At 71.2% G+C, this 47,430-nt stretch carries 44 protein-coding genes and 1 pseudogene; 22 read left to right on the top strand and 23 right to left on the bottom strand.

The features are described 5' to 3' along the window. Window positions 1-126 precede the first annotated feature (126 nt). The gene (locus CJZ98_RS10750; RefSeq protein ID WP_094591125.1) at window positions 127-318 is read left to right on the top strand and encodes a hypothetical protein; all 192 of its coding nucleotides are present in this window, start codon (window positions 127-129) and stop codon (window positions 316-318) included. A 7-nt stretch (window positions 319-325) separates the two neighbouring features. Here CJZ98_RS10750 and CJZ98_RS10745 read toward each other — a convergent pair whose 3' ends face one another. The 4 genes from CJZ98_RS10745 to CJZ98_RS10730 form a co-directional block, all read right to left on the bottom strand. Next, window positions 326-580 (bottom strand): hypothetical protein, encoded by a 255-nt coding sequence (locus CJZ98_RS10745; RefSeq protein WP_094591135.1) that lies wholly within the window; start codon window positions 578-580, stop codon window positions 326-328. A 214-nt stretch (window positions 581-794) separates the two neighbouring features. Next, window positions 795-3,851: a glycine dehydrogenase gene (locus tag CJZ98_RS10740; RefSeq protein ID WP_232756395.1), complete on the bottom strand. Its 3,057-nt coding sequence runs from the start codon at window positions 3,849-3,851 to the stop codon at window positions 795-797. 114 nt (window positions 3,852-3,965) lie between these two features. Beyond that, entirely contained in the window at window positions 3,966-4,355 is a 390-nt protein-coding gene (gene gcvH / locus CJZ98_RS10735) for a glycine cleavage system protein GcvH (RefSeq protein WP_094591124.1), read from the bottom strand. 118 nt (window positions 4,356-4,473) lie between these two features. Further along, window positions 4,474-5,754 carry a methionine gamma-lyase family protein gene (locus CJZ98_RS10730; protein WP_255082456.1) on the bottom strand — a complete coding sequence of 427 codons (1,281 nt, stop codon included), beginning with the start codon at window positions 5,752-5,754 and terminating at the stop codon, window positions 4,474-4,476. Between the two features lie 264 nt (window positions 5,755-6,018). Here CJZ98_RS10730 and CJZ98_RS10725 point away from each other — a divergent pair, with 264 nt between their 5' ends. Beyond that, a complete protein-coding gene (locus CJZ98_RS10725) occupies window positions 6,019-6,882 on the top strand; it encodes an acyl-CoA desaturase (protein WP_232756394.1) in 864 nt (287 codons plus the stop codon). A gap of 40 nt (window positions 6,883-6,922) precedes the next feature. On the opposite strand, the gene CJZ98_RS10720 is transcribed toward CJZ98_RS10725, so the two are convergent. After that, window positions 6,923-7,699 (bottom strand): hypothetical protein, encoded by a 777-nt coding sequence (locus CJZ98_RS10720; RefSeq protein WP_094591122.1) that lies wholly within the window; start codon window positions 7,697-7,699, stop codon window positions 6,923-6,925. Window positions 7,700-7,753: 54 nt separating this feature from the next. Here CJZ98_RS10720 and CJZ98_RS10715 point away from each other — a divergent pair, with 54 nt between their 5' ends. From CJZ98_RS10715 to CJZ98_RS10670, 10 genes are all read left to right on the top strand, one after another. Next, the gene (locus CJZ98_RS10715) at window positions 7,754-8,710 is read left to right on the top strand and encodes an acyl-CoA desaturase (RefSeq protein ID WP_094591121.1); all 957 of its coding nucleotides are present in this window, start codon (window positions 7,754-7,756) and stop codon (window positions 8,708-8,710) included. A gap of 37 nt (window positions 8,711-8,747) precedes the next feature. Further along, window positions 8,748-9,206 carry a 50S ribosomal protein L9 gene (rplI, locus tag CJZ98_RS10710; protein WP_094591120.1) on the top strand — a complete coding sequence of 153 codons (459 nt, stop codon included), beginning with the start codon at window positions 8,748-8,750 and terminating at the stop codon, window positions 9,204-9,206. A gap of 124 nt (window positions 9,207-9,330) precedes the next feature. Next, window positions 9,331-10,755 (top strand): replicative DNA helicase, encoded by a 1,425-nt coding sequence (gene dnaB / locus CJZ98_RS10705; protein WP_094591119.1) that lies wholly within the window; start codon window positions 9,331-9,333, stop codon window positions 10,753-10,755. 82 nt (window positions 10,756-10,837) lie between these two features. After that, a complete protein-coding gene (locus CJZ98_RS10700; RefSeq protein WP_198537690.1) occupies window positions 10,838-11,947 on the top strand; it encodes an S-(hydroxymethyl)glutathione dehydrogenase/class III alcohol dehydrogenase in 1,110 nt (369 codons plus the stop codon). Between the two features lie 56 nt (window positions 11,948-12,003). Beyond that, window positions 12,004-12,870, top strand: coding sequence for an S-formylglutathione hydrolase (gene fghA / locus CJZ98_RS10695; protein WP_094591117.1), 867 nt, complete (start codon window positions 12,004-12,006; stop codon window positions 12,868-12,870). Window positions 12,871-13,118: 248 nt separating this feature from the next. Next, window positions 13,119-13,496 carry a hypothetical protein gene (locus CJZ98_RS10690; RefSeq protein WP_094591116.1) on the top strand — a complete coding sequence of 126 codons (378 nt, stop codon included), beginning with the start codon at window positions 13,119-13,121 and terminating at the stop codon, window positions 13,494-13,496. A gap of 72 nt (window positions 13,497-13,568) precedes the next feature. After that, complete coding sequence (mnmG, locus tag CJZ98_RS10685) at window positions 13,569-15,536, top strand: tRNA uridine-5-carboxymethylaminomethyl(34) synthesis enzyme MnmG (protein WP_094591115.1); 1,968 nt, start codon at window positions 13,569-13,571, stop codon at window positions 15,534-15,536. 123 nt (window positions 15,537-15,659) lie between these two features. Further along, complete coding sequence (locus CJZ98_RS10680; protein WP_094591114.1) at window positions 15,660-16,655, top strand: hypothetical protein; 996 nt, start codon at window positions 15,660-15,662, stop codon at window positions 16,653-16,655. Between the two features lie 94 nt (window positions 16,656-16,749). Next, on the top strand, window positions 16,750-17,334 hold the full coding sequence (locus tag CJZ98_RS10675) for a chorismate lyase (RefSeq protein ID WP_198537687.1): 585 nt from the start codon (window positions 16,750-16,752) through the stop codon (window positions 17,332-17,334). A 165-nt stretch (window positions 17,335-17,499) separates the two neighbouring features. Further along, on the top strand, window positions 17,500-18,129 hold the full coding sequence (locus CJZ98_RS10670; RefSeq protein WP_198537685.1) for a hypothetical protein: 630 nt from the start codon (window positions 17,500-17,502) through the stop codon (window positions 18,127-18,129). Window positions 18,130-18,137: 8 nt separating this feature from the next. On the opposite strand, the gene CJZ98_RS10665 is transcribed toward CJZ98_RS10670, so the two are convergent. Then, complete coding sequence (locus CJZ98_RS10665) at window positions 18,138-19,001, bottom strand: hypothetical protein (RefSeq protein WP_094591113.1); 864 nt, start codon at window positions 18,999-19,001, stop codon at window positions 18,138-18,140. A gap of 222 nt (window positions 19,002-19,223) precedes the next feature. Beyond that, window positions 19,224-19,769 carry a SprT family zinc-dependent metalloprotease gene (locus CJZ98_RS10660; RefSeq protein WP_094591112.1) on the bottom strand — a complete coding sequence of 182 codons (546 nt, stop codon included), beginning with the start codon at window positions 19,767-19,769 and terminating at the stop codon, window positions 19,224-19,226. A gap of 83 nt (window positions 19,770-19,852) precedes the next feature. Between CJZ98_RS10660 and CJZ98_RS10655 the strand changes: the two genes are divergently transcribed. Both CJZ98_RS10655 and ligA read left to right on the top strand, forming a co-directional pair. Beyond that, window positions 19,853-20,284 (top strand): DUF4864 domain-containing protein, encoded by a 432-nt coding sequence (locus CJZ98_RS10655; protein ID WP_390625516.1) that lies wholly within the window; start codon window positions 19,853-19,855, stop codon window positions 20,282-20,284. 60 nt (window positions 20,285-20,344) lie between these two features. After that, window positions 20,345-22,504 (top strand): NAD-dependent DNA ligase LigA, encoded by a 2,160-nt coding sequence (ligA, locus tag CJZ98_RS10650; protein ID WP_094591111.1) that lies wholly within the window; start codon window positions 20,345-20,347, stop codon window positions 22,502-22,504. Window positions 22,505-22,508: 4 nt separating this feature from the next. On the opposite strand, the gene CJZ98_RS10645 is transcribed toward ligA, so the two are convergent. Next, window positions 22,509-22,877, bottom strand: a complete 369-nt coding sequence (locus CJZ98_RS10645; protein ID WP_198537683.1) for a hypothetical protein — start codon at window positions 22,875-22,877, stop codon at window positions 22,509-22,511. A 135-nt stretch (window positions 22,878-23,012) separates the two neighbouring features. Here CJZ98_RS10645 and CJZ98_RS10640 point away from each other — a divergent pair, with 135 nt between their 5' ends. Beyond that, complete coding sequence (locus CJZ98_RS10640) at window positions 23,013-23,195, top strand: hypothetical protein (protein ID WP_094591110.1); 183 nt, start codon at window positions 23,013-23,015, stop codon at window positions 23,193-23,195. A 63-nt stretch (window positions 23,196-23,258) separates the two neighbouring features. Here the strand turns inward: CJZ98_RS10640 and CJZ98_RS10635 are convergent, their stop codons facing one another. The 4 genes from CJZ98_RS10635 to CJZ98_RS10620 all read right to left on the bottom strand — a co-directional run bounded on the left by CJZ98_RS10635 (window position 23,259) and on the right by CJZ98_RS10620 (window position 31,926). After that, on the bottom strand, window positions 23,259-23,873 hold the full coding sequence (locus CJZ98_RS10635; RefSeq protein ID WP_094591109.1) for a TVP38/TMEM64 family protein: 615 nt from the start codon (window positions 23,871-23,873) through the stop codon (window positions 23,259-23,261). 23 nt (window positions 23,874-23,896) lie between these two features. Continuing rightward, window positions 23,897-26,641, bottom strand: a complete 2,745-nt coding sequence (locus CJZ98_RS10630; protein ID WP_094591108.1) for a GGDEF domain-containing protein — start codon at window positions 26,639-26,641, stop codon at window positions 23,897-23,899. 116 nt (window positions 26,642-26,757) lie between these two features. Continuing rightward, window positions 26,758-29,523, bottom strand: coding sequence for a valine--tRNA ligase (locus tag CJZ98_RS10625; protein WP_198537681.1), 2,766 nt, complete (start codon window positions 29,521-29,523; stop codon window positions 26,758-26,760). Window positions 29,524-29,553: 30 nt separating this feature from the next. After that, the gene (locus tag CJZ98_RS10620) at window positions 29,554-31,926 is read right to left on the bottom strand and encodes a GGDEF domain-containing protein (RefSeq protein WP_198537679.1); all 2,373 of its coding nucleotides are present in this window, start codon (window positions 31,924-31,926) and stop codon (window positions 29,554-29,556) included. A 66-nt stretch (window positions 31,927-31,992) separates the two neighbouring features. On the opposite strand from CJZ98_RS10620, the gene CJZ98_RS10615 reads away from it, so the two are divergent. Together CJZ98_RS10615 and CJZ98_RS10610 are read left to right on the top strand one after the other, a co-directional pair. Continuing rightward, on the top strand, window positions 31,993-33,156 hold the full coding sequence (locus tag CJZ98_RS10615; RefSeq protein ID WP_094591106.1) for a DUF2157 domain-containing protein: 1,164 nt from the start codon (window positions 31,993-31,995) through the stop codon (window positions 33,154-33,156). Then, a complete protein-coding gene (locus CJZ98_RS10610) occupies window positions 33,153-33,707 on the top strand; it encodes a hypothetical protein (RefSeq protein WP_094591105.1) in 555 nt (184 codons plus the stop codon). The genes CJZ98_RS10615 and CJZ98_RS10610 overlap by 4 nt, the downstream gene beginning before the upstream one ends. Window positions 33,708-33,716: 9 nt before the next feature. Here the strand turns inward: CJZ98_RS10610 and CJZ98_RS10605 are convergent, their stop codons facing one another. The 3 genes from CJZ98_RS10605 to CJZ98_RS10595 are packed head-to-tail and all read right to left on the bottom strand — an operon-like array spanning window position 33,717 to window position 35,734. Beyond that, window positions 33,717-34,601, bottom strand: a complete 885-nt coding sequence (locus CJZ98_RS10605) for a hypothetical protein (protein ID WP_094591104.1) — start codon at window positions 34,599-34,601, stop codon at window positions 33,717-33,719. A 24-nt stretch (window positions 34,602-34,625) separates the two neighbouring features. Further along, window positions 34,626-35,285: a 2OG-Fe(II) oxygenase gene (locus tag CJZ98_RS10600; protein ID WP_094591103.1), complete on the bottom strand. Its 660-nt coding sequence runs from the start codon at window positions 35,283-35,285 to the stop codon at window positions 34,626-34,628. Continuing rightward, on the bottom strand, window positions 35,276-35,734 hold the full coding sequence (locus tag CJZ98_RS10595; protein ID WP_094591102.1) for a protein phosphatase: 459 nt from the start codon (window positions 35,732-35,734) through the stop codon (window positions 35,276-35,278). Before CJZ98_RS10595 ends, CJZ98_RS10600 begins: the two co-directional genes overlap by 10 nt. A 55-nt stretch (window positions 35,735-35,789) precedes the next feature. On the opposite strand from CJZ98_RS10595, the gene CJZ98_RS10590 reads away from it, so the two are divergent. The 3 genes from CJZ98_RS10590 to CJZ98_RS10580 are packed head-to-tail and all read left to right on the top strand — an operon-like array spanning window position 35,790 to window position 37,843. Further along, on the top strand, window positions 35,790-36,047 hold the full coding sequence (locus tag CJZ98_RS10590) for a hypothetical protein (protein WP_094591101.1): 258 nt from the start codon (window positions 35,790-35,792) through the stop codon (window positions 36,045-36,047). 48 nt (window positions 36,048-36,095) lie between these two features. Continuing rightward, window positions 36,096-36,899, top strand: coding sequence for a methyltransferase domain-containing protein (locus tag CJZ98_RS10585; protein WP_094591100.1), 804 nt, complete (start codon window positions 36,096-36,098; stop codon window positions 36,897-36,899). A gap of 5 nt (window positions 36,900-36,904) precedes the next feature. After that, window positions 36,905-37,843: an oxidoreductase gene (locus CJZ98_RS10580; protein ID WP_094591099.1), complete on the top strand. Its 939-nt coding sequence runs from the start codon at window positions 36,905-36,907 to the stop codon at window positions 37,841-37,843. A 170-nt stretch (window positions 37,844-38,013) separates the two neighbouring features. Here CJZ98_RS10580 and glnT read toward each other — a convergent pair whose 3' ends face one another. Genes glnT through CJZ98_RS10565 form a run of 3 tightly spaced genes read right to left on the bottom strand, consistent with a single transcriptional unit; the run spans window position 38,014 to window position 41,300 of the window. Next, a complete protein-coding gene (gene glnT, locus CJZ98_RS10575; protein WP_232756393.1) occupies window positions 38,014-39,330 on the bottom strand; it encodes a type III glutamate--ammonia ligase in 1,317 nt (438 codons plus the stop codon). A gap of 45 nt (window positions 39,331-39,375) precedes the next feature. Further along, window positions 39,376-40,377, bottom strand: coding sequence for an alpha/beta fold hydrolase (locus CJZ98_RS10570; protein WP_094591098.1), 1,002 nt, complete (start codon window positions 40,375-40,377; stop codon window positions 39,376-39,378). Next, a complete protein-coding gene (locus CJZ98_RS10565) occupies window positions 40,374-41,300 on the bottom strand; it encodes a fatty acid desaturase (protein ID WP_094591097.1) in 927 nt (308 codons plus the stop codon). Before CJZ98_RS10565 ends, CJZ98_RS10570 begins: the two co-directional genes overlap by 4 nt. A gap of 164 nt (window positions 41,301-41,464) precedes the next feature. Between CJZ98_RS10565 and CJZ98_RS18815 the strand changes: the two genes are divergently transcribed. Both CJZ98_RS18815 and CJZ98_RS10560 read left to right on the top strand, forming a co-directional pair. Beyond that, window positions 41,465-41,623 carry a hypothetical protein gene (locus CJZ98_RS18815; RefSeq protein ID WP_198537677.1) on the top strand — a complete coding sequence of 53 codons (159 nt, stop codon included), beginning with the start codon at window positions 41,465-41,467 and terminating at the stop codon, window positions 41,621-41,623. 2 nt (window positions 41,624-41,625) lie between these two features. Further along, complete coding sequence (locus tag CJZ98_RS10560; protein WP_094591096.1) at window positions 41,626-42,474, top strand: xylose isomerase; 849 nt, start codon at window positions 41,626-41,628, stop codon at window positions 42,472-42,474. Here CJZ98_RS10560 and CJZ98_RS10555 read toward each other — a convergent pair. The 5 genes and pseudogenes from CJZ98_RS10555 to CJZ98_RS10535 form a co-directional block, all read right to left on the bottom strand. After that, entirely contained in the window at window positions 42,428-43,528 is a 1,101-nt protein-coding gene (locus CJZ98_RS10555; protein ID WP_232756392.1) for an aromatic ring-hydroxylating oxygenase subunit alpha, read from the bottom strand. The genes CJZ98_RS10560 and CJZ98_RS10555 overlap by 47 nt on opposite strands. 24 nt (window positions 43,529-43,552) lie before the next feature. Continuing rightward, complete coding sequence (locus CJZ98_RS10550) at window positions 43,553-44,323, bottom strand: ABC transporter ATP-binding protein (protein WP_094591095.1); 771 nt, start codon at window positions 44,321-44,323, stop codon at window positions 43,553-43,555. A 10-nt stretch (window positions 44,324-44,333) separates the two neighbouring features. Beyond that, entirely contained in the window at window positions 44,334-45,101 is a 768-nt protein-coding gene (locus tag CJZ98_RS10545; RefSeq protein ID WP_094591126.1) for an ABC transporter permease, read from the bottom strand. 18 nt (window positions 45,102-45,119) lie between these two features. Then, complete coding sequence (locus tag CJZ98_RS10540; protein WP_094591094.1) at window positions 45,120-46,142, bottom strand: ABC transporter substrate-binding protein; 1,023 nt, start codon at window positions 46,140-46,142, stop codon at window positions 45,120-45,122. Window positions 46,143-46,261: 119 nt separating this feature from the next. Beyond that, window positions 46,262-47,269: pseudogene (locus tag CJZ98_RS10535) on the bottom strand (type III glutamate--ammonia ligase); the annotation flags it as partial. Window positions 47,270-47,430: the final 161 nt, after the last annotated feature.

Here is a 47,430-nt window from a genome sequence, read left to right as displayed (position 1 = left end):
TGGTTTCGGCCATTGGAAGGGAGGAATCCCGCTGACCAAACCCAATGCTGACAGGCCTCGCAAGAGCCACATGGACAGACCTTTAGGCAGCCCTGGCTGCAATGGGGACCTCTGCCTCAATGGACGATGAGCGCCGCTTCGGGTTCCCAGCGCTGGGTCGTCCGCTATCGGGGCTTTGTGCTGATTCCCCAGAGCGATCTCACCTGGGTGGTGCGCCCGGAGCGCAGTCCAATGCGGTGTCTGCCCTTCCGGGCTCCGGCCAGCTCCGTCGACGACGTCAAGGCCCTGATCGACTGGCGCCTCACCGCGGCGGCCTGAGCCTCCCTCAGGCCGCCCGGGGTGGCGGGGGGGTCGGGCCGGCGGCCTGGAAGGGGAGCACCAGCGTGGCCCAGCGCTGCGGGCGCTGCGGGCGCTGGCGGCGGGCCTGGCGAACGCCGAAGGGCACACGCAGCACATTGGTGCCCTCCACCCGCAGGGTGTGGCCCTGGCTGGTGGAGTGGGGCAGGGAGCCGGGCAGCGGCGGCAGGCTGATCTCCGGCGCCTGGGCCGGCGTCTGAAAGCGAGCCCCTGGGCGCCCCACGGCGGGTGTGCCGTCGCCGTTGCCGACGCGCTTGCCGTTGCTGTTGGTGTGGCCGGTGGTGTCGCCGATCGTCATGACCCCAGGAACCCCTGCACTGCCTGCAGTTGCAGCAGATGGTGATGGAAAAACAAGGGAAAGATCAGGAAGAAATCCTGTCGTTTCCTGAACTGGTACGAATGTAGCGCCCTAAACCCAGGCCGCCCGGCAGCCCCCGCTACACATTGGCCGCTGCCCGCTGCTCCAACCCCATCCCTTGCCCGCGCTCCGCCGGCTCCCCGTCCTCCGCCAGCTCCTCCAGCGTCGGGCAGGTGCAGATCAGGTGGCGATCGCCGTAGGCATTGTCGATCCGGGCCGCGGCGGGCCAGAGCTTGCTGGCCCGCTGGGCCTCGCCGGCGGGGAAGGCGGCCTGCTGGCGGCTGTAGCCCCGGGCCCAGTCGTCGGCCGTCACGGCCGCCAGGGTGTGGGGTGCCCGCTTGAGCGGATTGTCGGCCGGATCGGCCTGGCCCGCCTCGATCGCCGCGGCTTCGGCCCGGATCGCCACCATCGCGTCGCAGAAGCGCTCCAGTTCCACCAGGGCCTCGCTTTCGGTGGGCTCCACCATCACCGTGCCGGCCACGGGCCAGCTCACGGTGGGGGCATGGAAGCCGTAGTCCATCAGGCGCTTGGCCAGGTCGTCCACCTCCAGGCCGGCGCCGCGCTTGAGCGGGCGCAGATCGAGGATGCACTCGTGGGCCACCCGGCCGCCGGCGCCGCGGTAGAGCACCGGGAAGTGGGGCTCCAGCCGCTCGGCGATCCAGTTGGCCGCCAGCAGGGCCACCGCACTGGCCTGGCGCAGACCCGCGCCACCCATAAGACGGATGTACATCCAGCTGATCGGCAGGATCGAGGCGCTGCCCCAGGGGGCCGCGCTCACCGGGCCGATGGCCTGCTCGCCGCCACAGCCGGGGGCCAGGGGATGGCCCGGCAGGAAGGGCACCAGGTGCGCCGCCACGGCGATCGGGCCCACCCCAGGGCCGCCGCCGCCGTGGGGGATACAGAAGGTCTTGTGCAGGTTGAGGTGGCACACGTCGGCGCCGTAGAGACCCGGCTTGGCCAGGCCCACCTGGGCGTTGAGGTTCGCCCCATCCAGGTACACCTGGCCGCCGTGGGCGTGCACCAGGTCGCAGATCTCGGCGATGCCCGACTCGAACACCCCGTGGGTGGAGGGGTAGGTGACCATCAGCGCCGCCAGCTGGTCGGCGTGGGTCTCCACCTTGGCGGCCAGGTCGGCCCGGTCGATGTTGCCCTGCTCGTCGCAGGCCACCGGTACCACGCGCAGCCCGGCCATCACGGCGCTGGCGGGGTTGGTGCCGTGGGCACTGGTGGGGATCAGGCAGACCCGGCGATGCCCCTGGCCGCGGCTGCGCTGCCAGGCCCGGATCACCAGCAGGCCGGCGTACTCACCCTGGGAGCCTGCATTGGGCTGCAGCGACACGCCGGCAAAGCCCGTGATCGCCGCCAGCCAGCCCTCCAGGTCGGCGATCAGGCGGCGGTAGCCGCCGCTCTGGGCCTCGGGGGCGAAGGGGTGCAGGGCGGCGAAGGCCGGCCAGCTCACCGGCGTGAGCTCGGCGCTGGCATTGAGCTTCATGGTGCAGCTGCCCAGCGGGATCATCCCGTGCACCAGGGAGAAGTCGCGGGCCACCAGGCGCTGGATGTAGCGCAGCAGCTCGCTCTCGCTGCGGTAGCGGTGGAACACCGGCTGGCCCAGCCAGGGGCCGCGGCGCAGGGGGATGCCGGCCTGGTCGCCAGGCGCCGCCCACAGCAGCTGCTCCGGAGCGGCTGCGGCGCCGGCGGCCGCCAGCTCGGCCTCCACCGCCGCCACCAGGGCCGCGGCCGGGGAGCGGAGGGTCCCGGCGGGGCCGCCGGCGCCAGGGCCAGCGCTGGGGTCGTCCCCCGCCAGCGCCGCCAGCAGCCGCTCCAGTTCGGCCGGATCGCTCAGTTCATCGAGGGCGATGCCGAAGGCGTCCGGCACCGCGTCGGGAGCCACCACCTCGGCACCTGGGCCAACGCGCAGGTTGAAGCCCGCCGCCGCCGCCCGCTCGATCAGCTCCGCTGCCCGCGGGGTGTCCACCGTGAGGGTGTCGAAGCCGGGCTCCGGCCGCGGCTCCAGGCCCAGCTCCGCCAGCCCGCGCGCCAGGGCGGTTCGCAGCACCAGCAGGCGCCGGGCCATGGCCGCCAGGCCCTCAGGACCGTGGTGCACGGCGTAGAAGCCGGCCATCACAGCCAGCAGCACCTGGGCCGTGCAGATGTTGCTGGTGGCCTTGTCGCGGCGGATGTGCTGCTCGCGCGTCTGCAGCGCCAGCCGCAGGGCTGGCCGGCCCTCCGCATCCAGCGACTGCCCCACCAGCCGGCCGGGGATCCGCCGCTGGTGGGCCTCCCGGGTGGCGAAGAAGGCGGCATGGGGGCCACCGAAGCCCATCGGCACGCCGAAGCGCTGGCTGCAGCCCACGGCGACGTCGACGCCGAGCTCGCCCACCGGGGCCAGCAGCACCTGGGCCAGGGGATCCACCGCCGCAGTCACCAGCAGGCCGGCAGCCTGGGCGGCGGCGATCAGGGCCGAGGGATCCCAGAGTCGGCCGCTGGCGCCGGGCAGCTGCAGGAGCAGGCCGAAGGCGCCGGCAAAGGGGGCGGCGGGCCCTGCAGCCGCCGCCAGCAGCTCAGCTGGGTCCACGGTCTCCACGGCGATCCCCAGGGGCTCGGCCCGGGTCTGCAGCACCGCCAGGGTCTGGGGGAAGACATCCCGATCCACCAGGAAGCGCGGAGCGGCCGCGGTGCCGTCTGCCCCGGTGCCCTCCTGGGCCGCCGCGCTCCCGGCCACGCCATAGCTGAGGGCCATGGCCTCGGCCGCCGCCGTGGCCTCATCCAGCAGCGACGCGTTGGCGATCGGCAGGCCGGTGAGCTCGCTGATCAGGGTCTGGAAGTTGAGCAGGGCCTCCAGGCGCCCCTGGGCGATCTCGGCCTGGTAGGGGGTGTAGGCGGTGGTCCAGCAGGGGTTCTCGAACACCTGGCGCTGGATCACGGCCGGGGTGGCTGTGCCGTAGTAGCCGAGGCCGATCAGGCTGCGGCGCACCCCATTGGCGCCAGCCAGCTGGGCCAGCTCGTCCAGGGCCTGGGCCTCGCCGCAGCCCTCGGGCAATCCAGCGGCGGCCTCAGCGGGCTCCAGCAGGATCCCGGCGGGCACCACCTCGGCCACGAAGGCCTCCAGGTCGGGGCTGCCGAGGTCGGCGAGCATGCGGGCCCGGTCGGCCGCGGAGGGGCCGATATGGCGGGCCACGAAGGGGCTCAGTGCTGCCGTCAAGGCCCGGATCCCAGGATGGGCGGGATCCTAGGAAGGGCAGCCAGGAGCTCAGGCGCCCTCCACCTTGGCCCGGTAGGTCCCGACCTCCAGCAGCCCGTCCAGCTGGGCCGGATCGGCGGGCCGCACCAGCAGCAGCCAGCCCTCGCCGTAGGGGTCGTTCTGGAGTTCCTCGGGGCTGGCCAGCACCGCCTCGTTGCGGGCCTCCACCGTGCCGCTGATCGGCGCGATCACCTCCTCCACCGCCTTCACCGACTCCACCGTGCCAAAGCTCTCGCCCTGGCGGATCGCACCGCCGGGCTCGGGCAGTTCCACGAACACGATGTCGCCCAGCTGGTCGACGGCGAAGGCGCTGATGCCGATCCGCACCAGCTCGCCCTCGCGCCGCACGTATTCGTGGCTGTCGGCGTAGCGGAGGTCGTCGGGAAAACTCAGCGCCATCGGGTCGGGCTGCAGTCGGGCCCCCAGTCTGTCGGGTGGGTGCCTGGCGCGCCTCCCTGGAGCGGGCAGGCACTGGGGGGCAGCAAGGCACCGTCATCGGCTCCGACGGCTCCGATGGTTACGCGGCCGGCAGCAGCCCCGCCTGCTCCAGAGCCAGCAGCGCCCGCTCCAGCGCCAGGGCGTGGTGGCTGTGGTGGGTGCCGCCCTGGGCGTAGAGCACGTAGGGCTCCCGCAGCGGGCCGTCGGCGCTGAACTCGCTGGTGCTGCCATCGATGAAACTGCCGCCCGCCATCACCAGCTCGCTGGCGTAGCCGGGCATCGGCGCCGGCACCGGATCCAGGTAGGAGCCCACCGGCGAGCAGGCCTGGAAGGCCCGGCACACCGCCTTGAGCGGCTCGGGCGCGCCGAGGCGTACCGCCTGGATCACGTCGCTGCGGGGGCCGCCCACCAGGGGCTTCACCGCGAAGCCCAGGTCGTCGAACACCGCCGCGGTGAGCTCGGCGCCGATCAGGGCCTCGGCCACCATCTGGGGCGCCAGGAACAGGCCCTGGAAGATCAGCCGGTGCAGGTCGAAGCCGGTGCCGCCCTCGCTGCCGATCCCCGGGGCCGTGAGCCGGCAGCAGGCCTGCTCCACCAGCTCGGCCCGGCCGGCCACATAGCCGCCGGTGGGGGCGATGGTGCCGCCCAGGTTCTTGATCAGCGAGCCGGCCATCAGGTCCGCCCCCACGGCGGTGGGCTCCCGCAGCTCCACCAGTTCGCCGTAGCAGTTGTCCACGAACACCAGGCAGTCCGGCTGGATCGCCTTGACCCGCTCCACCAGCCGGCCGATCTGCGCCACGGGGAGTGAGGGGCGCCAGCTGTAGCCGCAGCTGCGCTGGATCAGCACCATCCGCGTCGGTGGCGCCAGGGCCCCGGCGATCCCGGCCTCATCCACCGTGCCGTCGGGCAGCAGATCGAGCTCGTCGTAGGCGATGCCGAACTCGGCCAGGGAGCCCTGGCCGCGGCCGCGGATGCCGATCACCTCTTCGAGGGTGTCGTAGGGGCGGCCGGTGAGGGCCAGCAGCCGATCGCCGGGGCGCAACACCCCGTAGAGGGCGGCGGCGATGGCGTGGGTGCCGCTCACGAACTGCATCCGCACCGCCGCGGCCTCCGCCTGCAGCACCCGCGCGAACACCCGGTCGAGCACCTCGCGGCCGAGATCGCCGTGGCCGTAGCCGCTCACCGAGGCGAAGTGGTGCACCCCCAGCCGCTCGGCGGCGAAGGCCGCCAGCACCCGCTCCAGCCTGGGCTTCACGCCGGCGGTGCGCGCGGCCGCCAGGGGTGCGATGCGCTCCTGGGCGCGGGCCAGGCGCTCGGCGGCCCAGCCGCCGGAGGCCACATCAACTGTTGCGGCTTCCATCAGAGCCCTGCGCTGCGCGGCCATGCTGCCTGGCAGCGAATCGCCCACGGCTAGATTTTCCGGCGATGTCGTGGCTCCAGCCCGCGTCCCAGGCCAGTGGTGCGTCATCCCCTTCGCCGGGGCCCCGCGGACCGGAGCCTGCGCATTCCACCGGAGATTGTCTTGGTCGTTGCACCTGATGCCGCCTCCGCGGCCCGCTCGAATCCTCGGCCGCAGGTCGAAGCGAGCGGAACCGCAGGCCTCACGGCGGCCCAGGAGGCCCGCATCCGCGCCTCCCTGGTCGTGCCGCGGGCTCCCCTGTCCCCAAGCCAGCGCAAGTACAAGGCCGGCACCACCGGCTTCATGCTGGCGATGCACGTGGGCGCGGTCTTCGCCCTGCTGCCCCAGTTCTGGAGCTGGCAGGCCGTGGTGGTGCTGGCGGTTCTGTACTGGACCACGGTGCTGGGGGTGACCCTGGGCCTGCACCGGCTGGTATCGCACCGCAGCTTCGTGGCCCCCAAGTGGGTGGAGCGGGTGCTGGTGTTCATGGGAGCCCTGGCCTGTCAGAGCGGTCCGATCGAGTGGGTGGGTCTGCACCGCCACCACCACAAGTATTCCGACCAGCCCAACGACCACCACGACGCCGCCCGCGGCCTGTGGTGGGCCCACAGCGACTGGATGCTGCACGACATCCCGGCGATCCGTGAGCTGCACCGCTTCACCGGCGACCTGCTCCAGGACCCCTTCTACGTGTGGCTGGATCGCTGGTTCCTGCTGCTGCAGGTCCCCCTGGGCGCCGCCCTTTACTGGTATGGCAACGCCGCCGGTGTGCGCGGCGGCGGCCTGGGCCTGGTGCTGTGGGCCATCCCGTTGCGCCTGGTGCTCGTGTACCACGTGACCTGGCTGGTGAACTCGGCCACCCACGCCTGGGGCTACCGCAACTTCGACTGCCCGGACCTCTCGCGCAACAACTGGTGGGTGGCGATCCTGAGCTTCGGCGAGGGCTGGCACAACAACCACCACGCCCACCCCTCCAGCGCCCGCCACGGCCTGCGCTGGTTCGAGTTCGACATCACCTGGCAGCACATCAAGCTGCTGAAGGCCCTGGGCTGGGCCAAGCGGGTGCGCGAGGCGCGCTACCCGGGCTGAGGCTGCCGGTCCTCCGGGTGGCCGTCCGATCAGGCCCGCCTCAGGCCGCCTCCAGTTCCCGCCGGATCGCCGCCGCCAGCGCCTGGCGCGGATCGCGCTCCTCGCCCCGGCCCGGTTGCTCCAGCAGCCGGGCCTTCTGGCGCAGCAGCTCCAGGAACTGGTCGGCGCTGAAGCTGGCCTCGCTGGCGGCCCCCAGGGCGATCACGGTGCGGCGCAGATCCGGCAGTTCCGCGTCGAGCTCGGAGGCGGTGTAGTCGCGTTGGCCGGCCAGCACGGCGGCGAACTGCTCGCGCCGCTGGCGCTTCTCGGCCGGGTAGGCCGCCAGCACGGCCTCGCGGCACTGGCGCCAGGGCCGGCCGGCGGTGAACAGCTCGGCCAGGGCCGCGCTGAGGGCCACCGCCTCGTCCTCGGCGATGCGCAGGTCGAAGGCCCGGGGCGGCTGGCGCAGGCCCACGAAGATCTCGAACAGCTGGGCCGGCCCCAGGGGCTGGCCGTCGTCGGCAAGCACCGCCAGGCCCGAGCCCAGCAGGGCCTGGCTCAGGTCGGGCTGGTCGGCCAGCTCCTCCGCCAGGGCGGGCCCGCCCCGTTCCGCCAGCAGCTGGTTGAGGCGCCCCAGCACCAGGAACAGCTCCGGGCCCGGTGCGGCCAGCTTGCGGTTGCGCAGGTTGGAGAGCTGGGAGTTGTGGACGCGGCCCAGATCCAGGTGCTCGGCCAGGGCCGGCAGCACCCGCAGCGACCAGCCGTTGCGCTCGTGCCAGACCCTGATCAGATGCCCAAATGCATCGCGCCCTGCTTCGAGTTCTTCCCGGTGCCCCACGCGATACGGATCCGTATTGCTACTATTGTACCGATCCCTTCCCGGAGCAGGCCCATGACGGCCTCCAGCCTCGCGGCACCGGCAGCGCCCGGTGGCGCCGCCATCAGTCCATCCCGGCGCGCCGCCGCCCTGCACGTCCCCCGCCGCGGCGAGGCCGCCCTGGTGCCCGCCAAGGGCCGCAACTGGACGGTGGTCGGCTTCATGGTCGCCATCCACGTCCTGGCCGTGGTGGCCCTGCTGCCCCAGTTCTGGAGCCTGCCGGCCGTGGGCTCGCTGCTGGTTCTCTACTGGGTCACCGCCTGCCTGGGCGTGACCATCGGCTACCACCGCCTGCTCAGCCACCGCGCCTTCCGGGTGCCCCAGTGGCTGGAGCGCTTCTTCGCCACCTGCGGCGCCCTCAGCTGCCAGCACGGCCCGATCGACTGGGCCGGCCTGCACCGCCACCACCACAAGTTCTCCGACACCGACCCCGACCACCACAACAGCCACCGCGGCTTCTGGTGGAGCCACATCGGCTGGATGTTCGAGGAGATCCCCGCCATGGCCGCCGTTCCCCGCCTCACGGGCGACCTGGCCGCCGACCCCTACTACCGCTGGCTGAACAAGAACTTCCTGCTGCTGCAGATCCCCCTGGCGCTGCTGCTGTTCGCCATCGGCACCGCCACCGGCGCCGGTGGCTGGGCCCTGGTGCTCTGGGGCATCCCCCTGCGCCTCGTGCTCGTGTACCACTGCACCTGGCTGGTGAACTCGGCCACCCACCGCTGGGGCTACGTGCGCCACGCCAGCGGCGACGGCTCCCGCAACAACCCCTGGGTGGCGGCACTCACCTTCGGCGAGGGCTGGCACAACACCCACCACGCCTATCCGCACTCGGCCCGCCACGGCTGGGGCCTGCGCGAGCCCGACCTCACCTGGCTGCACATCCGGCTGCTGCGCCGCCTCGGCCTGGCCACCCAGGTCCGCCTGCCCGGCGCCCTCGTAGCACAGGCCGCAAGCGGTGCCGTAGGCTGACCCATCGCCCAGACGCAGACCGTCCGTAACGACCCCCATGGCCAAGCGCGTTTCCGTAGTCCTCAGCGAGGACGTCCTCAGCCTGGGTAAGAACGGCGATCTGGTGGACGTGGCCCCCGGCTACGCCCGCAACTTCCTGCTCCCCACCCGCAAGGCGGTGCCCGTGACCCCCGCGGTGCTGCGCCAGGTGGAGCACCGCCGCGCCAAGGAGGCCGAGCGCCAGGCCGCCCTCAAGGCCGAGGCGATCGCCTTCCGCACGGCCCTCACCACCATCGGCCGCTTCACCGTCAAGAAGCAGACCGGCGGTGACGACGTGCTGTTCGGCACCGTGACCAACGGCGACGTGGCCGAGGCGATCGAGGCCGCCACCAAGAAGGATGTGGACCGCCGCGACATCCTGGTGCCCGAGATCCACCGCACCGGCACCTACCAGGTGACCGTGAAGCTCCACCCCGAGGTGGTGGCCGAGATCAACCTGGAAGTGGTCAGCCACTGAGTTCTGACGCCGCCGTTGACGGCAGGATGACTATCCCCTACGCCGTCAGGCCCTTCGGGGCTTGGCGGCGTTTCAGTTGGAGCGGTGCCTGGATCCCGCGACCCGGTCCTTCTCTTCTGCGGCGATGGTGAGCGTTCCCCTGTCCAGTTCCGATCCCTCCGGCGAAGGTCCCGGCTGGGGGCGCGGCGGTGGCCGGGGCCGGCCCCGCGAGGAGGCGGGTTTCGAGGCCCTGCCCGACTCGGTGCCGCCCCAGAACCTGGAGGCCGAGGAGGCCGTGCTCGGCGGCGTGCTGCTGGATCCCGACGCGATCGGCCGGGTGGCGGACGTGCTCCAGCCCGAGGCCTTCTACCTGAACGCCCACCGGGAGATCTACCGCACGGCCCTGATGCTGCACAGCCAGGGCAAGCCCACCGACCTCACCGCCATGACCGCCTGGCTGGCGGACACCGGTGCCCTGGAGAAGGTGGGCGGCAGCGCCAGGCTGGTGCAGCTGGTGGAGGGCACCCTCTCCACCGCCTCCATCGACCAGGTGGCGCGCCTGGTGATGGACAAATACCTGCGCCGCCAGCTGATCCGCTCCGGCAACGAGGTGATCCGGCTCGGCTTCGACCAGAGCAAGCCGATGGAGCAGGTGCTTGACGAGGCCGAGGCCAAGATCTTCGCCATCAGCCAGGAGAAGCCCTCGGTGGGACTCACCCCCACCGCCGAGATCCTCACCAGCACCTTCAACGAGATCGAGAGCCGCTCCCTGGGCACGGCCGTGGCCGGCATCCCGGTGAACTTCTACGACCTGGACGCCATGACCCAGGGGCTGCAGCGCAGCGACCTGATCATCATCGCCGGCCGCCCCGCCATGGGCAAAACCGCGATCACCCTCAACCTGGCCAAGAACGTGGCCCAGCTGCACAACCTGCCGGTGTGCGTGTTCTCGCTGGAGATGAGCAAGGAGCAGCTCACCTACCGGCTGCTGGCGATGGAGGTGGGGATCGAGAGCGGGCGGCTGCGTACTGGCCGGCTGCAGCAGGAGGAGTGGCCGCTGCTGGGCCAGGGCATCAACACCCTCGGCCAGATGCCGATCTTCATCGACGACAAGCCCAATGCGGGCGTGCTGGAGATGCGCTCCCTCTGCCGTCGGCTGATGGCTGAATCCGGCAAGGAACTGGGCCTGGTGGTGATCGACTACCTGCAGCTGATGGAGGGCTCGGGATCCGACAACAGGGTGCAGGAGCTGAGCCGCATCACGCGGGGCCTGAAGCAGATGGCCCGCGAACTCAACGTGCCGGTGGTGGCCCTCTCCCAGCTCAGCCGCGGCGTGGAGTCGCGCACCAACAAGCGCCCGATGCTCAGCGATCTGCGGGAATCCGGCTCGATCGAGCAGGACGCCGACCTGGTGCTGATGATCTATCGCGACGAGTACTACAACCCGGACACCCCCGATCGCGGCATCACCGAGGTGATCGTGACGAAGCACCGCAACGGCCCGGTGGGCACGGTGAAGCTGCTGTTCGAACCCCAGTTCACCCGCTTCCGCAACCTGGCGGCGCCCTAGCCAGCCCCAGCAGCAGAGCCCGCGGCTGTGCCCCATCCGCCGCGGCGCGAGGATGGGGCACAGCCTCTCCTCCCCGCCGATGATCCGCTCCCGCGCCGCCGTGGCCTGGGCCCCCGGCCAGCCCCTGGAGATCACCACGGTGGATGTGGCGCCGCCCCAGGCCGGCGAGGTGCTGCTGCGCTTGGTGGCCACCGGCGTGTGCCACACCGACGCCTACACCCTCTCAGGCAGCGATCCGGAGGGTCTGTTCCCGGCGATCCTGGGCCATGAGGGCGGCGCCGTGGTGGAGGCCGTGGGCGAGGGCGTCAGCTCGGTGGCGGTGGGCGACCACGTGATTCCCCTCTACACGCCGGAATGCCGGCAGTGCAAGTTCTGCCTCTCGGGCAAGACCAACCTCTGCCAGGCGATCCGCATCACCCAGGGCCAGGGCCTGATGCCCGACGGCACCAGCCGCTTCTCCAAGAACGGCCAGCGGATCCACCACTACATGGGCACCTCCACCTTCTCGGAATACACGGTGCTGCCCGAGATCGCCGTGGCCAGGATCAGCAAGGACGCCCCCCTGGAGAAGGTGTGCCTGCTGGGCTGCGGCGTGACCACTGGCATCGGCGCCGTGCTCAACACCGCCAAGGTGGAGCCGGGCAGCACGGTGGCCGTGTTCGGCCTGGGGGGCATCGGCCTGGCCGTGATCATCGGCGCGGTGATGGCCGGCGCCACGCGCATCCTCGGCATCGACATCAACCCCGAGAAGTTTGAGATCGCCCAACAGCTCGGAGCCACCGAGTGCATCAACCCGCGCGACTTCGACGCGCCGATCCAGCAGGTGATCATCGACCGCACCGACGGCGGCGTGGACTACTCCTTCGAGTGCATCGGCAACGTGGCTGTGATGCGCGCCGCCCTGGAGGCCTGCCACAAGGGCTGGGGCGAATCCACGATCATCGGTGTGGCCGGAGCGGGCCAGGAGATCAGCACCCGTCCCTTCCAGCTGGTGACCGGCCGGGTGTGGCGCGGCTCGGCCTTCGGCGGCGTGCGCGGCCGCACGGAGCTGCCGCTGTATGTGGAGCGGGCCCAGAAGGGGGAGATCCCGCTGGATGCCTTCATCACCCACACCATGGGTCTCGACGACATCAACGAGGCCTTCGAGCTGATGCACGCCGGCAAGAGCATCCGCACGGTGATTCACTTCTGACGCCGCACGGCTGAGCCTTCAGCCCCGACCCCCGATCCCCTGCCGAGGCGCCGCCCGTGCTCGAACTGCTCAGCGAAAACCGCTGCTTCGCCGGCGTGCACCGCCGCTACCGGCACCACTCGCGGGAGCTGGATTGCGCCATGGTCTTCGCGGTGTTCCTGCCGCCGGCGGCCCTGGCCGGCGCCAGGGTGCCGGCCCTGTGGTGGCTCTCCGGCCTCACCTGCAGCGACGAGAACGTCATGCAGAAGGCCGGCGCCCAGCGGCGGGCCGCCCAGCTGGGCCTGGCCCTGGTGGCCCCCGACACCAGTCCCCGCGGCGAACAGGTGCCCGGCGACCCCGAGGGCAGCTGGGACTTCGGCCACGGCGCCGGCTTCTACGTGGATGCCACCCAGGAGCCCTGGGCACGCCACTACCGCATGCACAGCTACGTGGTGCACGAGCTGCCCCAGCTGCTGGAGGCGCAGCTGCCCCTGAACGGGCGCCGCGGCATCAGCGGCCACTCGATGGGGGGCCATGGCGCCCTGCTCTGCGCCCTGCGCAACCCTGGCCGCTACGACTCCGTGTCGGCTTTCGCGCCGATCGCTAACCCTTCGACGTGCCCGTGGGGTCAGAAGGCCCTCGGCCACCTGCTGGGGCCCGATCCCGACGCCTGGGCGGCCTGGGACGCCTGCCGGCTTCTGGCGGCGGGCCACACCGCCCAGGGGCCCGGCGGCGACGCCCCCCTGCCCCTGCTGGTGGACCAGGGCACGGCCGATCCCTTCCTGGAGGCCCAGCTGCACCCCCAGGCCCTCGCCGAGGCCGCCGCCACCGCAGGCCAGCCCCTGGAGCTGCGTCTGCAGCCCGGATACGACCACAGCTATTTCGCCATCGCCAGCTTCATCGACGATCACCTCAACCACCATGCGAGGGCCCTGCTGGCCTGACTACCCTGAAATGACACGAAGTAGGCCAGGTCCTCTACCTCCTGAGAGGGAGTCGGGCAACATCGCTTCATGTCTAATCACGACCAGTGTGCAGATCTGAGTCGAGCCAGAAGCCGCTTCACTACTGGATTTCACCCGCCAGCCGCGGCAACGGCCAGGCCTGGGGATTGCACACGGTCTCCACGGATACGTCCAATCACCCGCGCCATCAGCGATGGTTTGGTTCAGGCGCACGGGGATGAACGTCTATGGCCACGACGACACCCGCAACCCACACACCCCGGGCAGAAGCCCGCCATTCGATTCCCCTCGGCGCCGGCGCGATCAGTGCCGAACTGCGGGTCGGCGGCGAGCCGCTGCACCACGGCCTGCTCTGGGACCTGAGCTGGACGGGGGCCTGCCTGCTGGCCCGCGGCGCCCTGCAGCTGCTGCACGCCGCCGGTCAGGAGCTGGAGCTCGTGCTTCGCCCCAGCCTCGGCGTCGCCGAGGCGGTGACGATCCCGGTGGCCACCCGCTGGTCCCAGTCCGAAGGCAAGCAGACCTTCATCGGTCTCCAGTTCGCCGCCAGCGGGGTGCTCGAGAACAGTTTTCTGGCTAACTTCCTGCAGGAGTCCTGGGCGGCGTAGGGGCCACCCCCTGCGCTGAGCCGTCGCGGCCCCAGGCCATCAGGCCGGCCACGCGCCAGGGACAATGGATCCATGGCCTTCTCCACTCCCCCCACCGAAGCCTTCGACGTGCTCGTGGTGGGCGGCGGCCATGCCGGCTGCGAGGCGGCCCTCACCGCGGCTCGGCTGGGCCTGAACACGGCGCTGTTCTCGCTGAATCTTGACCGCATCGCCTGGCAGCCCTGCAATCCGGCGGTGGGCGGTCCGGCCAAGAGCCAGCTGGTGCATGAGGTGGATGCCCTCGGCGGTGTGATCGGCCGCCTCGCCGATGCCACGGCCCTGCAGAAGCGGGTGCTCAACGCCAGCCGCGGCCCGGCCGTCTGGGCCCTGCGCGCCCAGACGGACAAGCGCCAGTACGCCCGCCAGATGCTGCAGCTGCTGCAGCACACCCCGAACCTGGCCCTGCGCGAGGCGATGGTCACGGGGCTGGAGGTGGAAGGGGCCGCGGACGGCGGGGGCCGGATCACCGGCGTTCGCACCTACTTCGGCAGCACCTACGCGGCGGGCGCGGTGATCCTCACCACCGGCACCTTCCTGGGCGGCCAGATCTGGGTGGGCCACCAGTCGATGCCGGCGGGCCGCGCCGGCGAGCAGCCCGCCGAGGGGCTCACCGAGGCCCTCGAAGCCCTCGGCTTCCAGATGGGCCGCCTCAAGACCGGCACCCCGGCGCGGGTGGATCGCCGCAGCATCGCCCTCGACCAGCTGGAGGAGCAGCCCAGCGATGCCGAGGGCCGCTTCTTCTCCTTTGATCCCACCAGCTGGGTGAGCGGCGAGCCGATGAGCTGCCACATCACCCGCACCACGGCGGCCACCCACCAGCTGATCCGCGACAACCTGCACCTCACGCCGATCTACGGCGGCGTCATCGACAGCAAGGGCCCCCGCTACTGCCCCTCGATCGAAGACAAGATCGTGCGCTTCGCCGACAAGGACAGCCACCAGATCTTCCTGGAGCCCGAGGGCCGCGACACTCCGGAGATCTACGTGCAGGGCTTCTCCACGGGCCTGCCGGAGCGGCTGCAGCTCGAACTGCTGCGCACCCTGCCGGGCCTGGAGCAGTGCGTGATGCTGCGGCCCGCCTACGCGGTCGACTACGACTACCTGCCCGCCACCCAGCTCAAGCCGTCCCTGGAAACCAAGCGGGTGGCCGGGCTGTTCAGTGCCGGCCAGCTCAACGGCACCACCGGCTACGAGGAGGCCGCTGCCCAGGGCCTGGTGGCCGGCCTCAACGCCGCCCGGCTGGTGCGCGGCCAGGAGCCGGTGCACTTCCCGCGGGAGGGGAGCTACATCGGCACGATGGTCGACGACCTGATCACCAAGGACCTGCGCGAGCCCTACCGGGTGCTCACCAGCCGCAGCGAATACCGGCTGGTGCTGCGGGGTGACAACGCCGATCGGCGCCTCACTCCCCTGGGCCGCGAGCTGGGCCTGATCGACGAGCGCCGCTGGCAGATCTACAGCCGCAAGCAGGAGGCGATCGCCGCTGAGAAGCAGCGGCTGGATACGGTGCGGCTCAAGGGCAGCGACCCCGCCGCGGCCGCGGTGGAAGCCGAAACCAAGGCGCCGATCAAGGGCTCGATCACCCTGGCGGATCTGCTGCGCCGCCCAGGTTTCCACAGCGCCGATCTGGTGCGTCACGGCCTCGCCGATCCGGCCCTGCCCACCGACGTGCGCGAGGGCGCCGAGATCGACATCAAGTACAGCGGCTACCTGGCCCGCCAGCAGCAGCAGATCGACCAGGTGAAGAAGCAGGAGCACCGGCCGATTCCCGCCGGCCTCGACTACGCCGCCATCGCCACCCTCTCGGCGGAGGCCCGCGAGAAGCTGGCGGCCGTGCAGCCCCTCAGCCTGGGCCAGGCCTCGCGGGTGCCAGGCGTCAGCCACGCCGATGTGACCGCCCTGCTGCTGTGGCTGGAACTGCAGCGTCGCCGCCGGGCCCAGGCCACCGAGAGCGACACCGCCACAGCCGGGGCGGGGGGCGCGGCCCAGGGCGCGGTCTGAGCACGCGGGCTGGACAGGGCGGCTGAGGCAACCAGCCCAGCTTGAGACCTTCGCCTCTCGTCAGATCCGACTGCGGCCGGTACCGTGGCGCCCAGATCGAACCGTTCCGCAGCAGGCGCTCCCTTGGTGACCGGACCCGCCACCTCCACTTCACGGGCCTTCTGGGAGATGAAGGCCGAGCAGGTGATGGATCGCGTCTTCGCCAACGCGCTGCACAGCTACCGCCGCCAGGGGGCGGAGGTCCCGGGCAGCGCCGAGACCGCGCCGGCCCCTGAGGCTCCGATCGAGCTGGTGGAGGTGCGCGAGGAACCCCGCTCCGTCGCCACCAGCGTCACCACGGCCGCCGCTGCGGCTGCGACCGCCATCCCGGCACCGCCGCCACCACCTCCGACCGCCGCCCCCCGCAGCCCGAGCCGACCCCTGGGCCGCGGCGCCAAGGCCGCAAGCCCTGCCCCAGGCTGGAGCGTGGCGGGCCTCACCCTCTCGCCGCGGCTGGTCATGGCCAGCCTGGGCTCGGTGGTCGTGATGACCGCCGGCGCCTCCCTGGTGTTCTGGAAGGGCTGGAGCGAGGCCAGCTTCGACCTGCGCCAGGAGCGCACCGTGCGGCTGCTGGAAAACCTGCGCGGCATCGGCACCGAGGCCAGCGCACCGGCGGCCGTGGCCGCGGACAAGGCCGGTGCCGCCAAGTCCGGGGCCAGCGCCGACGGCTCTGTGCCGCCGCCGCCGCCCGATGAGCCCTGGATCCAGGAGCTGGGCCAGCTCCCCGGCGGCGAGGGGGGCAACCAGGCGGCCGTACTGCGGGTTCCGGTCAGCGGCACCCTCAACCGACCCGCGCCCCCCGCCAGTGGTGGCCCGGCCGCCAGTGGTGGCGGCGGCGGGCGCAGTGGCGGGGCGCCGGCGGCTGTCCCGAGCGGTCCGGACCCTGAGCTGGTAGGGGTGGTGCAGATACCCGGCCGCTCGGGCTCGGCCATCTTCCAGGTGGGCAGCAGCTCCACCAATGCGCTGGTGGGCGACCAGATCGGCGGCAGCGGCTGGCGGCTGCGCTCGGCCTCGGGCGACTCGGCCGTGATCGAGAAGGGCGGCGTGGAGCGCCGCATCAGCATCAGCAGCGGCTTCTGAAGGCTGGCACCAGAGAACTGGCCTGAGCCGCTGCATGCCTGTGCAGCACCCCACCGCCCCCTCTGCCTAGGGTTGACCCCCCTGGATGGCCGCCATGGCTCCGGCCAGCGCCCTGCTGCTGCCCTCCCCGTCTCCGCTCTGGCAGGCACCCCTGGCGGAGGTGCTTGAGGCCCAGGCCGGCCAGGGTCTCAGCGGCGCCTGGAAGCTGCTTCTGCTGGGGGATGGCAGTCCCACCCGCCACCTGCAGCTGCTCACTGGCCTGCCGGTGGAGGTGGATCTGATCGCGATGGAGCGGGAGCCGGCGGCGGGGCCGGGGGCGCCGGCGGAGGTGGCGGAGCTGGAGCGTCCGCTGCTGCGGCGTCAGGTGTGGCTGCGCTGCGGGGGCCAGACCCTGGCCTGGGCTGAGAGCTGGTGGAACCAGGCAGAGGCGGAGCAGCACCTGCGCCAGCGGGACCAGCCGATCTGGCGCAGCCTCACCGCCGGCCGTACCGAGCTCTACCGGGAGGTCGACGGCCTGGCCCAGGTGCAGGCCCCCTGGCTGGCGGAACGCTTCGGGGCGGCGGGTCCGTTCTGGAGCCGCCACTACCGCTTCTTCCGCAGCGGCCGGGAACTCACCGTGATCCGCGAAGTGTTCTCCCCGGCCCTGGAGCGTTGGCTTGGGGCCGCCCAGCCAGCCTGAGGCCAACCGCCCGGGATAGACGCAGGCAGCTGCCTTCGGTTCAGCCGTCCGCCCACAGAACGTCATAACGATTCGCAACGTCTGTAACAGCTTGCAGCGGTCGTGGCTTGACAGCTTGCGTCCTGTCGTGCTGACCGCACGATTGGCGCATCACGCCCCATGACCATGGAGACCACCCCCAGCCCCTGGCTGACCCTCACTGACCTGGGCCGTCTCTACGGCATCTCCGCGGTGCACTGCGGCCATCTGCTGGCCGAGGCGGGCCTGCGCGGCGCCAATGGCCAGCCCAGCGCCGCCGCCGTGGCGGCCGGCCAGGCCTTCAGCCGCGCGCCCAGGCACCACGGCCGCGCCGTGCTCTGGCACCGCGACGGCTGCGGCGCGGTGCTGGAGAGCAGCGGTCTGGCGCCCCTGCGCCGCAGCACCCTGGTAGAGCAGTGGGCCACCTTGCTGTCGGCCCTGACGGAGGGAGCGGCCGCCATCAGCACCTCCGCGGCCCAGATGGCCGAGGAGCTGCCGCCGGAGCTGGTGGAAGCCGTGAACGGGCAGCTGCGGGCAATGGGCTGCCCGTTCCAGGTGGGTCGGCCCAGTCCGTGCCAGCTGGAGCGAGGCCTGCCGGAGCCCGGTCAGTCGGAGCCTGGTCAGTCGGAGCCTGGTCAGTCTGACCCCGCGAAACCTGCGGTGCGCCCCAGCCATCGCCGGCGGGCAGGCACCAAGGGCGGCCAGGCGCGCCAGGCCCCGGGGCCGGCCAGCACCCAGCACAGCAACCACAAGCGCCGCAGCCGCAGCATCTCCTGACGATCGCCTCAGGCCTGGCGGCGGCGGGTGGAACGGGGCAGGGGCCGGGCCGGTGCCGCCCGCCCTGCAGCGCCTGAGGCTGGGCCTGGTGCGATACCGGGCGCCGCGCCTGGGCCCGCAGCGGGTCTGGACTCCCGGGGAGCCGCTGCCCCGACCCCCTGGCTGAACTCGGGCCGCTGGGGCTCCCGCTGCCAGCGGGGCACGCTGAAGCTGGCGTCATCGGGCCAGTCGTCGCCAGCCGGCTCGTAGGCCGGCGCTCCGGCAGCGGGGGCCGCCGCGCCGCTGCGGGGGGAGAGCAGCGGCGTGGTGCGGCGGGAGATCGCCTCCAGGGGCCGGCGCTGGCCCCGGGGCTGAACCGTCACCGCCGCCGCGTCACCGGCGGTGCTGCGGCCCGCAGCACGGGCTGCGCCCCAGGCCGGGCCACCAGGGTCTGTAGGGGCAGCGGCCCGATCCCAAGGGTCGGGTGGCGCGGGCCGGCCGGAGCGGCGGGTCTCCGGGACGGTCGCGTCAGCTGGGTCGGACCAGCGCTCCTGGTCGTGGCGGTTCAGGGCCGAGCGGCGCGGCGCAGGCGGCTCCCAGGGCTCGCGCCAGTCGTCGTCGTCTTCCAGTAGCCAATCGAGCCGGGTCTCCACCCAGCGGCCCAGGCCCTCCAGGCTCGGGCGCCCGCCGGCGCGGCCCTCGGCTGGTTGCCCTCCCGGACGCGAGCCCGGGCGAGCCCCGGCCACCCCATCCACCAGTTGCCGTCCCGCGTTCATCCACTGATCCAGCCGGCCCGGCTCGAAGAGGCCAGGCTCGCGGCGACCCTCCCGGCGGGGCTGATCGCGCGAGTCGGGACGCGGCTCGCGCCGGTAGGAGTTGCGATCCGGATCCATGGGTCCAGGCTAAGGCGAGCGCGCCAGGCAGCGGCCGGGCCGGGCCGGTTGGCCCTGGCCGCCTCAGCGCGGCGCGGCCCGGCGCGGCCCGCTGCGCGCCAGGGAGCGGCCCCGCAGCCAGCGCTCGCGGCCCATCCCCACTACGGCGATGCCCACGCCGCTGAACTGCAGCACCCAGAGAAAGGTGGCGATGGAGCCGGCCCGCCCGAAGCAGGCAGCAACCTAGGCCGCCGCGCTGGCTTCGAACAGCAGCTGGTACCGCGGGTCCCAGCGGCCGCCGCTGAAGCGCTCACAACACAGGCGGCAGGCCACTCCCTTCACCCGGCGGCGGTAGGGGGCGGCGAGGTCGCAGCTGGGGCAGCGGGCGATCCAGCGGGGCGGCCGCGCCGGTACGGGAAAGCGGTGGCGCACGCTCAGCCGGAACTCATCCTGGGCCGCGTTGATGGCGGCCATCCGGGCGCGGAACTGGGGCCCATGGACCTCACGCAGGCCCAGCACCCGGTCGACCCAGGTGTGGATCATCTCGTGGCAGAGGGTGCTGAGCGTGGCCTCGCGGGGCAGGGGCTCCAGCAGCGGCCGCGAGAGCACGATCTCGCAGAGGTCGCTGCCATCGGCCTGGCGACCGCTGCGGTAGAGGCCGGCGGTGCGGCGCATGCGCCCGTCGCTCCAGCGCACCGCCACCAGGCTGGTGCCGCCGGGGGCCAGGGCACCGGCGAAGTGCTCCCGGTTGAGCCGGTGGAACAGGGGCAGCAGCGGTTCGAGCGGCATGCCGGCGGGCGCGGCGGCGGTTCGGCCCCAGTGTGGCGTGGTTGTCCGGCAGACTCGGGGGCCCGAGTTGTGACGAGCGCGCGATGGACCTGGACATGGGGCTGGTACAGCAGATCGGCACCAAGGCGCTGGCCGCCGGTCTGGGCGCCCTGCTTCTGTACTGGACCATCAATGCCGTGAAGCTGGTGCTGAACGCCCGGGGCATCAACCCGGTGATCAAGCAGTTCTTCACCCAGGTGGCCTCGGGCCGCATCGATGCCGCCTACCTGCTCACCACCAAGAACTACCGCTCCCACGTGAACCGGCAGCAGTTCATCCGCTTCCTGGCCGGCCTGCAACTCAACAAGTACAACAACCTCAAATCGGGTCGGCCGCGCATCCAGGAGGAGCAGATCATCCTCACGGTGAAGCTCAAGGCCGAGAACAACGACGAACTGCCCCTGGACTTCACCTTCGTGAAGGTGGACGACGCCTGGCGGGTGGACCGCATCCAGAAGGTGGCGGCGGCCGCCTGATCGCCCCAGCGTGATCGCCAGCGCAGGATCGCCGCCGTGAGCACGACGGACCCCAAGGGCATGGGCCCCGACGGCGGCGGCCCCGCCCCTGGACCAGCGCGCTCACGGGCCGTTGAGCTGCGCGGGCTGCTCAGCCGCGCCGCCCATGCCTACTACGTGCTGGATGCTCCGGAGATGGAGGATCCGGTCTACGACCGGCTCTACCGGGAGCTGCTGGAGCTCGAGCAGGCGCACCCCGAGCTGATCGCCCCCGACAGCCCCACCCAGCGCGTGGGTGGCACGCCGGCCGAGGGCTTCACCAGCGTGGAGCACCGCATCGGCCTGCTCAGCCTCGACAACGCCTTCAACCTGGCGGAGCTGGAGGCCTGGTATGGCCGCCTGCTCAAGGTGCTGGACCGGGAACCCGCCGAGGATGCTCCGCCGCCGGCCCTGCCGATGGTGGGCGAGCTGAAGATCGACGGCAACGCCCTGGCCCTCAGCTACGAGCGGGGCCTGCTGGTGCGGGCCGCCACCCGCGGCGACGGCGAGCGCGGCGAAGAGATCACCGCGAATGTGCGCACGATCCAGAGCGTGCCGCTGCGGCTGCAGCTGGCACACCCGCCGGAGTGGGTGGAGGTGCGCGGCGAGGCCCTGATCCCGGACGCCACCTTTGCGGCGATCAACGCCGAGCGGCAGTCCCGGGGGGAGGCCCTGTTCGCCAACCCCCGCAACGCCTGCGCCGGCACCTTGCGCCAGCTGGATCCGCGGGTGGTGGCGGCCCGGCGCCTCGATTTCTTCGCCTACACCCTGCACCTGCCGGACGGCTGGCAGCCCGGGCACGGAGCGGGCGCGGCCGGCAAGGCTCAACCGGCCGATCCGGCGCGGCCCACCAGCCAGTGGGACAGCCTGAGCTGGCTGCAGGCCGCCGGATTCAAGGTGAACCCCAACGCGGCGCTGCTGCCGGATCTGGCGGCGGTGGAGGCCTTCTTCACCCACTGGGACACGGGCCGCCGCGCCCTTCCCTACGCCACCGACGGCGTGGTGGTGAAGCTCAACGACCTGCGTCTGCAGGATGCCGCCGGCTTCACCCAGAAGGCGCCGCGCTGGGCCATTGCCCTCAAGTACCCGGCAGAAGAAGCCCCCAGCAAGCTGCTGCGGCTGGCCTGCCAGGTGGGCCGCACCGGCGTGGTGACCCCCGTGGCCGAGTTCGAGCCGGTGCCCCTGGCCGGCACCAGCGTGAGCCGCGCCACCCTGCACAACGCCGATCGGCTGGCGGAGCTGGATCTCCACGCCGGCGACACGATCGTGGTGCGCAAGGCCGGCGAGATCATCCCCGAGGTGGTGCGGGTGCTGAGCGAGTTGCGACCGGCGGGGGCCCGGCGGCTGGAGCTGCCCCACGTGTGCCCCGAGTGCGGCTCGGAGCTGGTGCGGGAGGAAGGCGAGGCGGCCACCCGCTGCGTGAACAGCAGCTGTCCGGCGATCCTGCGGGGCGCCCTGCGCCACTGGGTGAGCAAGGGGGCCCTGGATGTGGATGGCCTGGGGGCCAAGTTGATCGAGCAGCTGGTGGACCGGGGCCTGGTGGCCTCGATCGCCGATCTCTACCGGCTCGATGCGGCCCTGCTGGCCAGCCTGGAGCGGATGGGGGCCAGATCGGCTGAGAAGTTGGTGGCGGCCCTGGTGGCCTCCAAGGTCCAGCCCTGGCATCGCCAGCTCTACGGCCTGGGCATCCACCACGTGGGCGAGGTGAACGCCAAGGCCCTGGCCAGGGCCTTCCCCAGCGCCGCCGAGCTGGCCACTGCCGCCGAAGGCACGCCCGAGCTGATCACCGCCGTGTACGGCATCGGCGGCGAGATCGCCCAATCGCTGCAGCAGTGGTTCGCCACACCGGCCAACCAGCAGCTGCTGGGGCAGCTGGAGCGGCTGGGCTTCTGCCTGACGGCCGGCCCCGGAGAGCTGGCCGCGGCAGGCGGCGGACCAGGCAACGGCCCGGGCAGCGCTGAGGCGGCGCCCCTGGCCGGCCAGACCTTCGTGCTCACGGGCACCCTGCCCAGCCTCAGCCGCAGCCAGGCCCAGGCCCTGATTGAAGCGGCCGGCGGCAAGGTGACGGGCTCGGTGAGCAAGAAGACCAGCTACGTGGTGGCCGGCGAGGAGGCCGGCAGCAAGCTCACCAAGGCCGAGAGCCTGGGGGTGGCGGTGCTGGATGAGGCGGGGCTGCGGGCGCTGCTGGAGCCGGGCCCCTGAGGCCTCAGCGCCAGCCGGCGCGGTTCACCGGGCCACCGGCGTTGGGCCCCACGCCGGGGCCAGCGGCGGGGTGGTAGTTGGCCGGGCCGCCGTAGTTCGGACCCACGCCCGGGCCGGCCCCCGGCCGCACGCCGACACCCGGAGCGCCGTAGCCGACACCCGGGGTGGGGTTGACCACGGGGTCGGCACCGACGGTGCAGCCCACGGGAAAACCGGGCCGCACGCACACGGCGGCCTGGGCGGCCCCACCGCCCAGGGCCAGGGCCGCGGCCACCAGCAGGGCCGAGCGGAGCGGCTGGACGTGCAGCGGCTGCGGATTCAGCGGGCGGAGGCTGGGAAGGCCCTGGGAGCGGATGCGTTGCAGGCGGGCCATGGGGCCACTCCAGGAGAGGGGGGGAGTTCCAGCATGGCCCAGCCCCCGCTTGGGACGGGATCCACGACCCCCGAGCGACGTCCGTAGCCTGTCTCCAGGCCCCCTCGCGGCCCCGCCGCTCCTGCCAGCGCCCCCATGAGTCCCCGGCAACCCGGCGCCTACCGCTGGATCAAGACCGCCTGCGGCCGCGCCCAGTACGACGAGCTGGCGGCGCGCACGGGCCCCTGGGCCCCGCTGCGGCTGGCCTGGTTCGTGGCGATCGCGGCCCTGCGGGACTGGCGGCTCCCCCCACCCCCAGAGCCCGGCGACATCGCCTGAGCCGCCGAGACCGGCCAGAGACAGGACAGGCCTCAACCGGCGCAGGCCCTGGCAGCCCTCACCTCAACCGGGCTCGGCCCCCTGCAGCGCCTTCTGGGCCGCCCTGCCCACCAGCCATACCGAAGCCACCGTGGCCAGCAGGCCCCCGATGCGCAGGGCCCAGGTGCCGGCGTCCGCCTCGCCGGAGAGCACTTCCCCGAAGCGGGCCACATCCCCCGCCAGGGCCCCCAGGCCGCAGAACAGCACCGTGCCCGGCAGGATGCCGATCAGGCCGATGCTGTAGTCGCGCAGGCTCACCTCACTGAGGCCGTAGGCGAGGTTGAGCAGGCTGAAGGGAAAGGCCGGCGAGAGGCGGGTGAGCAGCACCAGCTTCAACCCCTCGCGGCTCACCGCCTGCTCCACGGCCAGCAGTTTGGGCAGGGCACGGAGCCGCCGCCGGGACCACTCCCGCAGCCAGTGGCGCCCCAGCAGGAAGGCTGCCTCTGCCCCCAGGCAGGCGCCCACGAACACCAGGACGCTGCCCCACCAGGGGCCATAGAGCGCCCCGGCCAGCATCGAAGCCCAGACTCCGGGCAGGAGCAGCGTCACCCACAGGGCATAGAGGGGCACGAAGGCCACCGCGCCCCAGGGGGACTGCAGGGCGGGCAGGAGCTGGGGCAGCAGATCGCTGGGGGCCATGGCGCGACCCTAACGGCGCGGCCCTAGGCCGGGTCGAGCTGGCGTACCACCAGCCGATTGCGCCCCTGGTGCTTCGCGGCGTAGAGGCAATCGTCGGCCAGCTGCTGCAGGGCATCGGCGTCGCAGCGCGGCGAGGTCTGCGGGCACCACACGGCCAGACCGATGCTGATCGTGAGGCGATGGTCGCAGAGCGCCGAGGGATGGTGAATGCCGGCGCCGGCCACGGCCACCCGCACCTGCTCACAGATCCGCGCGGCGTTGGTGGCATCGGTCTGGGAGAAGATCACGCCGAATTCCTCACCGCCAAGCCGGGCCACCAGATCGTTCTCGCGCTGGAGGTGCTGGGCCAGCAGTTTGGCCACCTGAATCAGGCAGGTGTCGCCGTAGGCATGGCCCATCGTGTCGTTCACGGCCTTGAAGCGGTCGATGTCGATCAGGGCCAGGGCCAGGGGGGATCGCGCCGTGGCGGAGGCCACCAGGGCCGCCTGCAGCTGGGAGTCGTAGCGGCGGCGATTGGGCAGCTGGGTCAGGGCATCGAGCAGCGCCAGCCGCTTGGAGCGCTCGCTTTCATAGGCGTGGAAGAGCAGGCTCAGCAGGCTGCTCATGGCTTCGATCCGCTCCACCTGCTGCTCGGAGAAGCGGCTGCTGCCCGCCAGGCACACGCTCAGCACCGGAATCGAGATTCCCCGCGAATCGAGCCGCAGGCCCAGGTAGTCGCTGCCGCCCTCGGCCTGGAGCAGCTTGAGGAAGGGGAAGGGCGGCTCGGCGCCTGCGGCCAGCCGCAGGCGCAGGATCCGGTTGCGGCTGGCGAGGAAATGCAGCGGACTGGCGAGGTGCTCCTCGGTCTCCAGGAAATCGCGCTGCATCCGCAGGGTCGTCACCTCCCCCGGCCGAATCCGCTGCCATACGTACTGGCTGCAGTCGATGTCGTCCTGGTCGGGCAGGAAGGCCAGCGACAGGCGCAGCACCTCCAGCCCCCAGGCCCGGAGCTCCTGGACGAACAGCAGCACGAACTCCTCGAAGCTGCGCAGGGTCGACCAGTTGTCGAGGATGTAGCGCTCCAGCGGCACCGCGTCGGGTGTGGCTGCCTGGCCACTGGCCTCGGGATCCGCCAGGGCCAGGCCGCGATCCGCGGCCCGCAGCTCGGCCTGCAGCTCGGCGATCCCGGCGGGCGAGGTCCAGGGGGAGTCCTGCAAGAAGCCGGCCAACGCCTCCCAGGGCATGGGCCTGGCGATCAGGAAGCCCTGCACGGCGTCGGCCCCGAGCCTGAGCATCACGGCCAGGTCGCGGTGGTTCTCCACCCCCTCGGCGATCACGGTTTTGCCGAGCTGGTGCACCGTGGTGATCAGGGAGCCCACGAACCGCTGCAGGCGGAAGGAGCGGCCGATCCCCCGCACCAGACCGAGATCGAGCTTGATGGTGTCGTACCAGGCCTCGCTGACCCGGCGGTAGTTGGAGAGGCCGGAGCCGAAGTCGTCGATGAACAGCCGGAAATCCAGCTCGTTCATCAGCCGCTGCGACGTGGAGACCAGACTCCGCTGCTCCTTGACCAGGTCCGTGGCCGCGGTCTCCGTGAGCTCCAGGCAGAACAGCGACGCATCGACCCGATGGGTGCGCAGCAGGCCGATCAACTCCGCCAGGCGCTGGGGTGTGGCCACCGAGGCGCTGCTGACATTCACGGAGATGTAGTCGATGCGCGCCGCCAGGGGCCCGAGCTCCTGCAGCGCCTCCCGCACCCCGGCCAGGCGCTCCAGCAGGAGGGCGTCGATGCGATGGGCGATGCCCATGGCCATGGCCCGCTGGAAGACGGCCTCGGTGCCGAGCTTGGCCAGGCCTGGGGGCCGGAAGCGCAGCAGCAGCTCAAGGCCGATGTGGCCCGGATTGGCCAGCAGCAGGATCGGCTGGAAGCGCAGCTCCAGGTCCTCGGCGCCCAGGCCGAGCAACGCGCGCTGGATCGCGTCGTCGGCCTTGAGCCGCCGGCGGTCGCCGGGCCCGAGCAGATGCAGGGCGCGCGGGTGCTCGTCGGCCAGGGTCTCCCCGAAGGTCTGCAGCCGCAGCCAGGCCTGGGCGCTCTCGCCGCCCCGCAGGTACTGGGCCACGATGCGGATGTCTTCGCCCTGGCCGGCACCCGCCAGGAAGCGGGCGCAGACTTCGGCCGCGATCGCACGTACCCGCTCCAGCCAGCTCTGGCACCAGGTGGGATCCAGCAGGGGGTTGTCGGGTCCGAGCCCGACCCGCAGCGCCAGGGCGTCGTCGCCGGCCCTGTAGCCACTCCAGGACCAGCCCGGCGGCAAGGCCGCCCCCAGGTCCCGATGCAGGACCGAGAGGATGGCGGCGATGGAGGTGGTGGGTTCCATCAGGAGCCGCTGCTTCCCCAGGCAGCGGCAGTGGACCGTCACCAACAGGGCGACGGGAGCGGGGCCCGGTGCCGCGAGGGCGGCGGCCTGGCGCTGCAGGTCATGCTCCAGCGCGAAGCGCGAGAGCAGGGCGCTGGGGCCATCGCGGCGCATCGCCGCCAGCACGAGGCGTTCCCGGCGCGAACGGCTGCGGAGCAGCAGTGCCGCCGCGGCGCCGGCGCCCAGGGCCAGCCCCGCCAACAGGGCGCCGGCGTCGCGGCCGCGGTCAGCGGTGAGCGGCCAGTTACGGGCCGGGATGGAGGCCAGCTGGCCGGGCAGAGCCTGGCCGGGAATCAGCAGGGCGCCGATCACCAGGGTGCCGGTCCCCAGGCCATGGGCAAGGAGGAACCGTCCTCGCGCCGAGACGGACATGCCGGGTTACTGCTCCGGCCGACGCCCGGTGACCGGCAGCGAACGGACTGTCGCAACCATGGTCAGCCGATCCCCCCTGGCACCCCTAAACACGGTACGCCAGTTCCTGTGGCGCCTCAGCCCAGCTCCACCAACCGCGTCCTGGCCAGCTCCGCCTGGGCCTCGGCCTCCGCCAGGTTGGCCCTGCACTCGGCCACCACCTCCGGTGGCGCCTTGCCGGCGAAGTTGGGGTTGGCGAGGCGGCCGGTCAGGCCGGTGATCTCCTTGGTGGCCTTGGCCAGGTCCTTCTCCAGACGGCTGCGCAGGGCCGCCAGGTCCACCAGCCCTTCGAGCGGCAGCAGCACCTGCAGCTCGCCGCACACCCCGGCCAGGGCCCGCTGGCCGCGGCTGGCCTCGGCGGCGGCGGGATTGAGCACCGCCACGCTCTCGGCGCGGGTGAGGGCGGTGATGTCCGGGGTGGCCTCGCGCAATAGGGCCGCCAGATCGGTGCGGCCGGTCACGAAGTGCACGGGCGCGGGCTGGGCGGGTTTGAGGCCGGCCACGGCCCGCAAGTTGCGCACCACCCGGATCGCCTCGATCAGCTCGGCGAAGCTCGCCTCCAGCTGGTCGTTGAGGGCGGCTTCATCGAGCGCCGGCCAGCTCTGCAGGGCCAGGAAGGTGGCTTCCGGCTCGCCGGTGAGGCCATGCCACAGCTCCTCGCTGAGGTGCGGCATCAGCGGATGCAGCAGCACCAGCAACTGCATGAGCACCTTGGCCAGCACCTGGCGCGCGGTGCGTTGATCCGCCAGGGCCGCGGCGCTGGGGCTCTCGCCTGGATTCAGCCGCCGCTTGATCAGCTCCAGATACCAGTCGCACACCTCGTTCCAGGCGAACTCGTAGAGGCCCTTGGCCGCCTCCCCCAGGCCGTAGCTGCCATAGCGCTCGGCGCTGTCACGGTTCACCCGGGCCAGGCGCGAGAGGATCCAGCGATCGGCGAGCTGCAGCGCCGCAGGATCGGGCTCCCCCAGGGAAGCCGGCGTCTCGCCGCCCAGGTTCATCAGGGCGAAGCGGGTGGCGTTCCAGAGCTTGTTGGCGAAGTTGCGCGAGGCCTCCACCGTGGCGGAGGTGTCGCTCTTGCGGTCGTAGTCGAGGCGGATGTCCTGGCCGGCGCCGGCCACCTCGCGCACCAGGGCGAAGCGCAGGGCGTCGGTGCCGTAGCGATCGATCAGCAGCAGCGGGTCGATGCCGTTGCCCGCCGACTTGCTCATCTTGCGGTTGTTCTCATCCCGCACCAGGCCGTGGATGTACACGTCCCGGAAGGGCATCTGCCCCGTGAAGGCGCCGGCCATCATCGTCATCCGGGCCACCCAGAAGAAGATGATGTCGAAGCCCGTCACCAGCACGCTGGTGGGATACCAGCGGGCCAGATCGGCGGCGTCCGTGTTGGGCCAGCCAAGGGTCGAGAAGGGCCACAGGCCGCTGGAGAACCAGGTGTCGAGGGCATCGGGGTCCTGCTCGAGCACCACGGGGTGGGCGTGGGTGCCGCCGCCGAACTGCGCTTCCGCCTTCTCGCGCGCCTCGGCTTCGCTGCGGGCCACCACGTAGGGCGTGCTGTCGGTGATGGTGCCGCCGGTCTCGCTCACCACGAACCAGGCGGGGATGCGGTGGCCCCACCACAGCTGGCGGGAGATGCACCAGTCGCGGATGCCCGTGAGCCAGTCGCGATACACCTTGCTCCAGCGCTCCGGCACGAAGCGGGGATCGGCCTGCTCCAGGGCCTCGCGGCAACGGGCCGCCAGGGGCTCGGTGCGCACGAACCACTGGGTGGAGAGCAGTGGCTCCACCGGCACCTTGCCGCGATCGGAGAACGGCACGCTGTGGCGGTAGGGCTCCACCTTCACGAGGAACCCCTCCGCTTCCATCGCTGCCACCACGGCCTTGCGGGCCTCGAAGCGATCCAGGCCGGCGAAGCGGCCGGCCGCCGCGTTCATGGTTCCGTCCTTGGCCATCACCGTGATCAGCGGCAGGTCGTGGCGCTGGCCGATGGCGAAGTCGTTGGGATCGTGGGCGGGGGTCACCTTCACGCAGCCCGTGCCGAATTCGGCATCCACGTGGTCATCGGCCACGATCGGGATCTCGCGCCCCACCAGCGGCAGGGTGAGGCTCTGGCCCACCAGATCGGCGTAGCGCGGATCCTTGGGGTTCACCGCCACGGCGGTGTCGCCGAGCAGGGTTTCCGGACGGGTGGTGGCGACTTCCAGGAAGCCGGCACCGCTGCTGAGGGGATAGCGGAAATGCCAGAGGTGACCATCCACCTCCTTCATCTCCACCTCCAGATCGCTCACCGCCGAGCCGGAGGCGGGGCACCAGTTCACCAGATATTCGCCGCGGTAGATCAGCCCCTGCTCGTGCAGCCGCACGAACGCCTCGATCACCGCCTCACTGCAGCCGGCATCGAGGGTGAAGCGCTCCCGCCGCCAGTCGACGGAGTAGCCCAGGCGCCGCAGCTGGCCCACGATCGTGCCGCCGCTCTCGGCCTTCCAGGCCCAGGCCCGCTCCAGGAACGCCTCGCGGCCCAGGGTCTCCTTGCTGGTGCCCTCGGCCTTGAGCTGCTTCTCCAGGATCGTCTGCACGGCGATCGAGGCGTGGTCAGTGCCGGGCAGGCACAGCACGTTCTTGCCCTGCAGGCGCTGGAAGCGCACGATCGTGTCGATCAGGGCCGTGTTGAAGGCGTGGCCCATGTGCAGGCTGCCGGTCACGTTCGGCGGCGGGATCACCACCGCGAAGGGCTCACCGGGGGCGTTGGGGTCGGGGTGGAAGGCGCCGGCCTGCTCCCAGGCCTGCTGCCAGCGACTCTCGGTGCCGGCCGGGTCGTAGGTCTTGGGCAGGGAGGCCTCGGTCACGGGCTGGGCGCGAGCAGTGGGCCCATGGTCTCAAAGTGGGCCAGGGGCCGAGGCGCCTGGCGCGGGCTGCAGCGGCTCCTGCAGCGCCAGCACCGGGTCCAGCTCGACCCGATTGCGCCCGGCCTGCTTGGCGCGGTAGAGCGCCCCATCCACCCGCCGGAACCAGGATTCCGCCGACTCCAGGGGCCGCCGCTGCGCCACCCCGAAGCTGGCCGTCACCGTGCCCACGTCCTCGATGGGGGTCTCGGCCACCAGCCGCCGCAGCTTCTCCGCCAGCTGGCGCGCCTCCTCGCCAGTGCTGTGGGGCATCAGCACCAGGAACTCCTCGCCGCCCCAGCGGCCCAGGCCATCGCTCTCGCGCAGCTGGCCCCGCACCCACCGCGCCAGCTCCACCAGCACCCGATCCCCCGCCGCATGGCCGAAGCGGTCGTTGATCGCCTTGAAGTGGTCGATGTCGAACAGCACCAGGGACAGCTCGTCGCCGTAGCGGTCGGCGCGATCGAGCTCGCTGCGCACCCGCTCATCCAGCTGGCGTCGGTTCCAGAGGCCGGTGAGGGCATCGGTGGTGGCCAGCAGCTCCAGTTCCCGGTTGGCGGCCTGCAGGGCCCGGTTGGCCGCCTCGGCGGCGTCGCGGGCCCGCTGCAGCTCCAGGGCCGTGCGCTTGCGCTCGGTGATGTCGCGGCTGACGCCGAGCAGCTCCACGATCTGCCCCTGGTCGTCGAGCAGCGGCAGGGCGATCACATCCATCCACACGGTGGAGCCATCGCGATGGAAGTACTCCAGCTCGCCGCGGAAGGGCTTCAGGGGCCGGCCGGCCCGGAGGTCGTTGAACAGCTGACTGAAGTAACCCCGGGAGATTGCGGCGGAGGCGGGGGGATGGATCGCCTCCAGCGGCTGCACCATCGCCTCGGCGGGCGTGAGGCCCCGCACAGCCTCCACCGCGGCGCTCACGTCGGTGATCGTGCCGTCGGGGGCCATGGTCCAGAGCACGTCCAGGGCGTTGTCGGCCAGAAGCCGGTGGCGTTCCTCGCTCAGGCGCAGCTCCCGCTCGGCGGCCACTTCGGCGTCGATCGTGCGGAACGTGACCACGACACCGTCGAGCTGGCCATCGGCGCGGCGGAACGGGTTGGCATGGATGTCGATCCAATGCAGCCGGCCATCGCGGGCCGGCACCTTCTGGCGGATCCGCAGCGTCTGGCCCTGGCGCAGCCGCTCCCGGTTGGCCTCGCTCTGGAGCGCTTCACCCCGAGGGCTGAGCCGCTCCTGGCTGGGCTGGCCGATCCAGGCCTCGGGGTCCCAGCCCAGGGCGGCCGTGAGCGAGGGCGACACCCAGCGGATGAGGCCCCCGTCGTCCAGCAGCAGCACCACGTCGCCGGAGTTCTCGGCCAGCAGGCGGTAGTGCTCCTCCGAGGCGACCAGCCGCTGGGCGGAGCGGTAGCGCTCGGTGACATCGCGCCAGGTGTAACTGAGGACATCGCCCACCTTCACGGCGCGGATGTCGAAGCGGCGCTCCTCCTGGTGGATCTCATGGGGATAGACAACGTCGTCGATCACCAGGGCCTGGCCCGTCTCGATCACGGCCAGGTACTGCTCCAGCAGGCCCGTGGTGCGATGGGCCGGCAGGAGCGCCAGCAGCGAGCTGCCCAGCAACTGCTCGCGGGAGAGCTGGTTGTAGGCGCAGGCGGCGGCGTTCGCCTCCAGATAGCGGAAGTCGACGATGCGCCCCTCGCCATCGCGTACCGGGCCCAGCAGTACGTGGGGATCGAGCAGGGCGTTGAGGGTGGCCGCCAGGCGGGCGCGGTCCTGGGCCAGGGCATCGCGGGTCTCGGCCAGGGCCCGGTTGGTCTCGGTCAGTTGCTGGCGCTGGAGCTCCAGCTGGGCCTCCTGGCGCTTGCGCTCGCTGATGTCCTGCACCTGCGAGATGAAGTAGCGGGGCCGTCCCTGGCCATCGCGCACCAGGCTGGAGGACACCAGCCCGTGGACGATGGAGCCATCGCGGTGCCGGTAGCGCTTCTCGAACACCGCCGTGGCGTCCTCACCCTCAAGGGCCCGCTGGATGTAGCCGGGGCTGATCGAGAGATCGTCCGGCAGGGCGATGTCGTTCACGGACATCCGCTCCAGCTCGACCTGGCTGTAGCCAAAGATGTCGGCCATGCGGGCGTTCACCTCCAGCAGCCGCCCCTCCGGACTCACCAGACACATGCCGGTGTTGGCGGAGGCGAAGGCCAGTCGGAATTTCTCCTCGCTCTCGCGCAGGGCGGCCTCGGCCCGGGCGATCGCATCGCCAGGACCAGGGCGCCAGGGCCCGGACGGCGGCGAATCGGAGGGCAGCGGATCGCAGGGCAGAGGATCGGGCCTGGCCCCCCATGGCCGGCATGGCGACGGGACAGGTAGCCACTTCATCATGGCCAGCGCCCGGCCAGTGCCGGTGCCGCGGTCAGCGCGGCCGGATCCGCCTAGCTTGCGGCCATGGCCCGCAGCTGGCAGTCACAGCTGGAGCGCTGGCGGCAGGCGGGGCTGATCGAGCCCGCCACCGCCGACGCCATCCGCGCCTGGGAGCAGGCCCGGCCGGAGCCGGCGCGGCTGCGCATCCCCGTGCTGGTGGCGATCGCCCTGGGGGGCGTGCTGGTGGCGGCCGGGCTGCTGCTGTTCGTGTCCACCCACTGGGAAGCCCTGGGGCCGGCGCAGCGCTTCTGCCTGCTGCTGGCGCTGGTGGTGGGCCTGCACGGGGGCGGTGCAGCCGTGGAGGAGCGCTTTCCGCCGCTGGCGGTGGCCCTGCACGGCGTGGGCACGGTCACCCTGGGGGCCGGCATTTTCCTGGCGGCCCAGATCTTCCACCTGGAGGCCCACTGGCCCCTGGGGCTGCTGCTCTGGGCGATCGGCGCCGGCCTGGGCTGGGCCCTGCTGCGCCAGTGGCCCCAGCTGGCGCTGCTGGCGCTGTTGGTGCCGGCCTGGCTGGGCAGTGAGTGGGCGGTGGCTGTGCAGGAGCGCACCAACGGCCTCCACCACGGCGCCGGCGACCCCACGGCCCTGGCGGTGCCAGCGGCAGGCCTGCTGCTCACCTGCCTCAGCTATCTCGCGGCCCCGATCGGAGCGGGCCCCGCAACTCCGGCCCGACGGGTGCTGCTGTGGATCGGTGGGTTGGGGTTGCTGCCCACGGCCCTGTTCTGGCTGGTCGTGAGCCTCTGGGGAGGCAACACCATGCCCCTGCCGCTACCCCTGGCGTTCTTCGGATGGGCCCTGGCCCTGGGTGGGCCCCTGCTGATGGGCTGGTGCCTGCGGGGCGCGCGCGCCTGGCCTGTGGCGGTGGCGCTCGGCTGGCTGCTGCCCAGCCTGGCGATGGCCTGGGGGGACCAGGACGCGGTTGGCCTGTTCACCTACCTGTGGTGGGCCGTGGGCGGGCTGCTGTTACTCGCCTGGGGCGTGGCCGAGGGCCGCAGCGAGCGCATCAACTTCGGGATGGCCCTGATCGCCCTCGACGTGCTGGCCTTCTACGTGTCGCAGGTGATGGGCGCCCTGGGCCGCTCCGCCAGCCTGATCGGCCTGGGGGTGCTGTTCCTGGGCGGCGGCTGGGGGCTGGAGCTGCTGCGCCGCCGGCTCGTGGCCCGCGCCGTGCGTCCGGAGGCCCCATGACCGCAGGCGGACCTCCCGGATGGCGCCGGGGTCTGGGGCTGGCCCTGCTCCAGGCCTGCCTGCTGCTCAGCCTGGCTGGCCAGCTGCTGCTGGATCGGGTCACCCGGCCCCGGGGCTGGATCCGCACCGAGCCGGTGGATCCCCACCTGCCAATCCGGGGCCGATATGTGGACCTGGCCCTCGTGACCCCCGCGCCGGCGGGGGCGCCCGAGGCCGGCCCCTCGGGCGTCCCGGTGGTACTGCGCGCCAAGGATGGCCAGGTGCGGGCCGAGCCGGCCGGTGCGGCCACCCCCCGCTCCCGCAGCCTCCAGGCGTTCCCGGGCGCCTCCTGGACTCCAGGCGCAAGCCCCGGCCCAGCCCCTGCCCAGCTCTGGCGCCTGGAGCCGCGCGTGGCCTTCTTCATCCCGCCCGAGGTGGCGGATCCCTCGCGACGCCCACCGGGCGAGCAGCTGTGGGTGGAGGTGACCCTGCCGGCGGAAGGTCCCCCGCGGCCGATCCGCCTGGGCGTGAAGCGGGGCAGTGGTCCGATCATCCCTCTGGCGCTGCGCTGAGACGCCGGCTCAGGTGCGAACTGCGGCCCGGGCGGTATCGCGGATGGCCACCAGGCGCCCCATCGCCTCCACCAGCACATCCAGGGCCACATCCTCGGCCGAATTGGGATCGGCGAAGCCGAAGGGATTGTCGATATCGGCGATCAGACGGATCAGGAAGATCAGCAGGAAGGCAATCACGAAGATGAAGAAGATCGCCTCGAGGATGCTGGTGGTCGCCATGAACACCAACCCCGTGCAGAGCAGGGCGGTGCTGGCATAGGCCAGCCAGTACACCAAGGGGACGAAGGAGGTCTGGCGGATCGTGTCGATGCGGTTGATCAACTTCAGCAGGCCACCCATCTCCCCCATCAGCCGGGCCTGGAGGGTGGCATTGCCCTTGAGCAGCACGGCCGCCTCCACGGTGGCGGCATGGCACTGGTGAAACTGCAGCAGCAGCTCCTGGGTCGAGAGGCGCTCCAGCAACCAGGCGAGCAGGGCATCGGCGAAGGCGGCCACCGCCGTGAGCGGCCTGTCCACCACAGCCTCGTGGTTGTAGGCGGGAATGGCCTGGATCTCCAGGCTCAGCACCTCCAGCCCGGTGGCGAGCTCGCCGGGGAGCCGCTCACTCTCCTTGAAATCCGAGAGCACCCCATTGAGCAGAAAGCCCAGCAGGAAAACCGTGGAGGCCACCAGGGAGGTGAACAGGGGATTCACCTGAATGGGCTCAAGGCCCAGGCGGTGCACCAGCAGCTTGGCCAGGCCGATCATGAGCACCAGCAGCAGCACCTTGAGCAGCTTGAGCGCCCGGCGGCGTGCGGCCGCACGCCGCCGCCGCCGGCTGTAGACCGCAAAATCGGCGAGGGACTGGAGCGACAGGGTGGGCGACGGCCTTGGTGGCGGCAGGTCTACCACCCCCGCATGCAGCCGGTATCGGCCTCAAGGAGCATCCACTGGCTCTGCGGCCAGGCGGCCCAGGTAGGCCTCCAGGCTGCCGGCGTTGATCCAGCCGGTGGCGATCGTCTTGCTGTGGCTGTGGCTCACCCGGCCCCGGTGGATGTGGGAGAGCCCCGCCGGGAAGATCAGCAGCTTGCCCCGCTCCGCCTCTTCGTGGTGTTCCTGCCAGTGGAACTCGGTGCCGCCCTCGGGCAGGGTGTTGGCGTAGAGGATCCAGGCCAGCACGCGGCGGATCGGCTCGGTGGCCTCGACCGTGGTGTTCCAGTCGCAGTGCCAGCTGCGGAAGCCCTCGCCGGGCGCGTAGCGCTGCAGATTGAAGATCGGGTTCACGAACAGGCCCTGCTCCGGGCAGCACTGGCGCAGCAGCGGCCGCTCCTGCAGGTAGCGGTTCAGGCCGGCGCTCACGCCGCGCACGATCACTTCGGCCAGGGCGAAGGCCTCCGGATCGGAGCGGTCGATCGCCACCAGGCTGATGTCGGTGGAGATCTTGGCGGGCTCGGCCGCGGATTCGCCCCCAGCGCCAGCGTCGGGCCCGAAGGCCACGCCCGGGCGTTGCAGATCCGGGCGGCGATCGAAGAAGGCCATCACCCCATCGGCCAGGGCCTCATAGCCGGCGTTGCGATAGCTGGCGATCAGGCGCATGGCTGGCTCCAGGGCACGGCCACCACCGACTCCAGGCCCTGCCAGCGGCTGCGGTCCGCAACCACGTGACCGGCCAGCCCCACCCGCTCCAGGGCCGCCGCCACGGCCTCCAGCGGCGGTGCGCCGGAGGGCCCCAGGGGTAGCGCCAGCACCTGTTGCTCGGCCGGATCGGCCAGCAGCTGCAGGTCCAGGTCGTCGAGCACCCGCTCGAAGTAGATCCGCCGCATCCGCCCGGTCAGCACTGGGCCGAGGGCGGCCGCGAAGGCCTCCAGGCCCTGCCGATCGCCGCTGCAGCCGCAGTTGAGCGAGAGCCAGATCAGCAGCTTGGCCCAGGCCTCGGCGCTCCAGAGCGGCTGAAAACTCTCGCGGTGCTGGCGCACCAGCTCGCCGATCGCGAAGTCGAACAGGGTGGCCTGCAGGGCGGCTGGGTCAGGGGATGGGCTACTCATGCCTGCCATCTTCCCCGCCACCGGGCAAACTGCGGGGGCATGCGCCTGTCGCACCATGGCCCTGGACTTCAACGATCCCGAACTGGAGTTCTCCGATCTGGTCGATGCCTACCTGAGCTGGGTGCTTGCCGTGATCAACGACGAGAAGCTGGAGGGCGAGGAGAAGGTGCTCACCGACGAGATCGCCGAGGACGCCCTCAACGCCATGCGCTTCCTGCCCGGCGAGGTGACCGCCGCGATCGAGACCAGCCTGGCCCGCGTCTACGACGTGGATCCCGACGAACTGGCCTCGCTGCTGTTCCCCGAGGACTGAGCTTCCAGGAGGACGGAGCGCCCAGGTAGTGCCTCTGGTGAGACGGCCGTGAGCGACTACGTCCTCGGCACCCACGACGCCGAGCTGGCCAGGCTGGGCCTGCAGCATGAGCTCTGGAGGCCCGCCGCCCAGGCCGCCTGGCGGCGGGCTGGCCTCGGCCCCGGCCAGCGGGTGCTCGAACTGGGGGCCGGTCCGGGCCTGGCGGCGCTGGAGCTGGCCCGCGCCGTGGGGCCCGAAGGCCGCGTGCTCGGCCTTGAGCTCAGCGCGGCCTACGTGGCCGCCGGCCAGGCCTTGGCCGAGCGGGAGGGGCTGGATCAGCTGGAGCTGCGCCGCCACGATCTGCTCGCGGATCCCTTGCCGGCCGAAGGCTTCGATCTCATCTGGTGCCGCTGGGTGGCGATGTTCCTGCCCGAGCTGGATGGGGTGCTGGATCAGCTGGCGCCGGCGTTGCGGCCCGGGGGCCGCGTGGTGTTCCACGAGTACCTGCACTGGGACACCTTCGGCCTGCACCCCCACGGCACGGCGATCCGGCGTTTCGGCCAGGCGGCGCAGCGCAGTTTCCGGGACGCCGGCGGCGATCCCAACGTGAACCGGCGCCTGCCTTCGCTGCTGGCCCAGCGGGGCTTCCAGATCAATGAGCTGCGGCCGCTGCCGGTGCTGGGCCAGGCCGGCTCGATGGCGGCGCAGTGGATGGAATCCTTCGTGGTGGTCTACGGCCCGCAGCTGCAACGGCTGGGCCTGTGGAGCGCCGCCGACGCCGCCCAGGCCACCGCCGAGATCGCCCAGGCCCAACGGGACGCCGGCAGCTACTGGGTGGGACCCACGCTGCTGGAGCTGCGGGCGACAAAGTAGGCCCCATGCCCTGGACCACTGCCGACATCCCCGACCAGAGCGGTCGGATCGCCCTGATCACCGGCGCCAACAGCGGCCTGGGCCTGGAGACCGCCCGGGCCCTCTCGGCGCGCGGGGCCACGGTGCTGCTGGCCTGCCGCGATCTTCGCCGCGGCGAACAGGCCCGCCAGGAGCTCTTGCCCCAGGCCCGCGCCGGCCTGGAGCTGCTGGCGCTTGACCTGGCGGACCTGGCGAACGTGGCCGCCGTCGCCGAGCGGGTGCAGCGCGAGTTCGGCCGGCTTGATCTGCTGATCGCCAACGCTGGCGTGATGGCACCGCCGAGGCGCCTCACCCGCCACGGCCACGAGCTCCAGTTCGGTGTGAACCACCTGGGCCACTACGCCCTGGTGCGGCTGCTGCTGCCCCTGCTGGAGCAGGCCCCCGGCGCCCGGGTGGTGAGCGTCAGCTCGGGCGCCCACTACTTCGGCCGCATCGCCTTCGACGACCTGCAGGGCGAGCGCCGCTACGACGCCTGGGCCGCCTACGCCCAGAGCAAGCTCGCCAACGTGATGCTGGCCCTGGAGCTGCAGGAGCGGCTGGAGGCCGCCGGCGGCGGCGTGCTGTCGGTGGCGGCCCATCCGGGCCTGGCCCGCACCAACCTGCAACCGGCCTCCGTGGCGGCCCGCGGCTCCCAGCTGGAGGCGCTGGCCTATCGGCTGATGGACCCCCTCTTCCAGAGCGCGGCCCTGGGCGCCCTGCCCCAGCTGCACGCCGCCACGGCGCCGGAGCTGCCGGGCGGGAGTTTCATCGGCCCCGGCGGCCTGGCCAACCTGCGGGGCTGGCCGGTGCCCTGCCGAATCGCCCCGGCCGCCCTGGTGGCCAGTGACCGCCAACGGCTGTGGGCGGTGAGCGAGCAGCTCTGTGCCGCGGCGGGGCTGGAGCTGCCGGTCTGGCCCCCCGGCTGAAGGGCCTGCCCCCTGTCAACAGCCGGAGGTGGGCCCCATGGCGGGCCCATGAAGGAGCCGGCCCAGCCCCGTCAGCATCCTCAATCGTGGGGATCGCTACGCCCAGCGCCTGATGGGATGGTCCTCAGCTGGCGCCTCCACCACCTCGCTGTGTTGGCGATCCATTCATCTCAACCATCCAGCCCTGTGTGACGCTCCCAATCCGTCACCTCGGCGCGATACTCCTGCCACTGACGACGACGCAGGCGTTCGTAGGCGCTGCAGAACGCATCGCCGAGGGCGGATCGCAGCACGGCATCCTGGCCAAAGGCCTCCAGGGCTTCACCTAGATCGCTGGGTAGATGGCCGAACCCTGGAGACTTCAGGGGCTCAGCAAAGTTGTCATTGTCGTGGCGCGGCCCGGGTGAGAGCTGGCGCTCGATCCCATCGAGGCCCGCGGCCAGCACGGCGGCCTGGAGCAGATAGGGGTGGGCGGCACCATCGGGGAGGCGCAGTTCGAGTCGTTGGTCATCCGGAATGCGCACCATGTGGGTGCGGTTGTTGCCGCTGTAGCTGATCCCTCCCGGCGCCCAGGTGGAGCCGGAGGTGGTGGGGGGCGCCGCCAGTCGCCGGTAGCTGTTCACGCTGGGATTCGTCAGGCAGCAGAGGGCTGGGGCATGGGCGAGTAGTCCAGCCAGGAAGTGATAGGCCAGCGCCGACAATCCCAACGCGCCGCCTGGATCGTGGAAGAGATTGCGACCTGCCTGCGCCGTGCCGGCGGCGCCCCAGAGCGACAGGTGGGTGTGGCAGCCATTGCCGGTGCGATGGGCGAAGGGCTTGGGCATGAAGCTGGCGCGCAGCCCCTGCTCCTCCGCCAGCGATTTCACCATCACCTTGAAGAAGGCGTGACGATCGGCGGTGGTGAGGGCATCGGCGAAGGTCCAGTTGATTTCAAACTGACCGTTGGCATCTTCGTGATCCGCCTGGTACGGCCCCCAGCCCAACGCCTCCATCGCCTCCAGCAGTGGCGCCACCAGCGGGTAGTGACGCATCAGGGCGAGCTGGTCGTAGCAGGGTTTCTGCTGGGTATCGGCGCGATCCGCGGGCGCCTCGCCGCTGGAATCCAGCAGAAAGAACTCGGCCTCCACACCACTGCGCAGCTCGAACCCCAGGGCCTGGGCCCGCTCCTGCTGACGGCGCAGCAAGCGCCGGGGGCACTGGGCCATCGGCTCCCCATTCAGCAGCAGCTCCGTGGCCACCCAGCCCACCTCGGGCTGCCAGGGCAGCGGCATCAGGCTGGCGGGATCGGGCACCGCCATCACGTCGCCATCGGCCGGGGAGAGGTCAAGCCAGGCGGCGAACCCCGCAAACCCGGCACCCGCGGTGGCCATCCCCTCCACCGCTGAGGCCGGCACGAGCTTGGCCCGCTGCACCCCGAACAGGTCGGTGAAGGACATCAACAGAAAGCGGAGGCCCCGCTCTTTCATCAGGCCAGCGAGATCAGCCATGGGCTCTCTGCAAAGAAGATGGGAAACAACAAGGGGCCGCTGCCGTCAGCCGGCGAGGAGCTGATCCACGACCTGGCGCAGCTGCGACTGTTCCGGCGGACTGCTGTGGGGATTGCCGGCGCGGTGGCCCAGAATCGATTCGATCACGTGCAGCTGGGCCCCGGGGATGGCGGCGGCATCGGCGGCCAGATCGTCGACCGTGAAATAGAGGTCGTGGCTGCCGGCCACCACGGCGGTGCGCGCCTGGATGCGACCCAGGGCTTCGGCCAGATCGCCGCCAGCGGCCACATCGTGGGCCAGCCAGGTGTCGAGCATGGCGATCAGATCGCGGGGATCGTGGCGCTGGTAGTGGGGCAGCCACTGGCGCTCCACGTGCTCCTCCATCGGCTCGGCGACGGTGCGGAAAAAGGGCTGACTGGCGGCCCAGCTGGCGTAGATCAGGGCATAGGTGCGCAATCCCTGGTCGGGGGTGGCATCGAATCCCTCGCCATTCCAGTGGCGATCGGCCGTGAGGGCCTGGCGCAGGCTGAGGCAGAAGAGGCGGTTATGGGGGGAGGTGCGGGCACTGCCGCACACGCAGCAGATCCGCTCCACCTGCTCGGGATACGCCACGGCCCACTGGTAGGCCTGCTGGGCCCCCATCGACCAGCCGTAGACCAGGGGGAGCCGTTCCACGCCGAACGCCTCCGCCAGCAGCTGCCGCTGGGCGGCCACGTTGTCGTGATGACTGACGACCCAGCCCTGCTCTGCCAGACCCATGGCTCCGTGGCTGGGGCTGCTGGAGGCTCCGTTGCCGAACATGCCGGCGATCACGATGCACCAGCGCTCCGGATCGAGCACCGGCCCCGCCAGCCAGGCCAGATCCTCCGGCCGGGCGCCGTAGGAGGTGGGCACCAGGATCAGGTTGGAGCGATCGGCGTTCAGGGCGCCGATCTGCAGGTAGGTGATCTGGGCGTCCGGGATGGTGTGGCCGCAGGCCAGGGGCCAGGGGCCCAGGGCGTGCTCCTGCCGCTGGGCGCGGCTGAGCGGGACGGTGAGGGAACTCATGCCGGCAGGCCCAGGGCCGGCAGCTGGGCCCGCAGCTGGCGATGCACCTGCAGGTAGCCGTGGTCGAGGTGCTGAAGGTGGGGGGCGATGTGCGCGTGGGCCGCCGGCAGGGCGTGGAAGGGAATCGAGGCGTAGAGGTGGTGTTCGGCGTGGAAGGGCATGTTCCACATCAGCCAGCGCACCGGAGCGGTGGTGAGGGTGGTACGGGTGTTGGCGGTGCCATCGCTGCTGAAGCTGCAACCGGTGTGCTCCGCCAGTAGCACGAAGCGCAGGAAGGGCTGGCCCAGCGCCAGGGGCAGCAGCCAGTACCAGAGCAGAAAGCCATTGGCCTCGATCAGCGACAGCGCCGCCAGCGCCCCATACACGCTGCACTGCAGCCAGATCGAGCGGCGCACCTTGGGGATCAGCTCGGCGTTGAGGTAGGGCACCGCCGAGAGGTCACCCCAGAGCAGCTGGGCGGTACCCCGCAGCTTGCCGGTCCACCAGTTCCAGCCGCTCAGCTCCAGCAGGTAGCCAAGCGCGGTGGTGGGCAGGGGATCGTCCAGCTCGGGATCCAGCCCCGGCAGGTGGGTGTAGCGGTGGTGCCACTGGTGATAGCGGCGGTAGGCGGTGGCGTTGTAGAAGCTCAACAGACCCAGCAGCCAGGCCGCCGCATCGTTGGCCCAGCGGCTCTTGAAGGCGGTGCGGTGGCTGCACTCGTGCAGCCCGGCAAAGCAGGTGGCCAGGCCCACCCCGCACAGCAGCAGGCCGGCCAGCCGCAGGGCCAGTGGCCAGCTGAACTGGGCCCACACCAGCCCGCCGGCGACGATGGTGACCAGCTGGCTGAGCAGGCGCAGGAAGGCCGGACCGTTACGCAGCTGGTTGAGGTCGGCCAGCGCCTGACGGGGAATCAGGGCAGAGCTGGCAGCGACAGGCGCAGTCAAGGACGGTGGGCAGCACTGGGCCACTTCACCAGCGGATGGGCCTCGGCTTCGGTAGGCAATCGCACCGTTGCCGCCATCGCCCCCCTCGCCCCGCCCCCCCCCCGCTGTGGCGGGCGTTGCGGTGGGGCTGCCTAGATTGCGGGATCAAACCCCTGCAGCTGTTGATGGCCACCACCGATCCCCGCCGGCAGGCGCTGGTGGATTCGCTCCGCAGTCGCTACGAGGAGGCCGAGCAGCAGCACGACGCCGAGGCCAAGCAGGCCCTGTTCAAGGAGGCGGTGTACCTGGGCATCCAGCCCGAGGAATTCACCCAGGCGCGCTGACGGTGGGTGCCCCCGCCCCCCTGCTGCTGTTCAGCCTGTGGGGGTTTGCTGGCGACCTGGCCGCCGCCAGTACCTTGGCCCGCGGCCATGGTTTTGACGGCCTGGAGGCCAATCTGGCCCACCCCGCCCTGGCGGCCGTCGAGCCTGGGGCCGTGGCCCAGCAGCTGGCGGCGGCGGGGCAGGCCCTGGTGCTGGAGCTGCTCACCGGTGGCGACTACGTACCCCGGCTGGACTGCACCCCGGCCCAGCACCTGGAGGAGCTGGAGCAGCAGCTGGAGCTGGCGCCGGCCCTGGCGCCGCTGCGGGTCACGGTTCTCACCGGCAGCGACAGCTGGCCCTGGCCGGTGCAGGAGCGCTTCTGGAGCCGGGCCCTGGAGCTGGCTGCCACCTGCCCGCTGCCGGTGAGCTTCGAGACCCACCGCTCCCGCAGCTTCTACAGCCCCTGGTTGATCGGCTCCTACCTGGAGGCCTTCCCGCAGCTTCGGCTCACTGCCGATCTCAGCCACTGGTGCGCGGTGGCGGAACGGCTGATGACCCCCGAGCTGGAGCCGGTGCGGGCGATCGCCTCGCGGGTGGACCACATCCATGCCCGGGTGGGCCATGCCCAGGGCCCGTCGGTGGGCCATCCCTTCGCGCCCGAGTCGGCCGAGGCGTTGACCGCCCACCGGCGCTGCTGGCAGCTGTTCGCCCGGGAGCGCTCGGCCGCCAGCGAGGGGCCGTTCACCATCACCCCGGAATTCGGCCCCGACGGCTACCTGCCGCTGCTGCCCTTCACCCGCCAGCCCGTGGCCGATCTGCTGGAGATCAATGCCGCCATGGCGGCGTGGCTGCGGCGCCAGGTGCCGTGGTGAGGGCCTCCGGGGCCAGGTCGTCGAGCTCCATCCAGCTGGCATAGAGGGCCTGCCACTGGAGGATGCGCTGCTCCAGGCGGTGGGCAGGCCCTGGCTGCAGCCCGCTGGCGTAGCCCCGTTGGGCCGATTCCACCAGGCGCCGATCTTCCTCCAGGAAGCACTGCAGTTCGGCCATCCAGGCCTCAGCGCCGCCGGCGTGCTGCTCCAGGCCCAGCAGCCACACCTCCATGCGGCAGCTATCCAGGCCGGAGGCCTCCGGCAGGAAGCTGATCAGGGCCAGACGGCCATCGGGCCAGAGCAGCAGGTGGGTCCAGGGGGCCAGGCCGAAGGTGAAGAAGGTGCCGCCCTCGCCCCAGGGAGTGGCCAGCAGGGTGCCGTGGTGGCTCAGGCCATGGCGGTAGTGGCGCACCGGGCCCTGCTCCCTGTGCAGGGTGCTCGGGTGGGCGATTGCCACGTGGTAGTCGTCGAGGGTGTTGTCGTGGGCCACCTTCCAGTTGCAGGCCAGGGACTGCTGTTGCCGCGCCAGGAGCTGTCGGGGTTGGTCAAAGAGCGCGCCGGCCTCCGCCAGCACCAGATCCAGCTGCTGCTCCAGGGGCAGCGGCTCGGGCCCGAGGGCCACCCAGATCAGCGGACCCAGCTGCCGGCAGGGCAGCTCCATCAGGGGCCAGTCGTCGCGGCAGAAGGGCTCGAGGAACTCCCCCTCCCGGGCCGCCGCCCGTAGCTGACCCTGCAGGTCGTAGGTCCAGCCGTGGTATGGGCAGATCAGCCGGCGGCAGGGCTGGGCAGGGCCGCCGCCCTCCAGCAGGGCCACGCCCCGGTGTGGGCAGCGGTTGAGAAAGGCCCGGGGCTGTTGGGGCAACGCGCCTTCGGCCGGGCGGGTGATCAGCAGCGGCAGCTCCAGCAGCTCGCGGGCAAGGGCCTCACCACTGCCAAGCTCCGCGCTGGCGGCCACCGGGTGCCAGCAGCGGCCGGCGTAGTGGCTGCGCTCCCGCTGGGCCACGGCCGCAGAGCCATAGACCCATCCGGGCAGAAAGCGGGCAGGGGGCAGCGCCAACGGGGGCCTCGCAGGTGACGGGGATCAGGTGGGCAGGGCCGGCTCCAGGCCGCGCAGGCACTGCGCCAACTCCTCGCGCAGGTCGAGGAAGGGGCGGGAGAGCCGCAGCTGGCCCATGGCGGAGCGGTCGAGATCGACGGCCACGCTGCGCACGATCCGCCCCGGCGAGGGGGCCATGATGTGCACCTGGCCCGCTAGCAGCAGGGCCTCCTCCAGGTCGTGGGTGATCAGCAGCGCCGTCAGGCCGGTGCGCTGCCACAGGTTGTACAGAAACTCCTGCATCGACTCGCGGATCTGGATGTCGAGGGCGCCGAAGGGTTCATCCAGCAGCAGTAACTTCGGCTCGGCGGCCAGGGCCCGTGCAATGGCCACCCGCTGCTGCATGCCGCCGGAGAGTTCTCGCGGCAGCCGTCTGGCCGCATCGGCCAGGCCGACCACCTCCAGGAAGTAGGCGGTGCGCTCGCGAATCTCCTGGCGGCTGCGCCGTTGCAGTTCCATGCCGAAGGCCACGTTCTGTGCCGCCGTGAGCCAGGGGTAGAGGCTGTACTTCTGGAACACCATGCCCCGATCGGAGCCGGGACCGGTGACCGGGCGCCCATCGAGACTCACCACGCCGGAGCTGGGGGAGTCGAGGCCGGCAATCAGGCGCATCACCGTGGATTTACCGGAGCCGGAGCTGCCCACCAGGGCCACGAATTCACCGGCGTTCACATCGAAGCTCACGTTTCTGAGCACCTCTTTGCGCTGGGCGCCGTAGCCGAAGCTCTTACAGAGGTTGGCAATCTGCAGATGCATGGTGGTGTGCTCAGGTGGCCCAGGCGCAGGCACGGCGCATCAGGGCGCGGAAGCCCAGATCAATCACCAGGCCGATCAGACCAATCACAATCAGACCCATAAAGATTTCATCGGTGCGCAGAAAGCGCTGGGCCAGGCTGATGCGCTTGCCCAGGCCCTCGGTGGCCGCCACCAGCTCGGCCACGATCACCAGATTCCAGGCTGAAGCCATGTTGATCCGGTAGGTGTCCAGCACCTGGGGGGCGATGAAGGGAGCTACCACCCTGGTGAGAATCGGCAAGCCCCGGCCTCCCAGGGTGAGGGCTGTTTCCACCAGCTCGCGGGGAACGAATTTCACCGCATCCATGATCATCAGCGTATTGAAGAAGAAGGTGCCGATGAAGATCAACAGCACCTTCGGCAGCTCCTCCAGCCCGAAATAGATGATCAACAGCGGGATGAAGGCGGGCGCCGGCATGTAGCGGATCAGGCCCATCAGGGGCTCCAGCAGCCGGCAGATCACCACGTTGGTACCCATGGCGATACCCACCGGCAGGGCCAGCCCCGCCGAGAGGGCAAAGCCGATGAAGACCCGCTGGATGCTGGCGACGGCATCCTTGAGCAGCAGGCCACTGTTCCACTGCAGCTGCCCCGCCTGCCATACCGCTTGCGGCGAGGGCAGGAAGAGCTTGTTGACGGCGCCACTGGCGGTGATCAACCACCACAGCAGCAGCACAGAGGCGATTCCCAGGATGCCAAGGGCCCAGGGATGCCGAATCAAACGACGGAACGCAGGCATGGCCAAGGGCTGCAGGACTTATTTGGCGTTGTTCACAAACTTGGGGTTGAGCAACTGGCTGAGATCCGGCTTGCTCTTGGCCAGGCCCACTTCCACCAGGAAGGTGCTGATCTGCTCCGCCGCGTAGGGAAGCGAGGTCATGGTGGTGCCAGGCTTGAAGTTGGCGCGGTTCTGCTCCAGGGTCTGAATCGTGGTGCCGGCGTCGTAGGCCTTGAACTCCTGCTCCGACACACCCGAGCGCTGCACCAGGATCGGCAAGGTGGCAGCCGGATCCTTCTGCATCAGCTGCAGGGTGGCAAACCAGGCATTCACCACGTTCTGGATCGCCTCGGGGTTCTTCTCCACAAACTCGCGGCGGCACACCAGCAGGTCGCTGATGGCGCCAGGGTGCTCGCGGGAACTGGTCAGGACCTTGCTGCCGGGACGCTTCAGGGCCTGGGTGGTGAAGGGGGCGTAGACGCCGGCGGCATCCACCTGGCCCGCGGCGAAGGCAGCGGCGGCGGCGCCGGTTTCCAGGGGCACGAAGGTGATGTCGCTGGCCTGGAGTCCGCCCTCCTTGAGCACCTTCAGCAGCAGGTAGTGGTCCACCGTGCCCTCCTCGGCGGCCACCTTTTTGCCCTTCAGATCAGCCACGGAGTTGATGCCCTTGGCCACGATGATCTGGTCGTTGCCGGTGGAGTAGTCGTTCTGCAGCACCACCTGCAGATCGGCGCCACCAGCCACCGAACTGATGGTGTCATTGAGGGTCTGGCTGTTGCAGTCCAGCTGGCCGGCATTGAGGGCGTTGATGCTGTCAAGGTAGCCGTCAAACCACTGAAGCTTGGTGTTGACCCCGGCTGCACCGAACAGCCCCTTGGCCTCGGTGACAGCCCAGGGGAACCAGCCGGGCCAGGCGCTGTAACCAATGCGCACGGCCGGCCCTTCGGTGGCCGGTTTCTGACAGGCGGTGAGCAACCCGGCCCCGAGGGCGGTGATCAGGGCCAGAGCCTTCAGGCGCCTACGACGGGCCGGCGCAGGGCTGGAGCGATGGGGACCAAACATGGCAAAAGCTGGCGATGGAAATGGCGCAGACAGTGGCGAGAGAAGGCAGTGGCGAGAGAAGGCAGTGTCTAGAGAAGGCAGTGGCGAGAGGAGGGGCCGCAGGAGGAGGCGGAAATGGCTTAGAAGAACTCCAGGTAGCGCGCCTGTTCCCAATCAGACACAGAGGAGTGGTAGGCCTCCCATTCGCCCCTCTTGTAGTCGACGAAGGCCTCGAACATGGCATCGCCAAATACGGTTCGCGACAGCGGATCAGCGGCAAAGGCCTCCACCGCCTCCCCCAGGGTGCGCGGCAGCCGATGCAGGCCCCGTTCCGCCCTCTCCTCAGCGCTGAGCGTGTAGGCATTCACCAGGTTGGGCGGACCTGGATCCAGCTGCTCACGGATGCCTTCCAGCCCTGCGGCCAGAATCATCGCAGCCCCTAGATAGGGGTTGCAGGAGATGTCGGCAGCCCGGCATTCCACCCGCCCGCCCGGCGAGGGAATGCGCAGCATGTTGGTGCGGTTGTTGTTGCCGTAGCAGATGAACACCGGCGCCCAGGTGAAACCAGACATGCTGCCCTGGGCCACCAGCCGCTTGTAGCTGTTCACCGTGGGGGCGATCACCGCACAGATGGCTGGGGCGTGGCGCAGTACCCCGGCGATGAACTGATGGGCCAGCGCGCTCACCTGGCCAGGGGCCTTGTCAGCGGTTTCAAACAGATTGGCACCGCTGCTCAGATCCGCCAGCGACATGTTGAAGTGGGCGCCACTGCCGGTGCGATCGGCGAAGGGCTTGGGCATGAAACTGGCGATCAACCCATGCTTGTGGGCGATCTCCTTGGCCATCAGCCTGAAGAAGGTAAACCGATCGGCCATGGTGAGCGCATCGGCATAATCGAAGTCGATCTCGAACTGACCGGGACCGTCTTCATGGTCGAAGGAATACACCCCCCAACCGAGCTGATTCATGGCGCTCACCAGCTCATCGAGCCAGGGCAGGTTGTCGAGCAGGGTGCGCACGTCGTAGGCCGGTTTATCCAGCGTGTCGCGTGGACTCAACGGCACCGCCCGCCCCTGGGCATCGCGCCGCAGCACGAAGAACTCGGTCTCGATCCCGAGGTTGAAGCGAAAGCCCATGGCAGCCGCCTGAGGTGGTCTGGGTTTTCTGGACAGGGTCCATCGTTAACCTGTGAGGCGGGGCACCGCCCCTGAGAGGGGGCTCCCACCCATGAGCAAACGCCGCACCCATAGCCCCGAGTTCAAGGCCAAGGTCGCCATGGAGGCGATCAGTGGCCGCAAGACGCTCCAGG

Source organism: Vulcanococcus limneticus LL (genome assembly GCF_002252705.1).
GTDB lineage: Bacteria > Cyanobacteriota > Cyanobacteriia > PCC-6307 > Cyanobiaceae > Vulcanococcus > Vulcanococcus limneticus.
Note: the sequence above shows the minus strand (reverse complement) of the source record. Positions and strands in the feature narration are given on the sequence as shown.

Coding starts and splice junctions, on each gene's coding strand:
- CJZ98_RS10570 (WP_094591098.1), bottom strand. CDS start 40,377: ATGAGTTCCCTCACCGTCCCGCTCAGCCGCGCCCAGCGGCAGGAGCAC.
- CJZ98_RS10590 (WP_094591101.1), top strand. CDS start 35,790: ATGGCCCTGGACTTCAACGATCCCGAACTGGAGTTCTCCGATCTGGTC.
- CJZ98_RS10670 (WP_198537685.1), top strand. CDS start 17,500: ATGGAGACCACCCCCAGCCCCTGGCTGACCCTCACTGACCTGGGCCGT.
- CJZ98_RS10630 (WP_094591108.1), bottom strand. CDS start 26,641: ATGTCCGTCTCGGCGCGAGGACGGTTCCTCCTTGCCCATGGCCTGGGG.
- CJZ98_RS10645 (WP_198537683.1), bottom strand. CDS start 22,877: ATGGCCCGCCTGCAACGCATCCGCTCCCAGGGCCTTCCCAGCCTCCGC.
- CJZ98_RS10675 (WP_198537687.1), top strand. CDS start 16,750: ATGGCTCCGGCCAGCGCCCTGCTGCTGCCCTCCCCGTCTCCGCTCTGG.
- CJZ98_RS10580 (WP_094591099.1), top strand. CDS start 36,905: ATGCCCTGGACCACTGCCGACATCCCCGACCAGAGCGGTCGGATCGCC.
- CJZ98_RS10660 (WP_094591112.1), bottom strand. CDS start 19,769: ATGCCGCTCGAACCGCTGCTGCCCCTGTTCCACCGGCTCAACCGGGAG.
- CJZ98_RS10610 (WP_094591105.1), top strand. CDS start 33,153: ATGACCGCAGGCGGACCTCCCGGATGGCGCCGGGGTCTGGGGCTGGCC.
- CJZ98_RS10655 (WP_390625516.1), top strand. CDS start 19,853: ATGGACCTGGACATGGGGCTGGTACAGCAGATCGGCACCAAGGCGCTG.
- CJZ98_RS10665 (WP_094591113.1), bottom strand. CDS start 19,001: ATGGATCCGGATCGCAACTCCTACCGGCGCGAGCCGCGTCCCGACTCG.
- CJZ98_RS10740 (WP_232756395.1), bottom strand. CDS start 3,851: ATGCTCGCCGACCTCGGCAGCCCCGACCTGGAGGCCTTCGTGGCCGAG.
- mnmG (WP_094591115.1), top strand. CDS start 13,569: ATGGCCTTCTCCACTCCCCCCACCGAAGCCTTCGACGTGCTCGTGGTG.
- gcvH (WP_094591124.1), bottom strand. CDS start 4,355: ATGGCGCTGAGTTTTCCCGACGACCTCCGCTACGCCGACAGCCACGAA.
- CJZ98_RS18815 (WP_198537677.1), top strand. CDS start 41,465: ATGGCCACCACCGATCCCCGCCGGCAGGCGCTGGTGGATTCGCTCCGC.
- CJZ98_RS10620 (WP_198537679.1), bottom strand. CDS start 31,926: ATGAAGTGGCTACCTGTCCCGTCGCCATGCCGGCCATGGGGGGCCAGG.
- CJZ98_RS10545 (WP_094591126.1), bottom strand. CDS start 45,101: ATGCCTGCGTTCCGTCGTTTGATTCGGCATCCCTGGGCCCTTGGCATC.
- CJZ98_RS10600 (WP_094591103.1), bottom strand. CDS start 35,285: ATGCGCCTGATCGCCAGCTATCGCAACGCCGGCTATGAGGCCCTGGCC.
- CJZ98_RS10595 (WP_094591102.1), bottom strand. CDS start 35,734: ATGAGTAGCCCATCCCCTGACCCAGCCGCCCTGCAGGCCACCCTGTTC.
- CJZ98_RS10540 (WP_094591094.1), bottom strand. CDS start 46,142: ATGTTTGGTCCCCATCGCTCCAGCCCTGCGCCGGCCCGTCGTAGGCGC.
- CJZ98_RS10550 (WP_094591095.1), bottom strand. CDS start 44,323: ATGCATCTGCAGATTGCCAACCTCTGTAAGAGCTTCGGCTACGGCGCC.
- CJZ98_RS10715 (WP_094591121.1), top strand. CDS start 7,754: ATGACGGCCTCCAGCCTCGCGGCACCGGCAGCGCCCGGTGGCGCCGCC.
- glnT (WP_232756393.1), bottom strand. CDS start 39,330: ATGGCTGATCTCGCTGGCCTGATGAAAGAGCGGGGCCTCCGCTTTCTG.
- dnaB (WP_094591119.1), top strand. CDS start 9,331: ATGGTGAGCGTTCCCCTGTCCAGTTCCGATCCCTCCGGCGAAGGTCCC.
- CJZ98_RS10690 (WP_094591116.1), top strand. CDS start 13,119: ATGGCCACGACGACACCCGCAACCCACACACCCCGGGCAGAAGCCCGC.
- CJZ98_RS10750 (WP_094591125.1), top strand. CDS start 127: ATGAGCGCCGCTTCGGGTTCCCAGCGCTGGGTCGTCCGCTATCGGGGC.
- CJZ98_RS10730 (WP_255082456.1), bottom strand. CDS start 5,754: ATGGAAGCCGCAACAGTTGATGTGGCCTCCGGCGGCTGGGCCGCCGAG.
- CJZ98_RS10640 (WP_094591110.1), top strand. CDS start 23,013: ATGAGTCCCCGGCAACCCGGCGCCTACCGCTGGATCAAGACCGCCTGC.
- rplI (WP_094591120.1), top strand. CDS start 8,748: ATGGCCAAGCGCGTTTCCGTAGTCCTCAGCGAGGACGTCCTCAGCCTG.
- CJZ98_RS10635 (WP_094591109.1), bottom strand. CDS start 23,873: ATGGCCCCCAGCGATCTGCTGCCCCAGCTCCTGCCCGCCCTGCAGTCC.
- CJZ98_RS10615 (WP_094591106.1), top strand. CDS start 31,993: ATGGCCCGCAGCTGGCAGTCACAGCTGGAGCGCTGGCGGCAGGCGGGG.
- ligA (WP_094591111.1), top strand. CDS start 20,345: ATGGGCCCCGACGGCGGCGGCCCCGCCCCTGGACCAGCGCGCTCACGG.